Origin of the sequence: Pseudomonas sp. 2,4-D (assembly GCF_030418155.1) — a bacterium.
Classification (GTDB): domain Bacteria; phylum Pseudomonadota; class Gammaproteobacteria; order Pseudomonadales; family Pseudomonadaceae; genus Aquipseudomonas; species Aquipseudomonas alloputida.
The window spans coordinates 56,182-113,852 of sequence record NZ_JAUHUI010000014.1; the positions used below are offsets into that span (position 1 = coordinate 56,182).

Annotated in this window: 51 protein-coding genes (2 of these 51 only partly in view); 31 read left to right on the forward strand and 20 right to left on the reverse strand. The window is 62.0% G+C overall.

All coding sequences use genetic code 11. The features are described 5' to 3' along the window. Positions 1–1,087 carry the 5' portion of an iron-sulfur cluster carrier protein ApbC gene (gene apbC, locus QYE47_RS12710; protein ID WP_070383527.1) on the reverse strand. The gene continues 8 nt to the left of window position 1, outside the view, so the window shows 1,087 of its 1,095 coding nt (coding positions 1–1,087); it begins with the start codon at positions 1,085–1,087; its stop codon lies beyond the left edge, outside the window. A 158-nt stretch (positions 1,088–1,245) separates the two neighbouring features. On the opposite strand from apbC, the gene metG reads away from it, so the two are divergent. From metG to QYE47_RS12745, 7 genes are all read left to right on the forward strand, one after another. Beyond that, positions 1,246–3,285, forward strand: a complete 2,040-nt coding sequence (metG, locus tag QYE47_RS12715) for a methionine--tRNA ligase (protein WP_014589921.1) — start codon at positions 1,246–1,248, stop codon at positions 3,283–3,285. Between the two features lie 106 nt (positions 3,286–3,391). Next, entirely contained in the window at positions 3,392–3,940 is a 549-nt protein-coding gene (locus tag QYE47_RS12720; protein WP_019438145.1) for an Rnf-Nqr domain containing protein, read from the forward strand. Next, positions 3,937–4,908 (forward strand): RnfABCDGE type electron transport complex subunit D, encoded by a 972-nt coding sequence (locus QYE47_RS12725; RefSeq protein ID WP_070383526.1) that lies wholly within the window; start codon positions 3,937–3,939, stop codon positions 4,906–4,908. Before QYE47_RS12720 ends, QYE47_RS12725 begins: the two co-directional genes overlap by 4 nt. Continuing rightward, positions 4,905–5,507, forward strand: coding sequence for an RnfABCDGE type electron transport complex subunit G (locus QYE47_RS12730; protein ID WP_019438143.1), 603 nt, complete (start codon positions 4,905–4,907; stop codon positions 5,505–5,507). The genes QYE47_RS12725 and QYE47_RS12730 overlap by 4 nt, the downstream gene beginning before the upstream one ends. Continuing rightward, positions 5,500–6,024 (forward strand): NADH:quinone oxidoreductase, encoded by a 525-nt coding sequence (locus QYE47_RS12735; RefSeq protein ID WP_070383525.1) that lies wholly within the window; start codon positions 5,500–5,502, stop codon positions 6,022–6,024. Before QYE47_RS12730 ends, QYE47_RS12735 begins: the two co-directional genes overlap by 8 nt. Before the next feature lie 4 nt (positions 6,025–6,028). Next, a complete protein-coding gene (gene nth, locus QYE47_RS12740; protein ID WP_014589916.1) occupies positions 6,029–6,667 on the forward strand; it encodes an endonuclease III in 639 nt (212 codons plus the stop codon). Between the two features lie 104 nt (positions 6,668–6,771). Continuing rightward, on the forward strand, positions 6,772–6,948 hold the full coding sequence (locus QYE47_RS12745) for a PA3496 family putative envelope integrity protein (RefSeq protein WP_010952256.1): 177 nt from the start codon (positions 6,772–6,774) through the stop codon (positions 6,946–6,948). 69 nt (positions 6,949–7,017) lie between these two features. Here the strand turns inward: QYE47_RS12745 and QYE47_RS12750 are convergent, their stop codons facing one another. Next, entirely contained in the window at positions 7,018–7,641 is a 624-nt protein-coding gene (locus QYE47_RS12750) for a response regulator transcription factor (RefSeq protein ID WP_003254939.1), read from the reverse strand. Positions 7,642–8,009: 368 nt separating this feature from the next. Here QYE47_RS12750 and QYE47_RS12755 point away from each other — a divergent pair, with 368 nt between their 5' ends. Then, the gene (locus QYE47_RS12755) at positions 8,010–8,492 is read left to right on the forward strand and encodes a hypothetical protein (protein ID WP_014589915.1); all 483 of its coding nucleotides are present in this window, start codon (positions 8,010–8,012) and stop codon (positions 8,490–8,492) included. A 67-nt stretch (positions 8,493–8,559) separates the two neighbouring features. On the opposite strand, the gene QYE47_RS12760 is transcribed toward QYE47_RS12755, so the two are convergent. Next, a complete protein-coding gene (locus QYE47_RS12760) occupies positions 8,560–9,777 on the reverse strand; it encodes an argininosuccinate synthase (protein ID WP_003254941.1) in 1,218 nt (405 codons plus the stop codon). Positions 9,778–10,086: 309 nt separating this feature from the next. Then, complete coding sequence (locus QYE47_RS12765) at positions 10,087–11,067, reverse strand: OmpA family protein (RefSeq protein WP_019438141.1); 981 nt, start codon at positions 11,065–11,067, stop codon at positions 10,087–10,089. A 130-nt stretch (positions 11,068–11,197) separates the two neighbouring features. On the opposite strand from QYE47_RS12765, the gene pyrC reads away from it, so the two are divergent. Continuing rightward, positions 11,198–12,244: a dihydroorotase gene (gene pyrC, locus QYE47_RS12770; protein WP_014589913.1), complete on the forward strand. Its 1,047-nt coding sequence runs from the start codon at positions 11,198–11,200 to the stop codon at positions 12,242–12,244. After that, complete coding sequence (rnt, locus tag QYE47_RS12775; RefSeq protein ID WP_003254944.1) at positions 12,241–12,915, forward strand: ribonuclease T; 675 nt, start codon at positions 12,241–12,243, stop codon at positions 12,913–12,915. The genes pyrC and rnt overlap by 4 nt, the downstream gene beginning before the upstream one ends. Before the next feature lie 159 nt (positions 12,916–13,074). On the opposite strand, the gene QYE47_RS12780 is transcribed toward rnt, so the two are convergent. Next, positions 13,075–13,677, reverse strand: a complete 603-nt coding sequence (locus tag QYE47_RS12780) for a peroxiredoxin (RefSeq protein WP_003254945.1) — start codon at positions 13,675–13,677, stop codon at positions 13,075–13,077. Between the two features lie 224 nt (positions 13,678–13,901). On the opposite strand from QYE47_RS12780, the gene QYE47_RS12785 reads away from it, so the two are divergent. Both QYE47_RS12785 and bfr read left to right on the forward strand, forming a co-directional pair. Beyond that, complete coding sequence (locus QYE47_RS12785; protein WP_003254947.1) at positions 13,902–14,120, forward strand: bacterioferritin-associated ferredoxin; 219 nt, start codon at positions 13,902–13,904, stop codon at positions 14,118–14,120. Positions 14,121–14,319: 199 nt separating this feature from the next. Beyond that, entirely contained in the window at positions 14,320–14,793 is a 474-nt protein-coding gene (gene bfr / locus QYE47_RS12790; RefSeq protein WP_003254948.1) for a bacterioferritin, read from the forward strand. A 57-nt stretch (positions 14,794–14,850) separates the two neighbouring features. On the opposite strand, the gene grxD is transcribed toward bfr, so the two are convergent. Further along, a complete protein-coding gene (gene grxD, locus QYE47_RS12795; protein ID WP_003254949.1) occupies positions 14,851–15,186 on the reverse strand; it encodes a Grx4 family monothiol glutaredoxin in 336 nt (111 codons plus the stop codon). 91 nt (positions 15,187–15,277) lie between these two features. Next, a complete protein-coding gene (locus tag QYE47_RS12800; protein WP_070383524.1) occupies positions 15,278–17,386 on the reverse strand; it encodes a molybdopterin-dependent oxidoreductase in 2,109 nt (702 codons plus the stop codon). A 372-nt stretch (positions 17,387–17,758) separates the two neighbouring features. Here QYE47_RS12800 and argF point away from each other — a divergent pair, with 372 nt between their 5' ends. Together argF and QYE47_RS12810 are read left to right on the forward strand one after the other, a co-directional pair. Beyond that, positions 17,759–18,679, forward strand: coding sequence for an ornithine carbamoyltransferase (gene argF / locus QYE47_RS12805; RefSeq protein ID WP_014589911.1), 921 nt, complete (start codon positions 17,759–17,761; stop codon positions 18,677–18,679). Continuing rightward, complete coding sequence (locus QYE47_RS12810; protein ID WP_019438139.1) at positions 18,676–19,785, forward strand: ABC transporter ATP-binding protein; 1,110 nt, start codon at positions 18,676–18,678, stop codon at positions 19,783–19,785. The genes argF and QYE47_RS12810 overlap by 4 nt, the downstream gene beginning before the upstream one ends. 37 nt (positions 19,786–19,822) lie before the next feature. On the opposite strand, the gene ybaK is transcribed toward QYE47_RS12810, so the two are convergent. Next, complete coding sequence (gene ybaK, locus QYE47_RS12815) at positions 19,823–20,293, reverse strand: Cys-tRNA(Pro) deacylase (protein WP_003254957.1); 471 nt, start codon at positions 20,291–20,293, stop codon at positions 19,823–19,825. 302 nt (positions 20,294–20,595) lie between these two features. Between ybaK and QYE47_RS12820 the strand changes: the two genes are divergently transcribed. The 4 genes from QYE47_RS12820 (at position 20,596) to glpD (ending at position 25,616) form a co-directional block, all read left to right on the forward strand. Then, positions 20,596–21,447 (forward strand): MIP/aquaporin family protein, encoded by an 852-nt coding sequence (locus tag QYE47_RS12820; RefSeq protein WP_014589909.1) that lies wholly within the window; start codon positions 20,596–20,598, stop codon positions 21,445–21,447. A gap of 51 nt (positions 21,448–21,498) precedes the next feature. After that, the gene (gene glpK / locus QYE47_RS12825) at positions 21,499–22,998 is read left to right on the forward strand and encodes a glycerol kinase GlpK (RefSeq protein WP_014589908.1); all 1,500 of its coding nucleotides are present in this window, start codon (positions 21,499–21,501) and stop codon (positions 22,996–22,998) included. 101 nt (positions 22,999–23,099) lie between these two features. Further along, positions 23,100–23,855 (forward strand): DNA-binding transcriptional repressor GlpR, encoded by a 756-nt coding sequence (glpR, locus tag QYE47_RS12830; RefSeq protein WP_003254962.1) that lies wholly within the window; start codon positions 23,100–23,102, stop codon positions 23,853–23,855. A gap of 222 nt (positions 23,856–24,077) precedes the next feature. Beyond that, positions 24,078–25,616 (forward strand): glycerol-3-phosphate dehydrogenase, encoded by a 1,539-nt coding sequence (glpD, locus tag QYE47_RS12835; RefSeq protein WP_070383523.1) that lies wholly within the window; start codon positions 24,078–24,080, stop codon positions 25,614–25,616. 27 nt (positions 25,617–25,643) lie between these two features. Here glpD and QYE47_RS12840 read toward each other — a convergent pair whose 3' ends face one another. Next, entirely contained in the window at positions 25,644–29,966 is a 4,323-nt protein-coding gene (locus QYE47_RS12840) for an NEL-type E3 ubiquitin ligase domain-containing protein (protein ID WP_070383522.1), read from the reverse strand. 332 nt (positions 29,967–30,298) lie between these two features. Between QYE47_RS12840 and QYE47_RS12845 the strand changes: the two genes are divergently transcribed. From QYE47_RS12845 to QYE47_RS12875, 7 genes are all read left to right on the forward strand, one after another. Further along, positions 30,299–31,216, forward strand: a complete 918-nt coding sequence (locus QYE47_RS12845) for a glutamate/aspartate ABC transporter substrate-binding protein (protein ID WP_014589905.1) — start codon at positions 30,299–30,301, stop codon at positions 31,214–31,216. 145 nt (positions 31,217–31,361) lie between these two features. After that, entirely contained in the window at positions 31,362–32,108 is a 747-nt protein-coding gene (locus QYE47_RS12850) for an amino acid ABC transporter permease (RefSeq protein ID WP_010952242.1), read from the forward strand. Then, entirely contained in the window at positions 32,109–32,780 is a 672-nt protein-coding gene (locus tag QYE47_RS12855) for an amino acid ABC transporter permease (RefSeq protein ID WP_003254970.1), read from the forward strand. Further along, on the forward strand, positions 32,777–33,511 hold the full coding sequence (locus tag QYE47_RS12860) for an amino acid ABC transporter ATP-binding protein (protein WP_014589904.1): 735 nt from the start codon (positions 32,777–32,779) through the stop codon (positions 33,509–33,511). The genes QYE47_RS12855 and QYE47_RS12860 overlap by 4 nt, the downstream gene beginning before the upstream one ends. 68 nt (positions 33,512–33,579) lie before the next feature. Continuing rightward, complete coding sequence (locus QYE47_RS12865; RefSeq protein ID WP_019438135.1) at positions 33,580–35,484, forward strand: ATP-binding protein; 1,905 nt, start codon at positions 33,580–33,582, stop codon at positions 35,482–35,484. Then, complete coding sequence (locus QYE47_RS12870; RefSeq protein WP_010952238.1) at positions 35,481–36,809, forward strand: sigma-54 dependent transcriptional regulator; 1,329 nt, start codon at positions 35,481–35,483, stop codon at positions 36,807–36,809. Before QYE47_RS12865 ends, QYE47_RS12870 begins: the two co-directional genes overlap by 4 nt. A 24-nt stretch (positions 36,810–36,833) precedes the next feature. Beyond that, positions 36,834–37,169 carry a GlpM family protein gene (locus QYE47_RS12875; protein ID WP_014589902.1) on the forward strand — a complete coding sequence of 112 codons (336 nt, stop codon included), beginning with the start codon at positions 36,834–36,836 and terminating at the stop codon, positions 37,167–37,169. Positions 37,170–37,286: 117 nt separating this feature from the next. Here QYE47_RS12875 and QYE47_RS12880 read toward each other — a convergent pair whose 3' ends face one another. Beyond that, a complete protein-coding gene (locus tag QYE47_RS12880) occupies positions 37,287–38,282 on the reverse strand; it encodes an alpha/beta hydrolase (protein ID WP_070383521.1) in 996 nt (331 codons plus the stop codon). A 195-nt stretch (positions 38,283–38,477) separates the two neighbouring features. On the opposite strand from QYE47_RS12880, the gene metR reads away from it, so the two are divergent. Further along, positions 38,478–39,395: a transcriptional regulator MetR gene (gene metR, locus QYE47_RS12885; RefSeq protein WP_003254981.1), complete on the forward strand. Its 918-nt coding sequence runs from the start codon at positions 38,478–38,480 to the stop codon at positions 39,393–39,395. Here the strand turns inward: metR and QYE47_RS12890 are convergent. Continuing rightward, positions 39,379–39,792: an NUDIX domain-containing protein gene (locus tag QYE47_RS12890; RefSeq protein ID WP_014589900.1), complete on the reverse strand. Its 414-nt coding sequence runs from the start codon at positions 39,790–39,792 to the stop codon at positions 39,379–39,381. The two genes, metR and QYE47_RS12890, sit on opposite strands and share 17 nt — an antisense overlap. A gap of 136 nt (positions 39,793–39,928) precedes the next feature. On the opposite strand from QYE47_RS12890, the gene QYE47_RS12895 reads away from it, so the two are divergent. Continuing rightward, entirely contained in the window at positions 39,929–44,209 is a 4,281-nt protein-coding gene (locus QYE47_RS12895) for a DEAD/DEAH box helicase (RefSeq protein WP_070383520.1), read from the forward strand. 285 nt (positions 44,210–44,494) lie between these two features. Continuing rightward, positions 44,495–46,114: an FMN-binding glutamate synthase family protein gene (locus QYE47_RS12900; RefSeq protein WP_019438132.1), complete on the forward strand. Its 1,620-nt coding sequence runs from the start codon at positions 44,495–44,497 to the stop codon at positions 46,112–46,114. Positions 46,115–46,150: 36 nt separating this feature from the next. Here QYE47_RS12900 and QYE47_RS12905 read toward each other — a convergent pair whose 3' ends face one another. Further along, entirely contained in the window at positions 46,151–47,569 is a 1,419-nt protein-coding gene (locus QYE47_RS12905) for an amino acid permease (RefSeq protein ID WP_003254987.1), read from the reverse strand. A gap of 391 nt (positions 47,570–47,960) precedes the next feature. On the opposite strand from QYE47_RS12905, the gene QYE47_RS12910 reads away from it, so the two are divergent. The 3 genes from QYE47_RS12910 (at position 47,961) to QYE47_RS12920 (ending at position 52,499) form a co-directional block, all read left to right on the forward strand. Next, on the forward strand, positions 47,961–51,110 hold the full coding sequence (locus QYE47_RS12910) for a biosynthetic peptidoglycan transglycosylase (RefSeq protein WP_014589897.1): 3,150 nt from the start codon (positions 47,961–47,963) through the stop codon (positions 51,108–51,110). Positions 51,111–51,199: 89 nt separating this feature from the next. Then, positions 51,200–51,745 (forward strand): PadR family transcriptional regulator, encoded by a 546-nt coding sequence (locus QYE47_RS12915; protein ID WP_014589896.1) that lies wholly within the window; start codon positions 51,200–51,202, stop codon positions 51,743–51,745. Further along, entirely contained in the window at positions 51,738–52,499 is a 762-nt protein-coding gene (locus QYE47_RS12920) for a siderophore-interacting protein (RefSeq protein ID WP_014589895.1), read from the forward strand. The genes QYE47_RS12915 and QYE47_RS12920 overlap by 8 nt, the downstream gene beginning before the upstream one ends. A gap of 419 nt (positions 52,500–52,918) precedes the next feature. On the opposite strand, the gene QYE47_RS12925 is transcribed toward QYE47_RS12920, so the two are convergent. The 8 genes in view from QYE47_RS12925 to gspF are tightly spaced (at most 17 nt apart) and all read right to left on the reverse strand, a layout consistent with a single transcriptional unit that may run on beyond the window. After that, complete coding sequence (locus QYE47_RS12925) at positions 52,919–53,581, reverse strand: hypothetical protein (protein ID WP_014589894.1); 663 nt, start codon at positions 53,579–53,581, stop codon at positions 52,919–52,921. Beyond that, positions 53,578–53,964 (reverse strand): type II secretion system protein GspM, encoded by a 387-nt coding sequence (gene gspM, locus QYE47_RS12930; RefSeq protein WP_014589893.1) that lies wholly within the window; start codon positions 53,962–53,964, stop codon positions 53,578–53,580. The genes QYE47_RS12925 and gspM overlap by 4 nt, the downstream gene beginning before the upstream one ends. Further along, a complete protein-coding gene (locus QYE47_RS12935; protein WP_014589892.1) occupies positions 53,961–55,037 on the reverse strand; it encodes a type II secretion system protein GspL in 1,077 nt (358 codons plus the stop codon). The genes gspM and QYE47_RS12935 overlap by 4 nt, the downstream gene beginning before the upstream one ends. Then, positions 55,034–55,624, reverse strand: coding sequence for a type II secretion system protein (locus QYE47_RS12940; RefSeq protein WP_014589891.1), 591 nt, complete (start codon positions 55,622–55,624; stop codon positions 55,034–55,036). Before QYE47_RS12940 ends, QYE47_RS12935 begins: the two co-directional genes overlap by 4 nt. Further along, on the reverse strand, positions 55,621–55,989 hold the full coding sequence (locus tag QYE47_RS12945; protein WP_014589890.1) for a type II secretion system protein GspI: 369 nt from the start codon (positions 55,987–55,989) through the stop codon (positions 55,621–55,623). The genes QYE47_RS12940 and QYE47_RS12945 overlap by 4 nt, the downstream gene beginning before the upstream one ends. Then, positions 55,986–56,417, reverse strand: coding sequence for a type II secretion system minor pseudopilin GspH (gene gspH / locus QYE47_RS12950; protein WP_003254996.1), 432 nt, complete (start codon positions 56,415–56,417; stop codon positions 55,986–55,988). Before gspH ends, QYE47_RS12945 begins: the two co-directional genes overlap by 4 nt. Before the next feature lie 2 nt (positions 56,418–56,419). Beyond that, a complete protein-coding gene (gene gspG / locus QYE47_RS12955) occupies positions 56,420–56,854 on the reverse strand; it encodes a type II secretion system major pseudopilin GspG (protein ID WP_003254997.1) in 435 nt (144 codons plus the stop codon). Positions 56,855–56,871: 17 nt separating this feature from the next. Then, positions 56,872–57,671: the 3' portion of a type II secretion system inner membrane protein GspF gene (gspF, locus tag QYE47_RS12960; RefSeq protein ID WP_070383519.1), read on the reverse strand. Its footprint extends 403 nt past the window's final position; 800 of the gene's 1,203 nt are visible here — the last part of the coding sequence; the start codon falls outside the window, past its right edge; the stop codon is at positions 56,872–56,874.

Sequence of the window (57,671 nt, forward strand, 5' to 3'; positions counted from 1 at the left end):
CGCTGATGGTAATGCTGGGCATTGCCGGCGCCGCAGCTTCCTGCAGCACGATCCGCGCGCCTACCTGGCGGGCCAGCTCCTGGTAAACCATGGCAATCTGGCTTTCCGGCTCGGCGATCGCCGTCGGCTTGCCGCTGTCGGCCTGCTCACGTATCAGCATCGACAACGGCAGCGACGCCAGCAGGTCGACGCCATACTGGCTGGCCAGCTTCTCGCCGCCACCTTCACCGAACAGGTGTTCGGCATGGCCGCAATTCGAGCAGATATGCACGGCCATGTTCTCGACCACGCCCAGCACCGGAATGTTGACCTTGCGGAACATTTCCACGCCCTTCTTGGCATCCAGCAGCGCCAGGTCCTGCGGCGTGGTGACGATCACCGAACCGACCACCGGTACTTTTTGTGCCAGGGTCAGCTGGATGTCACCGGTACCCGGTGGCATATCGATCACCAGGTAATCCAGGTCATCCCAAGCGGTCTGGGTGACTAGCTGCAGCAGCGCGCCAGACACCATCGGGCCACGCCATACCATCGGCGTGTTGTCGTCGGTGAGGAAGGCCATGGACATGACTTCCACGCCGTGGGCCTTGATCGGCACGAACCACTTCTGCTCGCGAATCTGTGGACGGGTACCCTCGGCGATGCCGAACATCACCCCCTGACTGGGACCGTAGATGTCGGCATCGAGAATACCTACCCGTGCGCCTTCGCGTGCAAGGGCCAAGGCCAGGTTGGCAGCGGTGGTCGACTTGCCCACACCGCCCTTGCCCGAGGCCACGGCGATGATGTTCTTGACGCTGGCCATGGCTGGCACCTGGGCCTGGGCCTTGTGCGCAGCCACCACGCAATCGATCGAAACCTGGGCGCCAGTGACCCCCTCGAGGCTACCAATGGCGGTCTGCAGCACCTGGGCCCAGCCGTTCTTGAACAGCCCTGCGGCATAACCCAACTGCAACTGCACGCTGACCTGCCCGCCCTGGATATCGATGGCGCGCACGCAGCCGGCGCTGACCGGGTCCTGGTTCAGGTAGGGGTCGGTGTACTGGCGAAGCACGCCTTCAACGGCGGCACGGGTGACGGCACTCATGGAGACTCCCATTGGCAAACTGAATGTAAAACAGCCGCCTATCCTAACCCGTCAATCGTCAGCAGATGCGCTTGCGGGGTGAAATATCTTCGCCAGCCCTTTATAGTGGCCGATCACCCTCATTTTTACCCCGTAGCCAGATAAGTAGCCGAGCCACCATGTCCGAGCCACGCCAGATTCTCGTCACCAGCGCCCTGCCCTATGCCAATGGATCGATCCATCTCGGCCATATGCTGGAGTACATCCAGACGGACATGTGGGTGCGCTTCCAGAAGCTGCGCGGCAACCAATGCATCTATGTCTGCGCCGACGACGCCCACGGTTCGGCCATCATGCTGCGCGCCGAAAAGGAAGGTATCACCCCGGAACAGCTGATCGCCAACGTCCAGGCCGAGCACAGCAGCGATTTCGCCGACTTCCTGGTGGACTTCGACAATTTCCACTCCACCCACAGCGAAGAGAACCGCGAGCTGTCGAGCCTGATCTACTCGCGCCTGCGCGAAGCCGGGCACATCGCCACCCGGTCGGTGACCCAGTACTTCGACCCGGAAAAAGGCATGTTCCTCGCCGACCGCTTCATCAAGGGCACCTGCCCGAAGTGCGCGGCCGAAGACCAGTACGGCGACAACTGCGAAAAATGCGGTGCCACCTACGCACCCACCGAGCTGAAGAACCCCAAGTCAGCGATCTCCGGTGCCACCCCGGTATTGCGTGACTCCCAGCATTTCTTCTTCAAGCTGCCAGACTTCCAGGCCATGCTGCAGCAGTGGACCCGAAGCGGCACCCTGCAGGACGCGGTAGCCAACAAGCTGGCGGAATGGCTGGACTCCGGCCTGCAGGAGTGGGATATCTCCCGCGACGCGCCATACTTCGGCTTCGAGATCCCGGGTGAGCCTGGCAAATACTTCTACGTATGGCTGGATGCACCAATCGGCTACATGGCCAGCTTCAAGAACCTCTGCGCGCGCCGCCCGGAGCTGGACTTCGACGCCTTCTGGAACGAAGGCTCCAAGGCCGAGCTGTACCACTTCATCGGCAAGGACATCGTCAACTTCCACGCCCTGTTCTGGCCAGCCATGCTCGAAGGCGCCGGCTTCCGCAAGCCGACCGCGGTCAATGTGCACGGCTACCTGACGGTCAACGGCGCCAAGATGTCCAAGTCACGCGGCACCTTCATCAAGGCCCGCACCTACCTGGACCACCTGCAGCCGGAATACCTGCGTTACTACTATGCGGCCAAGCTGGGCCGTGGCGTCGACGACCTGGACCTGAACCTGGAAGACTTCGTACAGAAGGTCAACTCCGACCTGGTCGGCAAGGTCGTCAACATTGCCAGCCGCTGCGCCGGTTTCATCCACAAGGGCAACGAAGGTGTGATGGTAAGCGGTGATGCCGCGCCTGAGCTGACCGAAGCCTTCCTGGCTGCCGCACCTTCCATCGCCGAAGCCTATGAGGCCCGTGATTTTGGCCGCGCCATGCGCGAAATCATGGCACTGGCCGACCGCGCCAACGCCTGGATCGCCGACAAGGCACCGTGGTCACTGGCCAAACAGGAAGGCAAGCAGGATGAAGTCCAGGCCATCTGCGCCCAAGGCATCAACCTGTTCCGCCAGCTGGTGATCTTCCTCAAACCGGTACTGCCGGTGCTGGCCGCTGACGCCGAGGCTTTCCTCAACGTGGCCCCGCTGACCTGGAACGACCACCTGACACGCCTGGAAAACCACCCGCTTAACCCGTTCAAGGCCCTGATGAGCCGTATCGAACCGGCCAAGGTCGAAGCCATGGTCGCTGCCAGCAAGGAAGACCTGCTGGCTGCCGAAGCCAAGGCCCCGGCGGGCAATGGCGAACTGGCCAAGGACCCGCTATCGGCAGAGATCGAGTTCGATACCTTCGCTGCCGTCGACCTGCGTGTGGCGCTGATCGTCAAGGCTGAAGCCGTGGCGGGTGCCGACAAGTTGCTGCAACTGACCCTGGACATTGGTGACGAGCGACGCAACGTGTTCTCCGGCATCAAGTCGGCCTACCCAGACCCGTCCAAGCTGGAAGGCCGCCTGACCATGATGGTAGCCAACCTCAAACCCCGGAAGATGCGCTTTGGCGTGTCCGAAGGCATGGTCATGGCTGCCGGCCCTGGCGGTGAAGAAATCTACCTGCTGAGCCCGGACAGCGGCGCCAAGCCAGGCCAGCGCATCAAGTAACCGCCCTGCGGGCCATTGTGGGAGCGGCCTGCCCGCTCCCACAATTACGCAGGCCCCTTCATGTCAAACCCGGACAATCGCCCCGATTCCCGGCTATCGTCATCTCATGAATGACTACATCCTGGTCCTGATCAGCGCCGCACTGATCAATCACCTGTGCCTGCTTCGACAGCCACTCTCCGGGCTGCAACTGCAGGTGCACGGCCTGGCCTGCGCCCTGTGCATCGCCCTGGGCGTAATTGGCGCGCAGTTGCTGGTGCACGCGGTACTTGCCCCGTTGCACATCCACGATCTTGCCCTTTTTGTGCTATTGCCCTGGCTGGCTTTGCTCGCCTGGGGCCTGCCCTGGCTTTTGGCCAAGTGGCGCCCGGCCTGGCCTGTAGTGGGGCTGCCAGCGCTGCTGTTAAGCAATGCAGCAGCGCTGGGGCTGGCGCTGCAGCAGACAAGCGACAACAGCACCTGGCCAACCATGCTGCTCCAAGGCTTGCTGACGGGTGGCGGCTTCTGGCTGGCGCTGATGGTGTTCGCCGACCTGCGCCAGCGCAGCGCCCACGCCGATATCCCCAACGTACTGCGCGGCCTGCCCATCGAATTGATCGGTGCCGGGGTGATGGCCATGGCATTTTCCGGTTTCAACGGAATGTTTGGCCAATGAGCAGTCCCGATCCGCGCCTACGCACCAGCATGGGCCTGGTCTTGCTAGCCTGCACGCCTGGACTGCTGGCGCTGTTGTGGCTGCATGGCTGGGGCATGATGCTGAACCTGTTGCTGTGCGCCAGTGCCGCGCTGCTGTGCGAGGCATTGCTGCTGGCACTGCGCAGCCAATCACTGAGCCAGGCGCTAAACGACGGCAGCGCACTGGTGACGGCCGTGCTGCTGGCGGCCGCCCTGCCCACCTTGGCGCCATGGTGGCTGCCGGTCATCGCGGCAAGTGTCGCGATCGGTATCGGCAAGCAGGCCTACGGTGGGGTCGGACGAAATCTGTTCAATCCAGCCATGGTGGGCTATGCCTTCGTGCTGCTCAGCTTCCCGTTGCAGATGAACCATTGGCCTGGGCAGGCCCCAAGCCTGCTCGACAGCGTGCAGCAGGTGTTCGCTGGGGGCGAACAGATCGATGCCTGGGCCCGGCCGACATTGCTCGACGGCTTGCGCCACAACCGCAGCCTGACCATCGACGAGCTGTTTGCCAGCCATCCGGGCTTTGGCAACATTGGCGGGGCAGGCAGCGAATGGGTCAACCTGGCATTCCTGCTTGGCGGCCTGTTCTTGCTGCAGCGCAAGGTGATCAGTTGGCATGCACCGGCAGGTTTGCTGGCAGGGCTATTGGTATTCAGCCTGTTGGGCTGGAACGGTTCGGGGTCGGACTCCAATGGCTCGCCTTTGCTGCACCTGTTTTCCGGCTCGACCATGCTGGCAGCATTCTTCATTGCGACCGAGCCAGTATCCGGCCCCCGAGACGACTGGGCCAAACTGTGCTTCGGCGTAGGAACAGGGGTGCTCATCTACCTGATTCGTACGTGGGGCAGCTATCCGGATGGCACCGCGTTCGCCGTCCTGCTGATGAACCTTTTCGCACCGGCACTCGAGCGCATGGCTGCGCAGCGTCAGCAGGCAGCCCGATGAAGCGCGGGGTTCGGAATGTGGGCCTGTTGCTGCTGACGGGAGTATTGGCAGTGTCCGCCACCCTGGCCTGGCGGCAGTGGACCGGTCCGGCCATCGCCGGCGCTGAAAAGCAGCTGCAAAGCCGCCTGCGACTGGCCGTGCTGCCCGACGGTAGCTATGACAACCAGCCCCTGGAAAGCCCACTGCCAAGGCCCGCCGCACAGAGGCCCAACAGCCGTATCCTGGCAGCTTACCGTGCCACTGTGGCAGGTAAGCCAAGCGCCATTATCCTGATAACACAGGCCCAGGGGTATGCCGGGCCGATCGTGCTGAGCGTCGCCATCACCACGGACGGCCGGCTGATCGGCAGCCAGGTTGTCGAACAACAGGAAAGCCCCGGGCTGGGCGATCGCCTGGGGGATCCGCGATTGCACTGGCTGAGTCAGTTCAACAACCGCGATCAGGGCGATCACTGGGCGCTGAAGCGGGACCAGGGTGACTTTGACCAATTGGCCGGCGCAACCGTGACCTCGCGCGCGGTGATCGCCGCATTGCAGGATGCGCTGAGCTATTTCGACGAGCAGCGTAGTGTATTGCTGGAGGGCGCCACCCATGAATAGGTTCTGCCTGCTGGCCATGAGCCTGGCGCCACTGCTGGGTGCCACCCGAACGCTGGCTGAAGGCGCGGCCATCGGCCTGTGCGCAGTACTGATGGGGTGCCTGCACCAACTGTTGCTGGCGCCACTGCGTAAACACATGGCCAGCTGGGCCTATGTAATGGCTAGCCTGCTGCTGCTGGCTGCGTTGGCCAGTTGCCTGCAGTTGGCCATGCGGGCCTGGCTGCTACCACTGGCCATTGCTTTGGGCCACTATCCCGCATTGTTGTGCCTGCAATGCCTGGCCAGTGACCACCTGTTGCCTGACCAACACCGCTGGCGCCTGCTCGCAAGGCACCTCGGCGCTGTCTTTGCCATTTGCCTGCTGCTGGGCGCCAGTCGCCAATGGCTGGCTGACCATGCCGAGCTGCACCTGGCCAGCCTCGCCCCCGGTGCGCTACTGCTGCTGGGTCTGCTGTTGGCCTTGTACAATCGCCTGCTTCCGGGCCCAGCCCACCCACATTGTCAAGGAAAGCCCTGATTTCATGAATGCCGCCAAACGCCTGGAGATTTTTCGCAGGCTGCACGAAGACAACCCCGACCCCAAGACCGAACTGGCCTACACGACCCCGTTTGAACTGCTGGTCGCCGTGACACTGTCCGCGCAATCCACCGACGTCGGCGTCAACAAGGCCACTGCCCGCCTGTTCCCCGTCGCCAACACCCCCGAGGCCATCCATGCCCTGGGCGTTGAAGGCCTCAGCGAATACATCAAGACCATCGGGCTTTACAACAGCAAGGCCAAGAATGTCATAGAAACGTGCCGGCTGCTGATCGAGCGCCACGACAGCCAGGTACCGCAAACCCGCGAAGCGTTGGAGGCGCTACCCGGTGTCGGCCGAAAAACCGCCAATGTGGTGCTTAACACGGCGTTTCGCCAACCGGCCATGGCCGTGGATACCCATATCTTCCGGGTGAGTAACCGAACGGGCATCGCGCCAGGCAAAACGGTGCTGGAAGTGGAAAAGAAACTGGTCAAGTTTGTACCCAAGGACTATCTGCTCGACGCCCACCACTGGCTGATCCTGCACGGGCGCTACGTATGCCAGGCGCGCAAGCCAAGGTGCGGAAGCTGCAGGATCGAAGATTTGTGCGAGTACAAGCACAAAACCTCCGACGATTGAGCCGATAGCCAAAAACCACTCACATCGATTGAAAAAATCTTTTTTACCAGCGTCTGCTTTCTGGTTATAAGGACGGCCAATGGCCCCTTGGCTTGGAGCGACTCATGAGTACCGATAAAGACGACCTGTCGATCGATGATGATTTTGTTGCCGCAGACGACGACGCGGAGCCACAGGTTGAAATCGCAAAGACCAACCTGAGCAAACGCCGCACCATCGACAACATGCTGGAAGAACGGCGCCTGCAAAAGCAGTTGGCCGATTTCGATTACGACCTGTAGTGCGGGTCCCGTAGTCATGGCCCCATAGCCTTGGCAAAGCCTCCGTCTGGAGGCTTCAAGGCTTGGCGATCAGTTCAGACCTTGCCGTTGCGCCAGCTCGATCAGGTCAACCAGCGACCGTGCATTGAGCTTGAGCAAGAGCCGCGACTTGTAGGTACTGACCGTCTTGTTGCTGAGGTACATGCTGTCGGCAATCTCCTTGTTCGAACGCCCTCGCGCCAGTTGTTGCAGCACCGTCATTTCTCGCGCAGAAAGGCGATTCACCATATCCGTCTCGCTGCCCGCCCCCCTGCCACGTGACGCATGCAAGGCCTGGTTGGGGAAGTAGCTGTAACCCGACAACACAGCCTTGATAGCGCTGAGCAGTTCGGTAAGCTCCTGTTGCTTGCACACGTAACCCGCCGCCCCTGCCTGCATGCAGCGCATCGAAAAGTTGCCGGGGGCCTGTGACGTCAGCACCAGTACTTTGCTACCCGGGCTGAACGTCGCCATGCGGGCGATCACCTCCAGGCCATCCAGTTTCGGGATACCGATATCCAGCACCACGATATCCGGCAGGTGTTGCCGTGTCAGCTGCAACGCAGCCACCCCATTGTCAGTCTCCGCCACAACGTCATACCCATGCCGCTCCATCAGCATGCGTACGGCCAGGCGTATGACCGGATGATCATCCACGATAAGCACTTTATTCATGCGATATCCATACATTGTTGTTGCTTTGGCACGCCAAGATAACCGACAGGACGCTTGCTGGCGCGGCGATTTACCAGCGAAAGCCATGGACAGACAAAGCCTACAGAACTTACAGAAACTTCCTACACACAATGACTATGGTTGTAACAAACAAATTACTTATTACCGAAAGAAACGGTACCACCCACTGACATAAACGTACCAGTTGAAGACTGATCTTCAGCAAAGGAAAACTTCCGACTCAAGCACGTCGAAAAAGCAACACAACGAGGTTCTCTGACGATCATTCCTCCCCCGGGAAACAATCCAGCCTTTAGTTGAGTACAGCAGTAAGGTAAAGATGGACAAAACCGCTGGAGACGGCCTATATGACCCAAGCACAACCTGTCGCCCCGCTGACGATCATTGCCATCTTCGCGGGGATCATCGAAGCCTCCGCCCTTGCCACACTGCCATTTCTCGGCGAGTCCAGCCAAAAGCTCTACACCTGGTTCCTGGTAGGCTTTCCATTCTTTCTGACGGCACTGTTCTTTCTGACGCTCAACTTCAATTACAAGTCGTTCTACAACCCGCTACCCGACAGCACAGCACAGCCCAACACGCCAGCACTGAACAGTGTGGTCACACCCGCTATTTCCAATGATGCCCAAGAGGCGGTACAGGGCGAGCCTGTCACATTCATGTTCTCTGGCCCCGACGCCTATCGCATGATGGAGCAACAACTCTTGCACGCACTTGCCCAACCGCCCGAGCCAACACGAGTCTGGCGCTTTTGTAATCTGGACAGACGTCAATGTGCGCAGCTTTCGATCAGCACACTTGAGGGCGATGATGTGAGCCATCGAAGTTGAACGACCCGCCTTTGCGCGGGCATAAAAAAACCCCGGACTGAGCCGGGGTTTTCGCACACGGCAGCAATCAGAGCAGCGAACGGCCCTTGTTGGCGGCAATGCGCATACGCAGTGCGTTGAGCTTGATGAAGCCCGCAGCATCTGCCTGGTTGTACGCACCACCATCTTCTTCAAAGGTGGCGATGTTGGCATCGAACAGCGAATCGTCCGACTTGCGGCCAACCACGGTCACATTGCCCTTGTACAGTTTCAGGCGCACCACACCATTCACGTTGACCTGCGAAGCATCGATCATCTGTTGCAGCATCAGACGTTCCGGGCTCCACCAGTAGCCGGTGTAGATCAGGCTGGCATACTTTGGCATCAGCTCATCTTTCAGGTGAGCGACTTCGCGGTCCAGGGTGATCGACTCGATGGCACGGTGTGCCTTGAGCATGATGGTACCGCCAGGCGTTTCGTAGCAACCGCGCGACTTCATGCCGACGTAACGGTTTTCGACGATGTCCAGACGGCCGATGCCGTTGGCACCACCGATACGGTTCAGGTCTGCCAGGACGGTGGCCGGGGATTTCTCGACGCCGTCGATGGCAACGATGTCACCATTGCGGTAGGTCAGTTCGATGTAGGTAGCCTGATCCGGGGCGTTCTCAGGCGAGACACTCCAGCGCCACATGTCTTCTTCGTGCTCGGTCCAGGTATCTTCCAGGACACCGCCTTCATAGGAGATGTGCAGCAGGTTGGCGTCCATCGAGTACGGCGACTTCTTCTTGCCGTGGCGCTCGATCGGGATGCCGTGCTTCTCGGCGTAGTCCATCAGCTTTTCGCGGGACAGCAGGTCCCACTCGCGCCATGGGGCGATGACCTTGACGCCTGGCTTCAGGGCATAAGCACCGAGCTCGAAGCGCACCTGGTCGTTACCCTTGCCGGTGGCGCCATGGGAAATGGCGTCAGCGCCGGTTTCGTTGGCGATTTCGATCAGACGCTTGGCGATCAGCGGACGGGCGATGGAAGTACCCAGCAGGTACTCGCCTTCGTAGACGGTGTTGGCGCGGAACATCGGGAACACGAAATCACGCACGAATTCTTCGCGCAGGTCGTCGATGTAGATCTCTTTAACGCCCATTGCCTGGGCCTTGGCACGGGCCGGTTCGACCTCTTCGCCCTGCCCCAAGTCAGCGGTGAAGGTCACCACTTCGCAGTTGTAGGTATCCTGCAGCCACTTGAGAATCACCGAAGTATCAAGGCCGCCGGAATACGCCAGTACGACCTTTTTTACGTCCGCCATGCCATCACTCCACGGGGTTGTACGGAAAGGGACCGATTCTACCGGCGTTGCGGATAAATTTACAGTGGGACGACAGCTTCTGACGACAAAGCGACAGGAACTTTCGTAGGGGCGACGGGCGGTCGGTTGCAGGATGTGGCATGAGGACCATGGAGGGGCGTCGAGCCGCAGCGTGCATGCCTTGAGGAGTTCAGCGCCTGTGAGATCGAGCGCCGCCAGGTGTCCGCCTCGACACATTCTGCGCCTGTGAGACCGAGCGCCGCCAGGTGTCCGCCTTGATGCGAGCCCATGACATGCACCGACCAGATCTCAGGGCGCCTTCGCCCCCGGGACGCCCGAGGCAGGTGCAGCAGCCGGACCCGCTGGAACAGGCCCTGATACCGGTGCAACACCCGGCGCCGCTTGCTCAACCGGCTTTTCCACCGGTTTCTCAACCACCGCCAGCCTATCAAGCTCGATATTCACCCGCCGATTACGCGCTCGATTCGACGCACTGTTGTTCTTCGCGAGCGGATAACGCTCGCCATGGAAGCGCACAGTGATCTGCTCGTCCGGCACACCATTAGCCTTGAAATAATCGGCCACGGCCAATGCGCGGCGGCGTGACAGGTCGCGGTTGGCCAGGCGGTTGCCACTGTTGTCGGAATGCCCATTGAGCTCGACATGGTTCACCGTCGGGTCGGCTTTCATGTAATCGAGGATCACGTCCAGCCGCGCCTTGGCTGCTGCATCCAGCTCGATACCGCCCCCGGGAAAACCCACCTGGGTCTGGCGCACCTGGTCGTAGTTCATCGGCAACAGTTTGCCAGCACAGACCTGATAGTCATTGTAGGCTTTGGCGAAGCTGACCGGCAGCACTCGCACCTCCATCGGCCTGCCTGCCTCACCGGTGTAGTTGCGCACGACGGTGCTACGCCCGTCGAGCAATCCGTTGATCAGCCGGCTGGCCTGCCCTTGGGAGGAGCTGAACAGCACACCACTGCGGGCCATACGCACATTGCCCAGGTTGATATCGCCACGCCCTGGTTGCCACGGCGCTGCCGCGGCCAACAGGCTGGCGGTGCCTGCACCCAGTACGTTGCTGTCCGACCGCAGCTGGAACACCGGCTGCTCGCCTGCCCGACGCACGAACGTACCGCTGCCGAAACCTTCGATCGGCTGGCTCAGACGGCACTCGAACTGGTCACCCTCGACCTTCCAGGCAATGTTCTCCATGCGCGTCTGGAAAGTCAGTGCGCCGGCCGGCAGGCTGGCGAACAGGGTCAACAGGGCTAGGTAACGCTGGCGCACGGGCGGCTCCACAAATTCTGACGGCTTACCTGCAGGCTATCGGACGCTGTCCTGAAAACTTGATAGCCGTGCTCGCCCCGGGGTTTTCCGGTAGGATTGGGGCTTGAGTTCGACCCGCCTGGAATCCCCAATGTCCGATCGCCTGACCCTCCTGCGCCCCGACGACTGGCACATCCATCTGCGCGATGGTGCCGTCCTGCCCCACACCGTTGGCGACGTGGCGCGTACCTTCGCCCGTGCCATCATCATGCCCAACCTGAATCCTCCGGTGCGTAATGCCGAGCAGGCTGGTGCCTACCGTGAGCGCATTCTGGCTGCCCGCCCGGCCGGCAGTCGCTTCGAGCCGCTGATGGTGCTGTACCTCACCGACCGCACCAGCCCCGAGGACATCCGCGCGGCCAAGGCCAGCGGTTTCGTGTACGCCGCCAAAATGTACCCGGCCGGCGCCACCACCAACTCCGATTCGGGCGTGACCAGCATCGACAACATCTTCCCGGCCATAGAGGCGCTGGCGGAAGTTGGCATGCCGCTGTTGGTGCATGGCGAAGTGACCCGCAGCGAGATCGACGTGTTCGACCGCGAGAAGCGCTTCATCGACGAGCACATGCGCCGTGTGGTCGAGCGCTTCCCGACGCTGAAAGTGGTGTTCGAACACATCACCACCAGCGACGCCGCGCAGTTCGTCACCGAGGCCCCGGCCAACGTGGGTGCGACCATCACCGCCCAGCACCTGCTGTACAACCGCAACCACATGCTGGTTGGCGGCATTCGCCCGCACTTCTACTGCCTGCCGATCCTCAAGCGCAACACCCACCAGGTGGCCTTGCTGGATGCAGCCACCAGCGGCAATCCGAAGTTCTTCCTCGGCACCGACTCGGCACCTCATGCCCGTCACGCCAAGGAAGCAGCCTGCGGTTGCGCGGGTTGCTACACCGCTTATGCGGCCATCGAGATGTACGCCGAAGCGTTCGAGCAGCGTAACGCGCTGGACAAGCTGGAAGGCTTCGCCAGCCTGCACGGCCCGGCCTTCTATGGCCTGCCGGCGAACACCGAAACCATTACCCTGGTCCGCGAAGAATGGACCGCTCCGGAAAGCCTGCCATTTGGCGAGCAAACCGTAGTCCCGCTGCGCGCTGGCGAAAAACTGCGCTGGCGCCTGCTGGAGAAAAACGCGTGAGCGAAGACCTTTACGAAGACGACCTGGACACCCAAGGCAGCAGCGGTCCTCGCCACCCGATGGCCGAGCGCTTCCGCGGCTATCTGCCGGTCGTGGTGGATGTTGAAACCGGTGGTTTCAACAGCGCTACCGATGCATTGCTGGAAATTGCCGCCGTCACCATCGGCATGGACGAGAAAGGCTTCCTGTTCCCCGAACACACCTACTTCCACCGAGTGGAGCCGTTCGAGGGCGCCAACATCGAGCCGGCCGCGCTTGAGTTCACCGGGATCAAGCTGGACCACCCGCTGCGCATGGCGGTCAGCGAGGAAAGCGCGATGACCGACATCTTCCGTGGCGTGCGCAAGGCACTCAAGGCCAACGGCTGCAAGCGGGCGATTCTGGTCGGCCACAACAGCAGTTTCGACCTGGGTTTCCTCAATGCAGCAGTGGCGCGCAATGACCTGAAGCGCAATCCGTTCCACCCGTTCTCCAGCTTCGACACCGCCACCCTGGCGGGCCTGGCGTATGGCCAGACCGTGCTGGCGCGGGCCTGCCAGAGCGCTGACATCGACTTCGACGGGCGTGAGGCGCACTCGGCACGTTATGACACCGAGAAAACCGCTGAGCTGTTCTGCGGCATCGTCAACCGCTGGAAAGAAATGGGCGGCTGGCGCGATTTCAACGATTGACCTGCCAAAGGCATTCGCGGGCACGCCCGCTTCCACAGGTTCACCTTTGCCTTCAGGCATGCAGAGAATCGGTGGGAGCGGGCGCGCCCGCGAAGAGGCCGGCACAGGAAGGCATAAAAAAACCGGCCACGAAGGCCGGTTTTTTCATGCACGCAGCAATTACAGCTTGCCAGCGTTCTCGCTCAGGTAGGCAGCAACGCCTTCAGGCGAAGCGTTCATGCCCTTGTCGCCTTTTTTCCAGTTGGCAGGGCAGACTTCGCCGTGCTCTTCGTGGAACTGCAGAGCGTCAACCAGACGCAGCAGCTCGTCCATGTTACGGCCCAGTGGCAGGTCGTTGACGATCTGCGAACGGACAACACCGTTGGTATCGATCAGGAAGGCACCACGGAAGGCCACGCCGCCTTCGGACTCAACGTCGTAGGCTTTGCAGATTTCGTGGGTCATGTCGGCAGCCAGGGTGTACTTCACCTGACCGATGCCGCCGTTGTTGACCGGGGTGTTACGCCAGGCGTTGTGGGTGAAGTGCGAGTCGATCGATACACCGATCACTTCCACGTTGCGCGCCTGGAAGTCAGGGATGCGGTTGTCCAGGGCGATCAGCTCGGACGGGCAGACGAAGGTGAAGTCCAGCGGGTAGAAGAACACCAGGCCGTACTTGCCCTTGATGGCCGAGGCCAGGTTGAAGCTATCGACGATCTCGCCATTGCCCAGCACGGCCGGAACGGTGAAATCGGGGGCTTTCTTACCAACGAGTACGCTCATTGTAATCTCCTGATGAGGGTGAAAAACCGTTTGCCGGGCCAGACGGGCTTGCCCGACATCCAACAAAGGCCGACCATCATACACGGCTTCTCATGACAGGCCGACTCCGTCGACAAAGCGACCACCGGTCACTCAAGCACAGCCCTCTCAGAAAGATCTTTGACAAGCATTCTCATTACCATTAAGCTCCAACCCATCGACCCAACAAGCGATGGTCAGCCCTTATGTATGTGTGTCTTTGTGTCGGCGTTACCGACGGACAGATCCGCGATGCGATCTATGAAGGATGCTGCAGTTACAAGGAAGTGCGAGCCGCCACCAATGTCGCCAGCCAGTGTGGGAAATGCGCCTGCGTGGCCAAGCAAGTGGTCCGCGAGACCCTGACCGAGCTTCAGGTCAGTCAGGCAGCCCTGCCCTACCCCGTCGAATTTACCGCTGCCTGAACGCAGAATTTCAAGAACCGGACCTGGTGTCCGGTTTTTTTATGCCCGAAATTCAACAAGTTAGCGTTGCAACGCGGTTCACAAACATTCTTATTCCTATTAATTTTCACTTATTATTCAAGAACTTAGGTTTGACACACCTAAGTATCGGGCTCAAACTTCAGTGGATTGACACACTTCTACAGGGCAGGAACCCGACATGAAAGGCGACGTAAGCGTCATCCAGCATCTCAACAAGATCCTCGGAAACGAGCTGGTCGCGATCAACCAGTACTTCCTGCACGCACGCATGTACGAAGATTGGGGGCTGAACAAACTCGGCAAGCATGAGTACAAAGAATCCATCGATGAAATGAAGCACGCTGACAAGCTGATCAAGCGTATTTTGTTCCTCGAGGGTATTCCTAACGTTCAGGACCTGGGCAAACTGCTGATCGGCGAGCACACCAAGGAAATGCTCGAGTGCGACCTGAAGATTGAACAGCAAGGCCTGGTCGACCTGAAGGCCGCCATCGCCCACTGTGAAACCGCTGGCGACTTCGGCTCGCGTGACGTGCTCGAAGATATCCTCGAGTCCGAGGAAGAACACATCGACTGGCTGGAAACCCAACTGGGGCTGATCGACAAGATCGGTATCGAGAACTACCTGCAGTCGCAGATGGGCGAAGAGTAAATATTCGCCCCATGAAAAAACCCGCGATCAGCGGGTTTTTTCATGCTTGCCGGAAGATCAGGCTTCAGAAGCCTTGGCCTTGGCAGCCGCTTCCTTGATCAGGGTTTGCAGCTCACCCTTCTCGAACATTTCCAGCATGATGTCGCTGCCGCCAACCAGCTCACCGGCTACCCACAGTTGCGGGAAGGTCGGCCAGTTGGCGTATTTTGGCAGGTTGGCGCGAATTTCCGGGTTCTGCAGGATGTCGACGTAGGCGAACTTTTCGCCACAACCCATCACGGCCTGCGATGCACGCGCAGAGAAGCCGCACTGCGGAGCATTCGGCGAGCCTTTCATGTAAAGCAGAATGGTGTTGTTGGCAATCTGCTCTTTGATCGTTTCGATGATATCCATGTAGCACCTCGGCTGAACTATCCGACACAGTCGTCGGCACGGTGTCGCATTGTATCGGAAAGCCGAGCGCAGTGCTCGGCCTTGCCGTTCCTCAAGCGGCCTCGACCTGCACGGGTACGCCATTGAGTGCAGCGTTTCCGGAAACCTGGTCCCGAAAGCGCTCATCGGTCAGGTCATTGGCACTCACGCCGGGTTGCGCCTGGGCGATCTGCATGTGCACGCCCTGACGACCATGACCATAACCATGGGGCAAGCTGACCACACCGGGCATCATGTCCTCGCAGGCCTGCACCTCGACCTCCAGTGAGCCGGTACGCGAACGTATGCGCACGCGCTGGCCATCCTGCAGTTGCCGCTGCTGCAAGTCTTGCGGGTGCATCAACAACTGATGCCGTGGCTTGCCTTTCACCAGGCGATGGAAGTTGTGCATCCACGAGTTGTTGCTGCGCACATGGCGGCGCCCGATCAGCAGCAGTTCGCCCGGCACCGGGGGCGTCATTTGCGCCAGGCGGTGCAGGTCGTCCAGTAAAACCTGGGGGGCGGCTTCGACAGCCTTGCTGGCAGTCGCCAGGCGCCCAGCGAGGTTGCTGCGTAACGGCCCCAGGTCAAGCCCGTGCGGGTGATCGTCCAGGGTTGCCAGGGAGAGCCGCCAAGGCGTAGCTTCACCATAGCGCCCTTTGCGCAGGGCTTGATCAATCATCTGCGCAGGCGACCAGGTCTGCTTCAACTCCAACTCGGCACGCTTGGCAAAAGCCTGGGCCAGGCCGACGAAGATTTCCCAGTCATGCAATGCCCCCTCCGGCTTGGGCAGGATTGCCCGGTTGAAGCGCGTGACATTGCGCACTGCCAGCAGGTTGAAGGTGCTGTCGTAATGGTCGTTCTCCAGCGCTGAGGTGGAGGGCAGGATCAGGTCGGCATGGCGGGTGGTTTCGTTGATGTAGAGGTCGATACTGAGCATGAACTCCAACCCCTCCAGCGCCGTATCCAGCTGGCGGCCGTTAGGCGTGGACAACACAGGGTTGCCGGCAACTGTCACCAGGGCGCGCACCTGCCCTTCGCCCAGTGTTTGCATTTCCTCGGCCAGGGCAGCCACCGGCAGCTCGCCGCCGTACTCGGGCAAGCCCGACACACGGCTCTGCCAGGCGTTGAAGTGGCCGCCCGAGGTGGTTGCCACCAGGTCGACGGCAGGCTCCGTGCACAACGCGCCGCCTGTACGGTCGAGGTTGCCGGTCACCAGGTTCACAAGCTGCACCAGCCAGTGGCAAAGGGTACCGAATGCCTGGGTCGAGACACCCATGCGGCCGTAGCACACGGCCTGCCCGGCAGCGGCGAAGTCGCGTGCCAGCTGGCGAATATCCGCTGCAGCAATACCACATTGGGCGCTAACGGCCTCGGCACTGAACGGCGCAATGGCCTCGCGCACCTGCTGCAGGCCGCTAACCGGCAAGTGCGAGCCCCGTGCCAGGCCTTCTTCGAACAATGTGTTGAGCAAGCCGCACAACAGGGCTGCATCACCACCAGGGCGTATGAACAAATGGCTGTCAGCCATTGCAGCCGTTTCGCTACGCCGCGGGTCAACCACCACCAGGCGCCCACCACGCGCCCGCAGGGCCTTCAGGCGCTTCTCCACGTCTGGAACGGTCATGATGCTGCCGTTGGAGGCCAGCGGGTTGCCGCCAAGAATCAGCATGAACTCCGTGTGATCGATATCCGGAATCGGCAGCAGCAGCCCATGCCCATACATCAAGTGGCTGACCAGGTGTTGGGGCAACTGGTCCACGGACGTGGCAGAGAAACGGTTACGGGTCTTGAGCAGGCCCAGGAAATAGTTGCTGTGGGTCATCAAGCCGTAATTGTGCACACTCGGGTTGCCTTGGTAGACCGCCACGGCATTGCGCCCATGGGCTTGCTGGACCGCCCACAATTTTTCGGCAGCCAGTGCGAAAGCCTCATCCCAGCCAATGGCCTGCCATTGCTCACCGACTCGCTTGTGGGGCTGGCGCAGGCGATCCGGGTCGTTCTGGATGTCCTGCAACGCCACGGCCTTGGGGCAGACATGGCCACGGCTGAACGGGTCCTGGGGGTCGCCCTTGATCGAGCTGATCAGGGCCCGCCCGTCCTCCTCATGACTGACTTCGATGTTGAGCCCGCAGATCGCTTCGCACAGGTGACAGGCACGGTGATGCAGGGTCTTGGTCATGGCCGCCTCTGCCTTGTTGTTGTCGAACAGTGACTATGCGCCTGACCCCGCCCCGCGGCCAGTGCGCTTCGCCGCGTGAATCCACCGACATCAGGCGCACGATTCACGACAGCCATTTGCCAAATTGCCAGCAAGCCGTGTACAACCGTCTGTAGCAAATAAAGAACAGCACGGGCCAACGGGTAAAGACACCCTTTGCAATACCCTTTGCAATCACGCCGCTTTCCCCCCTTGGCTTCAGGCGACATTTACTTATAGTATTGCGCCTTTCCCTATTTCGTCCGCCCCGTGCGGCTTACGCCGCAGGTCACCCCCGTTGTCAAAAAAACCATACGGTCGACCTGCATACCGTTGCAGATAAGGTAGTCACTCATGAGCGCTAGGCACTTTCTCTCCCTGCTGGACTTCACCACCGACGAATTGCTCGGGGTGATCCGCCGCGGCATCGAGCTGAAGGACCTGCGTAAGCGAGGCGTGCTGTTCGAACCGCTGAAGAACCGTGTACTGGGCATGATCTTCGAAAAGTCCTCGACCCGTACCCGTGTGTCGTTCGAGGCCGGCATGATCCAGCTCGGTGGCCAGGCCATCTTCCTGTCGCCCCGCGACACCCAGCTGGGCCGCGGCGAGCCGATTGGTGACAGCGCCATTGTGCTGTCGAGCATGGTTGATGCGGTGATGATCCGTACCCACGCCCACAGCACCCTGACCGAGTTCGCCGCCAAGTCGCGCGTACCCGTGATCAACGGCCTGTCCGACGAATCGCACCCGTGCCAACTGCTGGCCGACATGCAGACCTTCGTTGAACACCGCGGCTCGATTCAGGGCAAGACCGTGACCTGGATCGGCGATGGCTTCAACATGTGCAACTCCTATATCGAAGCCGCCAGGCAGTTCGATTTCCAGCTGCGCATCGCCTGCCCCGAAGGCTATGAGCCGGATCAACGCTTCATGGCACTGGGCGGTGACCGCGTGCAGATCATCCGGGATGCCAGGGAAGCTGTGCGTGATGCACACCTGGTGGTCACCGATGTCTGGACTTCCATGGGTCAGGAGGAGGAAACTGCACGGCGCCTGGCGCATTTCGCGCCTTACCAGGTCACCCGCGAACTGCTCGACCTGGCTGCACCCGATGTCCTCTTCATGCACTGCCTGCCCGCCCATCGTGGCGAGGAAATCAGCCAGGACCTGCTCGACGACCCACGTTCGGTCGCCTGGGACGAGGCTGAAAACCGCCTGCATGCACAGAAGGCGCTTCTCGAATTCCTTGTAGAACCGGCTTACCACCACGCATGAGTCAACCCCTACTGCTCAACCTGCGCAACCTCGCCTGCGGCTATGGCGACCAGCGCATCGTCCAGAACCTCAACCTGCACCTGAACGCAGGCGACATCGGTTGCCTGCTGGGTTCATCCGGTTGTGGCAAGACCACCACCCTGCGCGCCATCGCCGGTTTCGAGCCGGTGCACGAAGGTGAAATCCACCTGGCTGGTGAGGTCATTTCCCGGGCTGGCTTCACCCTGGCCCCTGAAAAGCGCCGCATCGGCATGGTATTTCAGGACTACGCGCTGTTCCCGCACCTGACCGTGGCGCAGAACATTGCCTTTGGTATCGCCAAACACCCACGCCAGGCCGCCGTCATCGAAGAGATGCTGGAGCTGGTCAAACTCGGCGGGCTGGGCGGACGTTACCCGCATGAGCTGTCTGGCGGCCAGCAGCAACGTGTCGCCCTGGCCCGGGCGCTGGCGCCCGAGCCGCAGCTGCTGCTGCTTGACGAGCCGTTCTCCAACCTCGACGTGGAGCTGCGCCGGCGCCTGAGCCATGAGGTTCGCGACATTCTCAAAAGCCGCGGTACCAGCGCCATTCTGGTCACCCATGACCAGGAAGAAGCCTTTGCCGTCAGCGACCAGGTTGGCGTCTTCAAGGAAGGCCGCCTGGAACAGTGGGATACGCCCTATAACCTTTACCACGAACCGCAGACGCCATTCGTGGCGAGTTTCATCGGCCAGGGATACTTCATCCGTGGGCAAATGAGCAGCCACGAGGCAGTCAATACCGAAGTGGGTGAGCTGCGCGGTAACCGCGCCTACATCATGGCGCCGGGCAGTTCGGTGGATGTACTGCTGCGCCCGGATGATATCGTGCATGCACCTGGCAGCGCGCTCCTGGCGAACATCGTGGGCAAGAGTTTCCTTGGGGCATCCACGCTCTACCGCCTGCAGTTGCCCACCGGCAGCCAGCTGGAAGCGATCTTCCCTAGCCATAACGACCACGCGATCGGTGAGAATGTGGAGATTGCAGTGAAGGCCGATCACCTCGTGCTATTCCCGGTACCGGGTAGCGTTGCAGCACAGTTGCCACGCCAGGAGAATGGCGTGCGTCGATACAGTTCGGCGACTTGACTTCAGCGCCAGGGGGCCGCTTGGCGGCCCCCTGTTCTCAGCCTCGACCAATCCCGGCAAACGTGCCCTGCGTATACTCCGCCAGCACCGCCGCTGCCAGCTCCACTTCCAGGCCACGCCTGCCGGCGCTGACATGGATAGTTGCAAAATTCTGCGCCGAGTCATCAATAAAGGTCCGCAGGCGCTTCTTCTGCCCCAGCGGGCTGATGCCGCCCACCAGGTAACCGGTCGCCCGCTGCGCCGCCGCCGGGTCGGCCATCTCGCACTTCTTCACCCCAGCAGCATGGGCCAGGGCCTTAAGGTCCAAGGTCCCCACCACGGGCACCACCGCTACCAGCAATTCCCCTTTCTCGCTGCTTGCCAGCAACGTCTTGAACACCTGTTGCGGGTCGAGCCCGAGCTTTTCTGCCGCCTCCAGGCCATACGACGCCGACTTCGGGTCATGTTCATAACTGTGCACACGATGCTCGGCACGGTGCTTCTTCAACAGGTCTAGGGCGGGGGTCATGCAAGGGCTCCAGTCAGGGACGACTCGGCGGCTACTTTAGGACAATTCCCACATCCCAGCCACCGCACCGCAATCGAGCGCGTCTAGTACAGGGATCAGCAGCTGATTCTAGCGACCTTATCGTGACTGACCGTTCACTTTCGACCTTTGACATCAGCGTTTCTTGTCTATATTTTTTCGTTTCTGAATAAACGATGCCCTTTTAAGGTGCATTTCCTACATCACCCGGGGTCAATGGGGATAGACACCGGGTTTTGCTGTCGAGCGCCACGCGCCTCACAACAAAAAAAACGAGGTCATACATGACGACTGCTCTGCGCCAACCCACACTGTCCAGCCAATGCCTGGCCGAGTTTCTCGGCACCGCCCTGCTCATCTTCTTCGGTACCGGCTGCGTCGCCGCGCTCAAGGTTGCCGGGGCCAGCTTCGGGCTTTGGGAAATCAGTATCATCTGGGGCGTGGGCGTCAGCATGGCCATCTACCTCACCGCCGGTATTTCCGGTGCGCACCTGAACCCAGCCGTGAGTATCGCTCTCACACTGTTCGCAGGGTTCGACAAGCGCAAGCTGCCCTTCTACATGCTGGCCCAGGTATGCGGCGCATTCTGTGGCGCAGCACTGGTCTACACGTTGTACAGCAACCTGTTCTTCGATTTCGAACAAACCCACGCCATGCTGCGCGGTAGCGAAGGCAGCCTTGAGCTGGCCTCGGTGTTCTCCACCTATCCACACCCGTCGCTGTCTACCAGCCAGGCGTTTCTGGTCGAAGTGGTGATCACTGCCATTCTGATGGCCGTGATCATGGCCCTGACCGACGACAACAACGGCCTGCCGCGCGGCGCCATGGCCCCGCTGTTGATCGGCCTGCTGATTGCAGTGATTGGCAGCGCCATGGGCCCATTGACTGGCTTTGCGATGAACCCGGCCCGCGATTTTGGGCCAAAACTCATGACCTTCCTGGCCGGTTGGGGCGAAATCGCCTTCACTGGCGGGCGGGATATTCCCTATTTCCTGGTTCCGGTATTTGCACCGATCCTTGGCGCCTGCTTGGGTGCAGCGAGCTACCGCGGCCTGATTGCACGCAACCTGCCAATGGCGCCCGCCGCGACCCCTGAGACAAATGACATTCGCCAGGGCGATACTCAAGCCAATTGATGCCACCATCACGCACAGCCCTGACCCCCTATTCTTGCAAGGCCTACGACCATGACAGACACCCAGGATAAGAACTACATCATCGCCCTGGACCAGGGTACCACCAGTTCGCGGGCGATCATTTTCGACCGTGACGCCAATGTTGTGGGTACCTCCCAGCGCGAGTTCGCACAGCATTACCCGCAGGCGGGCTGGGTCGAGCATGACCCGATGGAGATTTTCGCCACACAAAGCGCGACCATGGTCGAGGCCCTGGCCCAGGCGGGTATCAGCCACGCCCAGGTTGCCGCGCTGGGCATTACCAACCAGCGCGAAACCACTGTGGTGTGGGACAAGGAAACCGGGCGCCCGGTATACAACGCCATTGTCTGGCAGTGCCGCCGCAGCACCGAGATCTGTGCTCAGCTCAAGCGTGACGGCCATGAAAACTACATTCGTGAAACCACCGGCCTGGTCACCGACCCGTATTTCTCCGGCACCAAGCTGAAGTGGATCCTCGACAATGTCGACGGCGCCCGTGAGCGCGCCGAGCGTGGCGAACTGCTGTTCGGCACCATCGACACCTGGCTGATCTGGAAATTTACCGGCGGCAAGGTGCACGTCACCGACTACACCAACGCCTCGCGCACACTGATGTTCAACATCCACAGCCTGCAGTGGGACGACAAGCTGCTGGAAATCCTGGGCATCCCGCGGCAAATGTTGCCTGAGGTGCGCCCATCCTCGGAAGTGTACGGCCACACCAAGAGCGGCATAGCCATCGCCGGTATCGCCGGCGACCAGCAATCGGCACTGTTCGGCCAGATGTGCGTGGAGCCGGGCCAAGCCAAGAATACCTACGGCACCGGCTGCTTCCTGTTGATGAACACGGGCGACCAGGCGGTGAAGTCGTCCCACGGCCTGCTCACGACCATTGCCTGCGGCCCGCGTGGAGAGGTGGCCTATGCACTGGAAGGCGCGGTATTCAATGGTGGCTCTACCGTGCAATGGCTGCGTGACGAACTGAAGATCGTCAACGACGCCCTGGATACCGAGTATTTCGCCAGCAAGGTCAAGGACAGCAATGGCGTTTACCTGGTGCCCGCCTTTACCGGCCTGGGTGCCCCGTACTGGGACCCGTATGCCCGTGGTGCGTTGTTCGGCCTGACACGTGGCGTGAAGGTGGACCACATCATCCGCGCCGCACTGGAGTCCATCGCCTACCAGACCCGCGATGTCCTCGACGCCATGCAGCAGGACTGTGGCCAGCGCTTGTCCGAACTGCGCGTGGACGGTGGTGCCGTGGCCAACAATTTCCTCATGCAGTTCCAGGCCGACATCCTCGGCACCTGCGTGGAGCGGCCGCAGATGCGCGAAACCACGGCGCTGGGCGCCGCCTATCTGGCAGGCCTGGCCTGTGGCTTCTGGAGTGGCCTGGACGAGCTGCGCGACAAGGCGATCATCGAGCGTGAGTTCAGCCCGCAACTGGACGAAACGCAGAAAGAAAAGCTGTATGCCGGCTGGAAGAAGGCGGTCGAGCGTACCCGTGACTGGGAAGATCACGAGGCATGATAGCTGTTGGGGCCGCCATGCGGCCCCAATCGTCTATTGGCCGTCATCCCCTTCCTACGGCATCATTGCAGAATTTGTCCGGCAGCCCCAAAGGACCGCCCATGAATCTGCCCCCCCGCCAACAACAAATCCTCGAACTGGTACGCGAACGCGGCTATGTCAGTATCGAGGAAATGGCGCAGCTGTTCGTTGTCACTCCCCAGACCATCCGACGCGACATCAACCAGCTTGCCGAGCTCAACCTGCTGCGCCGTTACCACGGCGGCGCGGCTTACGACTCGAGCATCGAGAACACCGCCTACGCCATGCGTGCAGACCAGATGCGTGACGAAAAGCAGCGCATTGCCGACGCCGTAGCCCGGCAGATTCCCGACCATGCGTCGCTGTTCATCAACATCGGCACCACCACCGAATCGATCGCACGGGCGCTGCTCAACCACAACCACCTGAAAGTCATCACCAACAACTTGCACGTGGCGGCGATCCTGGCCGCCAAGGACGATTTCGAAGTGCTGGTGGCGGGTGGCACGGTACGCCGTGATGGTGGTGTGGTCGGCCAGGCCAGTGTCGATTTCATCAACCAGTTCAAGGTCGACTTCGCCCTGGTGGGCATCAGCGGTATCGACGAGGATGGCAGCCTGCTCGATTTCGACTATCAGGAAGTGCGGGTGTCGCAAGCCATCATCGCCAATGCCCGGCAAGTGATCCTCGCGGCCGATTCCAGCAAGTTCGGGCGCAATGCCATGGTGCGCCTGGGCTCGATCGACCTGGTCGACTGCCTGGTGACCGACCAGACACCGACCCCAACCCTTACCCAATTGTTGAACCAGAACAAGATCAGGCTTGAGGTGGTTTGAGGGCTGGTGGGTGCATGCCGCCAGATTTTTGGTGTCTGCGTGAGCAAGCGCCCCCTCACCCAAGCGGTACCCGCTAAATTTTCGTAAATGTTCACTTCATTGTCATTTGATCAGTTTTTTCTATAGAGACTGACTGGCGACCGGCTTTCTGTTGCGCTAATATTTTCGCAAACGAACATCAATGTTCATATTCGATGTGAACAGCCCCAGGAGGCCTTGCCCGTGTCCCAGCCAGTTTCGTCCCAGCTCCCAACAGCCGACTGCTATGACCTTGCCGTGATCGGCGGTGGCATCAATGGCGTGGGCATCGCTGCCGACGCCGCTGGTCGCGGCTTGAAGGTCTTCCTTTGCGAAAAAGACGACTTGGCCCAACACACGTCGTCAGCCAGCAGCAAACTGATTCACGGTGGCCTGCGCTACCTGGAGCACTACGAATTTCGTCTTGTACGCGAGGCCTTGGCTGAACGCGAAGTGCTGCTGGCCAAGGCGCCGCACATCGTAAAGCCGATGCGCTTCGTGCTGCCGCACCGCCCGCACCTGCGCCCTGCATGGATGATCCGCGCCGGCCTGTTCCTCTACGACCACCTGGGCAAGCGCAAGCGCCTGGGCGCCTCGCGTAGCCTGCGCTTCGGTCCGGGCTACCCGCTGAAGCCGGCAATCACCCGCGGCTTCGAATACGCCGACTGCGCTGTCGATGACGCCCGCCTGGTAGTACTCAACGCCATGGCGGCCCGTGAGCTTGGCGCACATATCCACACCCGCACCCGCTGCTTGCGCGCCGAGCGTGTAGAGGGCTTGTGGCAGGTAGAACTGCAGCACGCCGACGGCAGCCTCCAGACGATCCATGCCCGCGCGCTGGTCAACGCCGCGGGCCCGTGGGTGGCCAGCTTCATCAAGGACGACCTCAAGCTCGATGCGCCTTACGGCATCCGCCTGATCCAGGGCAGCCACATTATCGTGCCGCGCCTGTATGAAGGTGAACATGCCTACATTCTGCAGAATGAAGACCAGCGCATTGTCTTCTGCATCCCGTACCTGGACCGCTTTACCCTGATCGGCACCACTGATCGGGAATACAGCGGCGACCCGGCCGCGGTCGCCATTACCGAGCAGGAAACACATTACCTGTTGAAGGTCGTCAACGAGCACTTCAATCATCAACTGAGCCAAGCCGACATCCTGCATACCTACTCCGGCGTTCGGCCGCTGTGCAACGACGAGTCGGACAACCCTTCGGCGGTGACCCGGGACTACACACTCGCCCTTTCGGCAGAGGCCGGCCAGGCACCGCTGCTGTCGGTATTCGGCGGCAAGCTCACCACCTACCGCAAACTGGCCGAATCGGCCATGGCTGAACTCAAGCCCTTCTTCACCCAGATGCGCGCCCCCTGGACCGCCAGTGCGCCACTGCCGGGCGCAGAGGGCATGACAACGGTACAGGCGCTGATCGATGCCGTACTGGCACGTTGCGGCTGGTTGCCTGTCGACCTGGCCAAACGCTGGGTGCTCACCTATGGTAGCCGTGTGTGGCGACTGCTCGATGGCGTTCACGGCCCCGAAGACCTCGGGCAGGCTATCGGTGCCGGGCTGTTCACCCGCGAGGTGGACTACCTGCTGGAAGAGGAATGGGCAGAGCAAACCGCTGACATTATCTGGCGTCGCACCAAGCTGGGCCTGTCGCTGACCGCGCAGGAGCAGATGGCCCTGGAGGCGTATCTGCAGCAAGCCCGCAAGGTGCGCGCGAATAGCCGCGCAGCCTGATACCGACGGTGAAGCCTTTTTGATTCGTCAAGGGGGCGTATTAGCCCAGCGCTCATAGGCTTCACGCGCCAAACGCGCCAGCAATGCCCGCTCGCTGCGATCGTAATCAGTCTTCAGTGCTTCACAGCGTTGCAGAAACTCGCTTTCGTTGATCACTTGCTCATCTACCTGAGCCTGTAGGGCCTCCATGCGCTGGTGCAGTGGTTGCACCAGCTCTTCAAATCGCTGGGCATGAAAGTCCCGCGCGTATCGCTCCCAGAAAGGCCGCTGTGCCAACGAGGCAATCAGAGCATCCGCCGACTCGTGCTGCAAGACCGTGTCCTGGGCCCGCAGCAGATCACTGGTGGTTACGTTCGCAAAACTCGGGAAATGCATTTCGTCGATCTCGACAGGCAAGCCCAACGGACGCGCAAGCCGCTGCCTGTAGAAGAGCCTGGTCTCAATTTCATCGATAATAGGGGCGTGCTCGGCATGCAAGCGTTGCACGTGCAGGGTAGCGAGGCGGTCGACCTCGTCCAGCCTGAACAAGCTACGCCCCAAGTTCAGCAACCGGGCTTCCATCTGGTTGCCATGGGCATCTTCGACGGCACGCAGTACCAAAACCCCAAGTTCCATCTGCTCCAGCAGCATCAGCAACCGGTCTACACAGCGGCGTTGGCCAGATGCCTCGATAAACAACTGTTGACGCAACTGCTCGTGCTGTTCGCATGCTTCCAGAATCCGCCAGATACGACTGCGGTAATGCCCAGGGTGCTCATTGAAGTCCGCGGTAATGACGAAGTCCGCGAGAAAGCTGAACAATCCGTCCGATTGCGGCTCCTCCCGTAGCGCTGTCCATATCGCCTGCTGGCGATCACGCTCAGCTCCGGATGTACTGCTGGCCCAACGACTTAACAGATCGCTGTCAATTGCACGATGGCGTGCGGATGCTGATCCCCACTGCCCCGGCGTCACTCCTCGCGCCTCGTCGAGCAACAATGCGTCAGCTTCGCTCAGTGGATTGTCATGCAAGGACAACTGGCGCACCTGCAAGCGCAACCGGTGCAAATCTCGGCGCAGCGTGCGGATGTTGTTGTCACGCAAGTCAACGTGGGCACGAAACGAAATGCGCTCAGGCAACGCCTCCAGAGCCGCAGAGCGCAGGTTGACTTCACGCAGATTGCCCAGGCCTGTCAATACCGGCGCCCTTCCCAACGGGTTGTCGTTGAGGTCCAGGCGCTGCAGCGCCCTCGCCCCGGCAAGACGCAACTCACCGGCCTCATCCATCACTATCCTGTTGTTGCCCAGATGAAGCTGCCGCAGGCGGGGCAACCGTTCAATGCCCTGAGGAATCGCAGTCAGGCGATTATCGGACAGGTCGAGTTCCACCAGATTGGGAAAACGCCGCAGGAAGTCCCAACTGATTTCACCAAGGCGCAGGTCTCTGAGGATCAGCCGTTGCACGTGATCAAAGCTTACCCCCTCAGGTAAATCGGGCAGGCTACCGACACGCTCGCCGTTGATAATCAACGCGTAATCCCCGGCCTGGTCGGTGATCTTACGCCGCCAACTGCGCCGTATAGCTCTAGCGACCTGACGGCGGCGTAGCGCATCGAGCGGATTACTGGCGTCCCGGCGCCACTGGCGCAGGCTCAGACGCATACGCGCCAGCTGATCCGTGAGCTGGCTGTAATGCTCCCACAACCCTACTCGCCGCTCCATGAGGTCGAGCAGATAGGCTTGGACTTCCCCGTCAGTCATTGTCGGAAACACTTGGTGAATACCACGACCTATGGCACGTCGGCTGCTCTCACCTCGCCCACTCAAGACATAACCAATACGCCCATCCCCCAAACGGGTCGGGGGTCGCAGGCCAACGCCCAGACGGGGCATGCCACAGAGCTCCGCCGCTTGGGTACGATCACCGGCAGCGGCCTCGATCAACAACGAGCCCAGGGCGCCTGGACTGACAGCAGCATCGCCGAGATCGGCAGTCTGCGTCTCGTCCAACGCAGACAGCAGTGCCGCCAGGTAGGGGCCGGATGTGCCTTGACCGGCGTAGCGGTAGCCGTCGCCGCGGCGCACGATACACCGTACATCCTCTGCAGACTCGGCGCCGATACCGGCCAGATATCGGCCACCCGGGCTACCTTCGCGCAGTTCGATGCGTAGGGTGTCCGGCCATTTCAGCTGACGCTTGAGCAAGCCCAAAGCCAGGCGTTCGGTGTCGGGATTGACGCAACGCGGCAGACGTAAACCGGCGCACGCCCTGTCCAGACGGCTTTCTCTCAGTGACCATCGTGCGCGCTCGGCCACTGCCAAAGGGATCCTCTGTGCGGTGCTGAGTGTATCGAGTTGCGCAGCGGTGCATTGCTGAAGCACTTCACGCGTGCAGCGGGCCGACAGGCCTGGGTAAGCGCGCTGCACTATCCGCTCGAGGCCATTGGGCAGCACTTGCCGAGCAGCAACGTGCTGCGCCAATTGCGGCGCGCTGAAATCCGGATGTAATTCATGGGCCTGGTAAAGCTCCAGGGCATCCAGCAACCGTGCAGGTGCGCCCATGTGCTCCACGTGCAAACGGCGAACCTGTGCTTCACTCAGCCCTGTCACCTGCAGCAGGTAATCACAAGCCTGCGCCGGTAGCTCTGCCAGCGGTGTACTCAAGCGGCGGACCAGATTGGCCCGCCCTTCCCAGCTCTGGGGAGCTTCGAGTTCATGACGCCAGCCGCCGGCTCCGTTCGGTTCGATCACCGGCCGGTAGGCACTGGGACGGCGAGGGTGCAGGATCCTGGAGCGGCCATCGTGCGGATCCTCCATCACCCTGTAACCCCTCTCATCAAGGTGCCAGAGCCATTCCTGCGCGCCGACGCCACGCAATGGTTGGGCATCGTAACCTGACAGATCCGTGGCCATGAGCTTGACCTTGCCAGCAGCGTGGCACACCGGAGCCAAGTCATCCACGAAGGCCACACGCTCCAGGGCGCGCTGGGCGATGTGGCTGCCGGCGGCGATCATCCCGCCTACCACAACGTTTTCGGCAACGTTGAACAGGTGGTTCAACGCCCCTTCGCGATCCCCGATGCGCCAATCTTGGTACCCTTCATACACTTCATCAGCCAGCTGTACCGCATTGGCCACCAGCAACACTTCACCCAGCACTGGCACGAAGAACCCCGCCACGTTCAGCAAGTCCATACCCAGTTCTTTGTAGCCCCGCATGCGCGCTTCGCGGTCTTCATCATCCTCGACATCGGTGGGCACGGCGAGCACTTTGGCGTCGTCCCTGACCTTGGCGATGAATTGCCGGCGCAGGTGTGCGAACGGCGCATCAGTGATCTTTGCAGAACGAGCGTCAAGTTCAACCCCCGCCGCCTGCGCCTGTGCGACCCGTTCGTTCAATACGCGATAGAAATTGACCCGCTCTCGCTCGGTAATGAAGCGTGCGAAAAAGCGCCGATATGCCGGCTTCCGAAAACGTTTTCCGAGGTAGGTGTCGAGTGCGTCCCAGCTGACGTGTTGGGAGACAGGCTCAAGTGGGTCACCGGGTATCCAAAGCACCACCGACTCTACTGCGCCATCCGCCGAAGGGCGTACTTCCAGCGTCAGTACACCTTGAATGGGGCGGCCCAGCAGGTACAGCTGTCGGGGTACAACAGTGCCAACCAGCACAGGCACCACCGGTTTTTCGGCGATAAGCGGCAACAGCAACCAATACGTGCGCTCGTCAATTTCGCCTTTGAACGCAGCGATCCGCATCGCCACCTCGAAATTGGCCCTGAAACTCCCCTCGAACTGCCCGTGCAAGCGAGCGATGGCCTGGCCCGGCTCATCCTGGGGGCCATCCTCAGGCTGCAGGTGGTGGGTGAGCAACGCCTGATACTTACCACCGGCATCTATTTCACGACACGCCGAGGCAAACGCATGGAAGCTCATTGGCAGGCGTTTGCCGTCGCCATCGACGAGTTCACCCTTGAGCATGTGCCCGGGGCGCGTTTCCTTGCGATGATAATTATGCAGCGCCGCCGCCAGCAGAGATCGCCCGGAGCGGCGAACATAGGTTGGCCGCAGCAGAACAGGCGAAGCGCTGGGCAGCAACAACCGCTGCGAGACCCGTACACTCCAACCCGTCACGTCCGGGTTGCTGATGCCGCTCTTGCGCAGTTTCGTTTTGAGCAACGTTGCTGCGTAGGCCTGCAAAGAAGGGATGGCCTGGAGGATCGGGCCAAGCCGCGCATTGCAGTGCGCCTGGCGACTCAGGGCATTACGTAACGCATCGAGCCTTTCCGGTTGGGCGTGGTCGACTAGCCATCCAGGCAAATTCTGGGCGATCAGGCTATCGATGGAATCGTTCGGGAGCAGGTGCGGTGACATCTGTGGAACTCTCCAGGCAAAGAGCAAAGCTCACTACGTCTGAGCCCTTGCCGCGCACTGCATAGTTACCGCAAGCGATACCGGGATAGGTGGCTGCCCATGCGTTCGGATAACCGAACGAGCAATCGCTGTTTATTCGGCCTGGCGAACCCTGGAGAGATGTCGAGACTGTCAAGCACGAGCAATACCAGTGGTTTAAGGTCGACAGCAGGGCTTGGCACGAGTCATGCTCTACACTTGGTAGCCGAATGCACCCGCTTCTTGCTGTATTCGTTGAACGAAGAGTCCGCCAACGGCTCCATAAAAAAAACAAACACGTCGAGGAAAATTTGATGCGTATCGTTCGTCAATTGCTGGGCGCAGCCATCGCGGCTGCAGTCATCGCTTCGCCGGCCATGGCCGAGGAGCTCACCGGCACCCTGAAGAAGATCAAGGAATCGGGCACCATCACCCTGGGGCACCGCGACTCCTCCATTCCATTTTCCTACCTGGCCGGCAAATCCGAGCCCGTCGGTTACTCGCATGACATCCAGCTGGCCGTCGTCGACGCGCTGAAAAAGCAACTGGGCACGGACATCAAGGTCCGTTACAACCTGGTCACCTCGCAAACCCGTATTCCGCTGGTGCAGAACGGCACCGTCGACCTGGAGTGCGGCTCCACCACCAACAACGTCGAGCGCCAGCAACAGGTTGGCTTCTCGGTCGGCATCTTCGAAGTCGGTACCCGCCTGTTGACCAAGGTCAAGGACGGTCAGCCGGCATACAAAGACTTCCCGGACCTGGCCGGCAAGAACGTGGTGACCACCGCCGGCACCACCTCCGAGCGCATCCTCAAGGCGATGAACGCTGACAAGCAGATGAAGATGAACGTGATTTCCGCCAAGGACCACGGTGAAGCCTTCAACATGCTCGAAAGCGGCCGCGCTGTGGCCTTCATGATGGACGACGCCCTGCTCGCCGGTGAAATGGCCAAGGCGCGCAAGCCAGCGGACTGGGTCATCACCGGTACCCCTCAGTCGTACGAAATCTACGGCTGCATGGTGCGCAAGGATGACGCTGCGTTCAAGAAAGCGGTCGACGACGCCATCGTTGCCTACTTCAAGTCGGGCGAAGTCAACAAAAGTTACGACAAGTGGTTCCAGCAGCCGATTCCACCAAAAGGCCTGAACCTCCAGTTCCCGATGAGCGACGAGTTGAAGAAACTGATCGCCGAGCCGACCGACAAGGCTGCGGACGAGAAGAAGTCCTGATCCTCAGCAAATAGTGGCCTGGTGCTCACAAGCACGAATCAATTCTGCAGGCCACTCATTAGTGTCTAACCTTTCATCCGAGGGCGCCAAGCGCCCCCGGATGCTCGAAGGTGCCCGTGAAACAACCGTCTGAGGGGAAATCCCGATGAATTACAACTGGGACTGGGGCGTGTTCTTCAAGTCCACCGGCGTGGGCAGCGAAACCTATCTGGACTGGTACATCACCGGCCTGGGCTGGACCATCGCCATCGCCATCACCGCCTGGATCATCGCGCTGCTGCTGGGGTCGCTCCTCGGTGTCATGCGTACCGTACCGAACCGCCTGGTATCGGGTATCGCCACCGCCTACGTGGAACTGTTCCGCAACGTGCCACTGCTGGTGCAACTGTTCATCTGGTACTTCCTGGTACCGGACCTGCTGCCAGAAGGCTTGCAGGAATGGTTCAAGCAGGACCTCAACCCGACCACTTCGGCGCTGATCAGCGTGGTCATCTGCCTGGGCCTGTTCACCGCCGCGCGCGTCTGTGAGCAAGTGCGTACCGGTATCCAGGCGCTGCCCAAAGGCCAGGAAGCTGCCGCTCGCGCCATGGGCTTCAGCCTCCCGCAGATCTACAACAATGTGCTGCTGCCGCAGGCCTACCGGATCATCATTCCGCCGCTCACCTCCGAGTTCCTCAACGTATTCAAGAACTCCTCGGTGGCGTCGCTGATTGGCCTGATGGAGCTGCTCGCGCAGACCAAACAGACCGCAGAGTTTTCCGCCAACCTGTTCGAGGCGTTCACCCTGGCCACGCTGATCTACTTCACCCTGAACATGGGCCTGATGCTGCTCATGCGCATGGTCGAGAAGAAAGTCGCCGTGCCTGGCCTGATTTCCGTGGGGGGCAAGTAAATGGAAATGGATTTCAGCGAAATCATCCCCGCCCTGCCTGCCCTCTGGGAGGGCATGGTCATGACCCTCAAACTGATGGTCATGGGCGTCATCGGCGGTATCGTGCTGGGCACCATCCTGGCCCTGATGCGCCTGTCGTCGAGCAAACTGCTGTCGAACGTGGCCGGCGCCTACGTCAACTACTTCCGCTCGATCCCGCTGCTGCTGGTGATCACCTGGTTCTACCTGGCGGTACCGTTCGTGCTGCGCTGGATCACCGGCGAAGATACCCCGGTGGGTGCCTTCACCTCCTGCGTGGTCGCCTTCATGATGTTCGAGGCCGCGTATTTCTGCGAAATCGTACGCGCCGGTGTGCAGTCGATCTCCAAGGGCCAGATGGGCGCCGCACAAGCGCTGGGCATGAACTACGCGCAGACCATGCGCCTGATCATCCTGCCCCAGGCCTTCCGCAAGATGACCCCGCTGCTGCTGCAGCAGAGCATCATCCTGTTCCAGGACACCTCGCTGGTGTACACCGTGGGCCTGGTCGACTTCCTCAACTCGGCACGCTCCAACGGCGACATCATCGGGCGCTCCCATGAGTTCCTGATCTTCGCCGGCGTCGTCTACTTCCTCATCAGCTTCTCCGCTTCGTGGCTGGTCAAGCGCCTGCAAAAAAGGATCACCGTATGATTTCCATCAAGAACGTCAACAAGTGGTACGGCGACTTCCAGGTACTGACCGACTGCAGCACCGAGGTCAAGAAAGGTGAGGTAGTGGTGGTCTGTGGCCCGTCGGGCTCGGGCAAGTCCACCCTGATCAAGTGCGTCAACGCGCTGGAGCCGTTCCAGAAGGGCGACATCGTGGTCGATGGCACTTCGATTGCCGACCCTAAGACCAACCTGCCCAAGCTGCGCTCGCGGGTGGGCATGGTGTTCCAGCACTTCGAGCTGTTCCCGCACCTGACCATCACCGAGAACCTGACCATTGCCCAGCGCAAGGTGCTGGGCCGCAGCGAGGCGGAAGCCACCAAGAAGGGCCTGGCGCTGCTCGAGCGTGTAGGCCTCAGTGCCCATGCCAAGAAACACCCCGGCCAGCTCTCCGGTGGCCAGCAGCAGCGCGTGGCAATCGCCCGCGCCTTGGCGATGGACCCGATCGTCATGCTGTTCGACGAACCCACCTCCGCACTGGACCCGGAAATGGTCAGCGAGGTACTGGACGTGATGGTGCAACTGGCCCACGAAGGCATGACCATGATGTGCGTAACCCACGAGATGGGCTTTGCCCGCAAAGTCGCCAACCGGGTCATCTTCATGGACAAGGGCAGCATCATCGAAGACTGCACCAAGGAAGCGTTCTTCGGTGACCAGAGCGCCCGCGACCAGCGCACCCAGCACTTCCTCAGCAAGATCCTGCAGCACTGACCCGGCCACAGCTTCCGCTGCCAGGGACCCACCAGGCAGCGGAAGCTGGTCGTAACAAGGCCACTGTGATGAAATGCGATCCCTCGCTACTTCGCCCTGCCAAGCCTGCCGTGAATTCCCGCCTGATCCGTCAATTGCTGTTACCACCACTGATCATCCTGCTGATGGTCGGCCTGGGAATGGCTGGCTACCTGATCAGCGAGAGCAATGGTATCCGCACCCTCAGCGAAAACGGCGAACGCCAGCTGGAGCTGCATGCACGCACGGTCGAAAGCGAAATCAGCAAGTACACCTACCTGCCGAGCCTGCTGGAGCTGGAAGACAGCGTCTCGCACCTGCTCACCGACCCGGACGGCGCCTCACGCCAGACGGTCAACGAATACCTTGAAGGCCTGAACCGTCGCAGTCGCAGTCGAGCCATCTTCGTCCTGGACACCAATGGCCGGGTACAGGCCACCAGCAACTGGCGCGATGCCGACTCGTTCCTGGGTGAAGACCTGTCGTTCCGCGCCTACTTCCAGACTGCCGTGCGCGGCGAGCCCGGGCGTTTCTACGGCATCGGCAGTACCACTGGCGAGGCTGGCTATTACCTGGCCCATGGCCTTGAAGAGCACGGTAAGATCATAGGCGTTGCGGTGATCAAGGTGCGCCTGGACACCCTCGAGGAGCGCTGGCAGCGTGCCCGCCTGGAGGCGTTCGTCAGCGACGAGAATGGCATCATCATTCTCTCCAGCGACCCGGCCCGGCGCCTTAAGTCGGTGCGCCCGTTGACCCCGCAAATCAAGGAGCGCCTGGCGCGAAGCCTGCAGTACTACTGGTGGCCGCTGAACGAATTGCAGCCCCTGGCCCGGGAAACCCTGGCCGATGGTGTGGAAAAACTGACCTTCCCGGCCAACACCGAAACCGCTCATGGCAAACCGCACGAAGTGGCCTACCTGGCGCAAACCAGGCGCCTGGTCGACACACCCTGGCATTTCACCCTGCTGACCCCACTGCAGGACCTGCGTCGCGAATCCATGGTGCAGGGCATTCTGGTGGGCGTGGCCTTTGCCTTGCTGGCGATCCTCGGCATTGCCTGGAACGAGCGGCGCAAAGTGATCGCCACCCGCCTGGCGGCCCGCGAAGCCCTTGAAGAGGCCAACAGCCAGCTGGAGCGACGGATTGCCGAACGCACCGCCGACCTGCGCGCCAGCAACGAACGCCTCAAGGGCCAGATTCGCGAGCGCCGGCATGCCGAGCAGACTTTGCGCCACGCCCAGGATGAGCTGGTGCAAGCAGGTAAGCTGGCCGCCATCGGGCAAATGTCTACCAGCATTGCCCACGAGCTGAACCAACCCTTGGCTGCGCTGCGCACCTTGTCTGGCAATACGGTGCGCTTCCTTGAGCGCGGGGCGCTGGAAACTGCCAGCACCAACCTGCGCACCATGAATGACCTGATCGACCGCATGGGCCGCATCACCGCCAGCCTGCGCTCGTTCGCCCGGCGCGGCGATGACAGCGGCCAGGCTTCACTGGCCAAGGCAGTAGAGGCCACCCTGCAGGTGCTGGCCAACCGCATCAGTGCCTGTCATTTGCAATTGCACCACCAGTTCGAGGACCAGCAACTGGCCATCGACCAGACCCGCCTGGAGCAGATTCTGGTCAACCTGATCGGGAATGCCCTTGACGCCATGGCCGCGCAACCGCAGCCTGAGCTATGGCTGGAAGGCGAGTTGCAGGGTGACAAGTACCGTTTGCAGGTGCGCGACAATGGCCACGGTATCGACCCCGAAGCGCGCAAGCACCTGTTCGAACCCTTCTTTACCACCAAACCGGGCGAGCATGGCCTGGGCCTGGGCCTGACCCTGTCGGCGAGCCTTGCCGCCGCCGCCAAGGGAAGCCTAAACGTCGAGCATCCCGTCACCGGCGGCACGGCCTTTGTCCTGGCCCTGCCTCTGGTTTCACCCCCTAGCGAATCGGCAGAGCATCCATGAACCAAGCGCCTCTTACCGTCCTGATCGTCGAAGACGACCCGCATGTGCTGCTCGGCTGCCAGCAGGCGCTGGCCCTGGAGGATATCGCCTGCGAGGGCGTAGGCAGCGCCGAACAGGCGCTGGAACGCATCGGCGACGATTTCGCCGGCATTGTCGTCAGCGATATCCGCTTGCCGGGTATTGATGGCCTGGAGCTGCTCAATCGCCTCAAGGCCCGTGACCGCAGCCTGCCGGTGGTACTGATCACTGGCCATGGCGATATCGACATGGCCGTTGGCGCCATGCGTAACGGCGCCTACGACTTCATGGAAAAACCGTTCTCCCCCGAGCGCCTGGTCGATGTGGTACGCCGCGCGCTGGAACAGCGCGGGCTGTCACGCGAAGTGGTGGCCCTGCGCCGCCAGCTGGCCGAACAGAGCAGCCTGGAGGGACGCATCATTGGTCGCTCACCGGCCATGGAGCACTTGCGCGAACTGATCGCCAACGTCGCCGACACCTCAGCCAACGTGCTGATCGAAGGCGAGACCGGCACCGGCAAAGAGCTGGTCGCACGGTGCCTGCACGACTTCAGCCGACGCCAGAGCCACCCGTTCGTGGCGCTGAACTGTGGCGGCCTGCCGGAAAACCTGTTTGAAAGCGAGATATTCGGCCACGAAGCCAACGCCTTCACCGGTGCCGGCAAACGCCGCATCGGCAAGATCGAACACGCCAATGGCGGCACGCTGTTCCTCGATGAAGTGGAGAGCATGCCGATCAACCTGCAGATCAAGCTGCTGCGTGTGCTGCAGGAGCGCACCTTGGAGCGATTGGGCTCGAACCAGAGCATCCCGGTGGATTGCCGGGTGATCGCCGCGACAAAGGCCGACCTCGATGCCTTGGGCCAGAGCGGCCAGTTCCGCAGCGACCTGTATTACCGGCTGAACGTGGTCACCCTGGAGCTGCCGCCGCTGCGTGAGCGCCGTGAAGACATCCTGCAGTTGTTCGAACATTTTCTGCAGCAGTCGGCCCTGCGCTTCGACCGCGAAACACCGACACTGGACAGCCAGACCCTGTCGCGCCTGATGGCCCATGACTGGCCGGGTAACGTGCGCGAGTTGCGTAACGTGGCCGAGCGCTATGCCCTCGGCCTGCCAGCGTTCAAGAAAGGCCCCAGCGGTGGTGCCAACCAAGGCCTGCTTTTTGCCGAGGCGGTGGAAGCATTCGAACGCAACCTGCTCACTGATGCCCTGCAACGCACGGGTGGCAACCTGAGCCAGGCCAGCCAGGAGCTGGGCATGGCCAAGACCACGCTGTTCGACAAAGTGAAAAAATACGGCCTCGCCTGACTCGAACCCAAACTGGAAAACAACGTGGACCTGGTATTCAAAGCGGCCCTGGGCGCAGGCGTGGTGCTGTTGCTGGCGGTGCTGTCGAAAACGCGCAACTACTACATCGCAGGACTGGTGCCGCTGTTCCCCACCTTTGCCCTGATTGCGCACTACATCGTCGGCAAGGGGCGCAGCATTGCCGACCTGAAGACCACCATCCTGTTTGGCATGTGGTCGATCATTCCGTATTTCGTGTACCTGGCAACCCTGTATGTACTGGTCGACCGCTTGCGCCTCGAGCCTTCGATGGCGCTGGCCACGCTGGCCTGGCTGATCGCCGCGACTGTGCTGGTGACTGTGTGGGTGCGGATGCACTGATCGAAATCGGCACTGGCTGCTTCGCGGGCTCGCCCGCTCCCATAGGGTCTCCACAATGTCTGAGATCGGTGCAGCACCTGTGGGAGCGAGCAAGCCCGCGAAGCAGCCTGCGCGGATTCAGAGCCCTGCGATGTGCGTGACCGCTTGCCTATGCGCCTGCAAATAAGGCAACACCGCCCCCAGTAACGGCGCCTTGAACGGCTCCTGAAAACGGTGCGCCAACCCCGGGATCAAGCGTAACTGGCTGCCCTGGATATGCGCCGCCAGGTGCACGCCATGCATGACCGGCAATAACGGATCAGCCGTGCCGTGTACCACCAGGGTCGGCACTCGCAACTGGTTGAGCAACTCGACGCGGCTCGGCTCGGCCAGTATCGCCATGATCTGGCGCTTGGCCCCGTCAGGGTTGAACGCCCGGTCGTAGGCCTGCGCCGCCTGGTGCAGCAACACTTCGCGGTCGTCCCGTACCTCAGGGCTGCCCAAGGCCGCCAGCAGGTCGGCCTGCTGCTCGATTGCCACTTCTCGGTTCGGTGCGCTGCGCCGGGCCAGCAACTGCACCAGCGCCGGGTCCGGCGCCGGCAGCCCCGCCGCCCCTGAACTGGACATGACCAGCGTCAGGCTGCGCACTCGCTCGGGCGCCATCGCCGCCAGGTGCTGCGCAATCATGCCGCCCATGCTTACCCCCAATACATGAAACTGGCGCACGCCCAACGCGTCCATCAGGCGCAAGCCGTCATCGGCCATATCAGTCAGCGTATAGGGCGCCGACACGTGCAGGCCCAACTTGTAACGCAACAGTTCGAGCGTCAGGTTGGCGTGCGGTGGCATCTGGTTCCAGCGTGACAGGCCGACATCGCGGTTGTCATAGCGGATCACCCGAAAACCTTGGCGGCACAATGCCTCGACCACATCATCTGGCCAATGAATCAGCTGCCCGCCCAAGCCCATGACCAGCAGCAAGGCCGGGTCGCGTGGCGCACCCACGCTTTGGTATACCAGGCTGACGGCACCAAGTTCGGCACGTTGCACCGGCACCCGGGCGTCACAGTGCTGTTCGGCGAAACTCGCCGGTGCGCTGAACAGAAAGAAAAGAAAAAACCAAAAAGCCCGCATGAAAGAAACACCAGAATGCAGATCCCCAGTAGAGCGCGAGTCTGATGAATTCTGTTCGGGCGCGCTGCCACAGTTCGGTGACAGTTTCATGACTCCCGCCAGGCGGTGCGACGATCGCCCAGTCGACAGATGCCGCATCATGAGAGAAACTCAATTCATTCCCTGTTTCTTCAATTCCACACCCCGGAGTCATCTGTGCTGGAGATCCGTCACCTGAAAACCCTTCATGCCTTGCGCGAAGCCGACAGCCTGGTGGAGGCCGCCGAACGCCTGCACCTGACCCAGTCGGCGTTGTCGCACCAGTTCAAGGAGCTTGAAGAGCGCCTGGGCCTCCCGATTTTCGTGCGCAAGACCAAGCCGATCCGCTTCACCAGCGCCGGGCTGCGTCTGCTGCAACTGGCTGATGCCACCCTGCCGTTGCTGCGCAGTGCCGAACGTGACATCGCACGTCTGGCCGGAGGCACTGCCGGACGCCTGCACATGGCTATCGAATGCCACAGTTGCTTCCAGTGGCTGATGCCGACCATCGACCAGTTCCGTGATGCCTGGCCGGAAGTGGAACTGGACCTGGCCTCGGGCTTTGCCTTCGCCCCGCTGCCAGCCCTGGCCCGCGGCGACCTTGACCTGGTGGTGACCTCCGACCCGGTAGACCTGGCAGGCATCACTTATGTGCCGCTGTTCACCTACGAGGCGATGCTGGCAGTGGCCAACCAGCACCCGCTGGCCAGCAAGCCTTACATCGTGCCGCAAGACTTGCTCGACCAGACGCTGATCACCTACCCGGTGGAGCGCGATCGCCTGGACATCTTCACGCGCTTCCTGGAGCCGGCCGACATCGAGCCAGCCGCCGTGCGTACCTCAGAGCTGACGGTGATGATGATGCAGCTGGTGGCCAGTGGCCGTGGCGTATGCGGCATGCCGCATTGGGCACTGCACGAGTACAGCTCGCGCGGCTATGTGAAGGGCAAACGCCTGGGCGAGAAAGGCCTGTTTGCCACGCTTTATGCCGCCGTACGCACCGACATGCTCGATGCCCCGTACATGCGCGATTTTTTGCTGACGGCCAAGGACACCTCGTTCGCCACTCTCGACGGTGTCAGCGCGGTGCGTTGAGCGCCTGGCGATACAGCGGCAGGATCAGGTCGCGGGTCAGGGGAGCCAGTCGCATGCCGGGCACCTGATCTGCAGCCAGCCAGACCACCTCCTCGATCTCTGCGGCCGGCACCACGGCAGCGGCGCTGTCGACACGGAACAATTCAGCTTGCACTTCGAAGCCTGGTTCGTTGGCGGCGGGGGCACTGAACTGGCCCAGGTGCATGGCCTGAGCCGGGTCGATGCGCAGGCCCAGTTCCTCCTGCAACTCGCGCACCAGCGCCTGCACCGGCGTTTCACCGGCATCGATCTTGCCGCCTGGCTGCATGAAAGCCTCGGTGCCACGCTTGCGCACCAGCAGCGTGCGGCCCTGAGGGTCGATCAGCAGGGCGGCGGCGATGCGGATGATGTTGGGCATGAAGTGGGCTCGCTGAATAAAATGACCCGCGAGGATCCCATGGGGTCATTGGCCTGACAAGGCCGGTCATTCCTGTATCGGCCTGGCAGACGAGCGGCCCCTTGCCAACCTGTTGCACACCCTCCATAAACAACACATGAACCTGCCCGCCAAACACCACCCAGTGCTCGAGCTGTTCCACCCTGCCGTCAGCACCTGGTTCCGCCGCCACTTCGCCACGGTCACCGATGCCCAGGCTCAGGCCTGGCCGTTGATCCACGCCGGGCAATCCATGCTGCTGGCCGCGCCAACCGGCTCAGGCAAGACCCTGAGCGCTTTTCTGGCCGTGCTTGATGAGCTGCTGCGTGAAGGCATGAAGCACCAGGGCGAACTGCCCGCACGGACCCTGGTGATCTACGTTTCACCTCTGAAGGCCCTGTCCAATGACATTCGTCTGAACCTGCAGGCCCCGCTCGAAGGCATCAGCCAAGCCATTGCAGAGCAAGGCCTGAACGCCCCACGCATCACCACGGCGGTACGCACCGGCGATACTCCGCAGAAGGAACGCGCCGCCATGCGCAAGCTGGCCCCGCACATTCTGGTGACAACCCCCGAATCGCTTTATGTGCTGATGGGCTCGGCTTCTGGCCGTGAAGGCCTGGCCCATGTGCACACGGTAATCGTCGACGAAATCCATGCCTTGGCCGGTAACAAGCGTGGCGCCCATCTGGCCCTGACCTTGGAGCGCCTGCAAGCCTTGTGCAAAAAGCCACTGCGGCGGATCGGCCTGTCCGCTACACAACGCCCGGTCGAACGGGTGGCACAGTTTCTGATGGGTAGCGGGCGCCCCTGCGCCATTGTCGATATCGGCCATGCCCGCAAGCGTGACTTGGCCATCGAAGTGCCGCCGGTACCGCTGGGGGCGGTGATGGCCACCGATGTCTGGGGCCTGGTGTATGACCGCTTGGCCACCCTTGCCCGTGAGCACCGCACAACGCTGGTATTCGTCAACACCCGGCGCCTGGCCGAACGTATCACCCGCCACCTCAGCGACCGGCTGGGCAAGGAGGCGGTTGCCGCACACCATGGCAGCCTGTCCAAAGCGCTGCGCCTGGATGCGGAGCAGCGGCTCAAGAGCGGCCAGCTCCAGGTGCTGGTCGCGACCGCATCGCTGGAGCTTGGCATTGATATCGGCGATATCGACCTGGTCTGCCAGATAGCTTCGCCGGGCTCGATTGCCGCCTTCCTGCAACGGGTTGGCCGCGCTGGACACCAGGTCGATGGTGTGCCGAAGGGGCGCCTGTTCCCCACTTCACGCGATGACCTGATCGAATGCGTTGCCTTGCTTGACTGCGTTCGACAGGGCGAACTGGACGCACTGCACATCCCCCGGGCACCGCTGGATGTGCTGGCCCAGCAGATCGTCGCAGAAGCCAGCAACCAGGCCTGGCACGAACAGGATCTGCTGGATTGCCTGCGCCAGGCCACACCTTACGCCGAGCTTGACCAGCACCATTACCAGGCCCTGCTGCGCATGCTCGCCGAGGGCTACAACGGCCGCCAGGGTGTGCGCAGTGCCTACTTGCACCGTGACGCAGTGAGCGGCACGCTGCGTGGCCGACGTGGCAGCCAACTGACCGCGCTGACCAGCGGCGGCACCATCCCCGACAACGCCGACTACGCCGTGTTGCTGGAACCGCAGGCGCTGAACATCGGCAGCGTCAATGAAGACTTTGCCGTGGAAAGCATTGCCGGCGATATTTTCCAGCTGGGCAACGCCTCCTATCGCATTCTGCGCGTCGAGCCGGGCCGGGTGCGGGTAGAGGATGCTCATGGCCTGCCACCGACCATTCCGTTCTGGCTGGGTGAAGCGCCGGGGCGCAGTGACGAGCTGTCTGCCGCCGTGGCCCGGCTGCAGGCGCGAATCGACCAGCAACTGGCGCAGGCAGGCGGCGACACGGTGGAGGTACTGGCCTGGTTGCAGGCGACCTTCGAACTGGACGAAGCTTGTGCGGGCCAGTTGCTCGACTACCTGGCCCGCACCCGTGAAGTGCTTGGCGCCCTGCCCTCGCAGGATACGCTGGTGATGGAACGTTTTTTCGATGAGTCCGGCGGGACCCAACTGATCATTCATTCACCCTACGGTAGCCGCATCAACCGCGCCTGGGGCCTGGCCCTGCGCAAGCGCTTCTGCCGCACCTTCAACTTCGAATTGCAGGCTGCCGCCAGCGAGGACGCCATCGTGCTGTCACTGTCGACCAGCCACAGTTTCGAGCTGGACGAAGTGTGGCGTTACCTGAACAGCCGCAGCGCCGAGCCGATTCTCATCCAGGCCCTGCTCGATGCACCGCTGTTTGGCGTGCGCTGGCGCTGGAATGCAGGCGTGGCCATGGCACTGCCGCGCTTTGTGGGCGGACGCAAGGTGGCGCCACAAATCCAGCGCATGAAGAGTGAGGACCTGGTTGCCGCCGTGTTCCCCGACCAGATCGCCTGCCTGGAGAACATCGTCGGCGAGCGGCAGATTCCCGACCACCCGCTGGTCGAGCAAACCCTCGACGACTGCCTGCACGAGGCGATGGACAGCGAAGGCTGGCTGGCCCTGCTGCGGCGCATGGAAAGCGGTGCAGTGCGCTTGCTGTGCCGGGACTTGCCCGCCCCCTCGCCGCTGGCATCAGCGATTCTCAACGCCCGGCCTTATGCCTTTCTGGACGATGCGCCACTGGAAGAACGACGTACCCAGGCGGTACTCAACCGGCGCTGGAACGACGTGCACAGTAGCGACGACCTGGGCGCGCTGGACGCTGATGCCATTGCTGCCGTCGCGGCCGAGGCCTGGCCACAGCCGACCAATCCCGACGAAATGCACGAAGCATTGATGAGCCTGGGTGCCATCGCTCAGGTCGAGATAGATGCCAACCCCTGCTGGGATTTGCTGCTAAGGCAGCTGGCCAAGGCCGGGCGTGCCTTGCGCCTGCCCGATGACAAGCTGTGGTTGGCCCGCGAACGCCTGAACCTGCTGCTGGCACTGTACCCCACAGCGCACAGGGAGCCAGCGCTCGAACGGCTCGCTGGCTTCGACCAGCCCATCGAGCCCGACAACGCACTGAGCGAACTGCTGCGCGCGCGCCTGAGCGGCCATGGCCCACAGACCCTGGCGCAAATCGCTGCACCATTGGGCAAACCGGTAACCGATATCGAGCAGGCTCTGGCCCGCCTGGAAGCCGAAGGCTATGTGCTGCGCGGGCATTTCAGCCCAGGTGCAACTGACCTGCAATGGTGCGAACGCCACTTGCTGGCACGCATCCACCGCTACACGGTCAAACGCCTGCGCCGCGAGATCGAACCGGTCAGCCTGCAAGACTTCATGCGCTTTCTGTTCGATTGGCAGCACCTGGCGCCAGACGAGCGCCTGCGTGGTCCGCAGGCGGTGGCCGAAGTGCTGGGCCAGTTACAAGGGTTCCCCAGCGCCGCAGCGGCCTGGGAGGCGGAACTGCTGCCGGCGCGTATCAAAGACTACAGTCCGCACTGGCTCGACGAAGCCTGCCGAAGCGGCCAGTTTGCCTGGAGCCGGCTGGCGGCAACAGTAGCGAGCAGCACGTTGACCAGTACCCCACTGGTGTTGCTGCCGCGGGACCAGTTGAACACGTGGCGCAGCCTGGCGCCCGCACCTGCTGTCGACGCCCTTGGCCTACGTGCGCAACGTGTGCACGAAGCGCTGAAAACCCAGGGTGCGCTGTTCTTCGATGAACTGGCACATGAGGCACACCTGCTGCCCAGTGAACTGGAGACTGCACTACAGGAGCTGGTGGGCTCGGGCCTGGCCGGGGCGGACAGTTTCACTGGCTTGCGCAGCCTGATCACGCCTGCAACCAAGCGCAGCTCACGTAACAGCCGCCGAGGCCACCCGCCGCTTTCCAGCAGCATGGCGCATGCCGGACGTTGGGCCCTGCTGCGCCGCAGCGATGCGCCACCGGATCACGACCAGCGCCTGGAGCACATTGCCCGCACGCTGCTGCGCCGCTATGGCGTGATCTGCTGGCGGCTGTTGGCGCGCGAGAGTGATGTACTGCCGCCCTGGCGTGAGCTGCTGCGCTGCTATCACCGATTGGAAGCGCGTGGCGAGATCCGGGGCGGGCGCTTCATTGCCGGGCTGGCCGGTGAACAGTTCGCCTTGCCTGAGGCGGTAGTATTGCTGCGGCAAGTGAGACGACGTGAACCGGACGGAACGCTACAGGTGGTGAGCGCCGGTGACCCGCTGAATCTGATCGGCTCGTTGCTGCCCGGGGCAAAAGTGCCGGCAGTGATTGGCAACCGGCTTCTGTATCGCGACGGGATACCGGTGGCGGTGCGGATGGCCGGGCGTTACGCGTATCTGGTCGAGGCGTCCGCACAGGAGCAGGAAAGCTGGCGGCAAAAACTGCTGCGCGCCCCCCTGTAGGAGCGGGTTTACCCGCGAATACGGTGGCGGCGGCAACGCTGACCGGCGGGTAGAAATTGGCCAGCAGGCCCGGCCCTTTCGCGGGTAAACCCGCTCCTACACGACGGCCTGCGCCCAATCATCAATGTGTGCCCACCACCGATCTGCGCTGCGCCCAGGCAATTTGGCTCGGGTCGAGAATGATTTTCGCTACCCCGATTTTATTTTGCAGGGCCCGGCAACTTGGCTATGGTCGGGGTTTGCCCCCAGGCCCTGAGCCTGACCGCGCCATCGCAAGGACCCTGTATGAGCCTGTCACTTCTCAGTCGCTATGCCTTCTTCGCCGCCTGTGTGCTGTTCACCCTGGCGAGCCTCCCCTTCAGCCACCACGAATGGCTGTGGCCGTTCACCCTGTCCACAGGCATTCTCAGCCTGGTCGGCCTGTTCGACCTGCTGCAGCAGCGCCACGCCGTCCGCCGCAACTACCCGGTTCTTGGCAACATCCGCTATCTGGTCGAGGCCATTCGTCCGGAAATCCGCCAGTACCTGCTGGAGTCCGACAGCGATGCCCTGCCCTTCTCCCGCGCCCAGCGCTCGCTGGTGTATGCCCGGGCGAAGAACGAAGCCTCGGACAAACCTTTCGGCACCCTGATCGACGTATATGAATCCGGTTTCGAGTTCATCGGCCACTCCATGCGCCCGGCACCGCTGGCCGACCCGGCCAGCTTCCGCGTCATCGTCGGTGGGCCGCAGTGCAGCCAGCCGTATTCCGCGTCGATCTTCAACATTTCGGCCATGAGTTTCGGCTCACTCAGCGCCAATGCCATCCGTGCGCTCAACCAGGGCGCCAAACTGGGCAATTTCCACCATGACACCGGCGAGGGCAGCATCAGCCCCTACCATCGCGAGCACGGTGGTGACCTGGTGTGGGAACTGGGCAGCGGCTACTTCGGGTGTCGCACGCCAGATGGGCGCTTCGATCCCGAACGCTTTGCCGCCCAGGCGCGCAGCCCTCAGGTGCGCATGATCGAGATCAAGATGAGCCAGGGCGCCAAGCCCGGCCATGGCGGCATATTGCCCAAACACAAGGTCACCCAGGAAATTGCCGAAACCCGTGGCGTGCTGATGGGCGAGGATTGCATCTCACCGTCGCGCCACAGCGCCTTCTCGACACCGATCGAAATGATGCAGTTCATCGCCCAGTTGCGTGAGCTGTCCGGTGGCAAGCCAGTGGGGTTCAAGTTCTGCCTGGGCCACCCGTGGGAATTCATGGGCATCGCCAAGGCCATGCTGGAAACCGGCATCCTGCCCGACTTCATCGTCGTCGATGGCAAGGAAGGCGGCACCGGCGCAGCGCCCGTGGAGTTCACCGACCATATCGGCGTGCCACTGCGTGAAGGCCTGCTGTTCGTGCACAACACCCTGGTCGGCTTGAACCTGCGCGACAAGATCAAGCTGGGCGCCAGCGGCAAGATTGTCAGCGCCTTCGACATCGCCAGCGTGCTGGCCATTGGCGCCGACTGGGCCAACTCGGCACGCGGCTTCATGTTCGCCATCGGCTGCATCCAGTCGCAAAGCTGCCACACCAACAAGTGCCCGACCGGCGTGGCCACGCAAGATCCGCTGCGCCAGCGCGCGCTGGTGGTGCCCGACAAAGCCCAGCGGGTGCTGAACTTCCATCACAACACGTTGCGTGCCTTGGCAGAAATGCTGGCGGCGGCAGGCCTGGAGCATCCGGCACAACTGGAGGCCAAGCACCTGGTGCGGCGCATTTCGGCCACCGAAATCAAGCTGTTCTCGCAGATGCATGTGTTCTTGAAGCCAGGTGAGCTGCTGACCGGCGAGGTGAACGGGCAGTTCTATTCGCGGATGTGGCAACTGGCCCGGGCGGACAGTTTCGAGCCGCACAGCGAAGTGGCGGCCTGAGAGAACGCTGGGGCCGCAAAGCGGCCCCACGTCAGGTCAGGAGGCTGTACTCGTCACACCTTGTGCGTCTTTCGGCGCCAGGCGGAACGTGTAATACAGCACTGTCAGCAACACCAGGAACGCCGGGCCGATGTACAGGGCCACACGCGTATCCTCGAAGTACGCCATCAGCCCCACCACCAGCACCAGGAAGGCCAGTGCCAGATACGAGCTCAGCGGCCACAGCCACATGCGGTACTTCAGTGCCTTGCGCTCGGCAGTGGTAAGGCCGGCACGGAACTTCAACTGCGCCAGCAAGATCATCACCCAGGTCCAGATCGCACCGAAGGTGGCGATCGAGGTCACCCAGACGAAGACTTTTTCTGGCACCAGGTAGTTGGCCAGCACGCCCAGCAGCAACGCGCCGATCGACAGCAGCAGCGCATTGCGTGGCACGCCGTTCTTCGAGGTGCGGGCGAAGGCCGCCGGGGCCTGGCCGTTCTGTGCCAGGCTATAGAGCATGCGCCCGGTGCTGAAGATGCCGCCGTTGCACGACGAAAGCGCCGCGGTGATGACCACGAAGTTGATGATGCCGGCGGCGGTCTTGATGCCGAGGCGCTCGAAGGTCATGACGAACGGGCTGCCCTGGCTACCGATTTCGTTCCACGGGTAAATCGACAGGATCACGAACAACGCGCCGACGTAGAACAGCAGGATGCGCCAGAACACCGAGCCGATGGCCTGGGGAATGGTCTTTTGCGGGTTGCGTGCTTCACCGGCGGTGAGGCCGATCATTTCCACGCCCAGGTAAGCGAACATCACCATCTGCAGCGACATCAGCACGCCGGTCACACCATTGGGCATGAAGCCGCCGTTGCTCCACAGGTTGGAGATCCCCACTGCCACACCGTCATTGCCAAAGCCGAAGGCAATGATGCCGATGCCGCCAAGCACCATGGCGATGATGGTGACGATCTTGATCAGCGCGAACCAGAACTCGAATTCACCAAAAGCCTTCACCGCCACCAGGTTGACCGCGCCCATGCTGCCCAGCGCCGCCAGGGCCCAGATCCAGCGCGGAACGTCGGGGAACCAGATGCCCATGTAGATGGCCACTGCCGTGATTTCGGCAACACAGGTCACCAGCCACAGGAACCAGTAGTTCCAGCCGGTCAGGAAGCCCGCCAATGGGCCGAGGTAATCCTGGGCATAACGGCTGAACGAGCCGGCGACAGGGTTGTGCACGGCCATTTCACCAAGGGCGCGCATGATCACCAGGATGGCCAGGCCGCCGATGATGTAGGACAACATGATGGCCGGACCGGCCATTTCGATCGCCTTGGCCGAACCGAGGAAAAGACCGACACCGATACAGGCGCCCAGCGCCATCAGGCGGATGTGCCGTTCGCCCAGTTCACGCTTGAGCGGGCCGCCTTCAGTGGCCTGGCCGTGGGCAGAGTGGTTGCCGACTGGCATAGCAATACAACCTCATTTTGTTATTGGATTTGACCTTCGTGCAGCCGCGACCATGCCGATAGGCGTGGCGTTGGCTTGCCAGGCTGGCCTTGTGGGCCGGCCCATGTGCCGGACTAGAGCGCCCGGCAGGGCGAAGGGGGCGAGCAGTATAGGAAGACCGTTGTAGGTGTTTTCACTGTATATGTGCTGAAATTTGGCTAGAACTCTGGGGCCTCAACGTGCCCCACGAATCGCCAAGGCACCATAGCAACATCGTCCGTTGAAGGAACCCACACCAAAGCCGCATAGCCCCACATGACTTTTTCCTTCTTCTTACAAATTTTTCACCCTATCCACTCAACGTCTAAGCTTCAGACAAGCAAGACGAAAATACTTGGCCGGATAGAAGATTATGGGCGCACTGTGGCAATCGGAACCAAGCAGAACGGAAGCACCCGAGATACCTCCGGCCGAGACGCCACAACCCAAGTCCCCCCGTCAGCGTCGGTTATGGTGGCGGCTGATCATCCTCATCCTGCTGGTGGCACTGGTAGCCATCGGTGTTGCCGCGTATGACGAATTCCGTACCTCCGAACTGCAATCGCGCGAGTTCAGCAAACTGGCCAGTACACTGACCTATTCGCTGCAACCCGGTCCCAGCGATGCCATCATCTACCCCGGTGACGGGCCGTTCGACAAACGCCTGGGCTATAGCGCACTGGGTGAATTCCTGCCACGCCTGCTCAAGCGCGACTACCTCATCAGCGAACAGGTGAAGTTCTCACCCGCATTGATGAACTACGTCGAACATGGGCTGTTCGCTCCCTATATAGAGAAGATCCAGGCCGGCCTGTCGATCACCGACTGCCGCGGCGACACGCTGTACCAGTACAACTACCCCCAGCACCTGTACCCGGACTTTGCAGCGATCCCTCCAGTGATGGTCAACAGCTTGCTGTTCATCGAAAACCGCGACCTGCTGGATACCAAGGACCCACGTAACAACCCGGCAGTGGACTGGCCACGCTTTGCCAAGGCCGCCTACAGCCAGGTCGCCAAGTACCTGGCCCTGCCCGGCCAGTCTGCCGGCGGCAGCACCCTGGCCACACAACTGGAGAAATATCGCCACTCACCCGACGGCCTGACGGTGTCGGGCGCGGAGAAGATCCGGCAGATGATTTCTGCCAGCGTGCGTGCCTACCAGGGCGGCCCCGACACCACCGAGGCACGCCAGCGCATCGTGCGCGACTACCTCAACAGCGTACCGCTGTCGGCCGTGCCTGGGCATGGTGAGGTACATGGCATGGCCGAGGGCCTGCGGGTGTGGTACGGCGCCGACTTCGACCAGGTCAACCAGGCCCTGAACGCCACCGCCACCGACCCCGAGAGCATGGCTGCGCGTGGCCTGGCTATGCGCCAGGTGCTGTCGCTGATGATTGCCCAGCGCCGCCCCTCGCATTACTTGTCCAAGGGCCGGGTCGAGCTGGCCGAACTCACCGACTCGCACATTCGCGTGCTTGCCGCCAACAGGGTCATCGAGCAGCCATTGGCCGATGCCGCGCTGGCCAGCAAGGCGGTGTACCGTGACTGGGTAGCGCAGCCGACCATCGTACCGATCATCACCAACAAGGGCATCAGCCTGGCGCGCAACCGCCTGTCGGCCATGCTCAACCGCCCGCTGTACGACCTCGACCGCCTCGACGTGTCAGCCACCAGTACCTTGCAGGCCGACCTGCAGTTACAGGTCAGCCAGTACCTGAAAAACCTTGCCGACCCGGAGTTTGCCGCACAGATCGGCCTGATCGGCGAGCGGCTGCTCACCGCCAAGACCACCGACCAGGTGAACTACAGCTTCACCTTGTTCGAGCGCACCGCCGATGGCTCGCGGGTACGGGTGCAGACCGACAGCACCAACCAGCCCTTCGACATCAATGAAGGCAGCAAGCTGGAGCTGGGCTCAACCGCCAAGCTGCGGGTACTGACCACCTACCTGGAAATTATCGCCGAGCTGCACGACAAGTACGCTGGCAAACCTGCCGCCGAGCTGAAGAAGGTCGAAGTGGCCGAACTCGACCGCATCACGCAATGGTCGCTGGAATGGCTGGCGCAGAACAGCAAAAACCAGAGCCTGGACGCCATGCTCGACGCCGCCCTGGAGCGCAAGTACTCGGCCAACACCGGCGAAGCGTTTTTCACCGGTGGCGGGATGCATGTGTTCAACAACTTCCGCAAGGAAGACAACAACCGCAACCCGACACTCAAGGATGCACTGCGCGAGTCGATCAACCTGCCGTTCATCCGCCTGATGCGCGACCTGGTGCGCTACGTGACTTACCAGCAGCCGTACAATCGCGTGCCGCTGCTCAAGGACGATGCCGACCCGCGCCGCCAGGAGTACCTTGCGCGCTTTGCCGACAAGGAAGGCACCAACTACCTGATGCGCTTCTGGAAGAAGTACCAGCGCAAAACCTCGCAACAACGCCTGGACACCTTCCTCGACAGCATGCGCGTGACCCCACAGCGGTTGGCGGCGGTACACCGCTACCTGTTCCCCGAGGCAAGCCAGGAAACCTTCAACGCGTTCGTGCGTGCCCACCTCAAGGGTGACAAGGTCGTGCTGGGCAAACTGACCGATGGCCGTCTGTCCGAGATGTACGTAGCTTACGGCCCCGGCAAGTACGACCTGCCTGACCAGGGTTACATCGCCAAGGTCCACCCGCTGGACCTGTGGCTGCTTGGCTATCTGCTGAAGAACCCAAGCTCGACACTGACCGAGATGATCAACGCCAGTCGTTTCGAACGCCAGGAGGTATACGGCTGGCTGTTCAAGAGCCGCCACCAGGGCGCTCGTGACAGCCGCATCCGCACCATGGTCGAAATCGAAGCCTTCCTCGATATCCACCAACGCTGGAAACGCGTGGGCTATCCATTCGACCACCTGGTGCCCTCATTGGCCACCGCCATCGGCAGCTCCGGCGACCGCCCCGCTGCCCTCTCCGAACTGGTCGGGATCATCCAGAACGACGGTGTTCGCCTGCCTACCCTGCGCATCGACACCCTGCACTTTGCAGCCAATACACCCTACGAGACCAAGTTGATCACAGACCCTGACCGGGGCGTGCGAATTCTGCCAGTCGAAGTGGCGCGTGCCCTCAAAGGCGCCATGTCGCAAGTGGTCGATGCAGGTACCGCGCGGCGTATTTCCGGCAGTTTCAAGCTGCAGGACGGCACGCCGCTGGTGATGGGCGGCAAGACCGGTACCGGCGACAACCGAATCGAGAGTTTCGGCGCCGGCGGCCGGCTGATCGGCTCGCGCTCGCTGAACCGCACCGCCACCTTCGTGTTCTTCCTTGGCGACAACCATTTCGGCACGCTGACCGCCTTCGTGCCGGGTCGCACGGCAGAAGCGTTCAAATTTACCTCGGCGCTGCCGGTGCAGGTGCTCAAGGGCATGGCACCGATCCTCATGCCTTACCTGCAGCCGGGCAATCCGAATGAGTGCAAGCCGCCACAGGTTGCCCTGCACACACCGCCACCGGCAGGGAACACATCGACGCAGTAGATGATAATCATCAGCATGGAAGGGCTTGTCTTTAGATATATCTTGAGTAATATCTTACGATATATCGCAAACGACGGAGCCCTATCCTTATGCGCGAACATCCCTCTCATGATCCCTTCGAGCGGCGCCCCGCCCGTGGCGAGCGCGGCCCGCGTGTTTTCGCCCCGGGTGACCTCAAGCTGCTGATGCTGGACTTGCTGGCCGAGCAACCCGGCCACGGTTACGACCTGATCCGCCAGATCGAAAATCTGTTCGACGGCAGCTACAGCCCAAGCCCAGGGGTGATCTACCCCACACTGAACTTCCTTGAAGAGGCCGAACTGATCAGCGGCCAGGTACAAGGCAGCAAACGCTTGTATGCCATCACCGATGCCGGCCGCAGCGCCTTGGCGGATCAGGCAGTGGCCCTGGATGGCGTGCGCATGCGCATCGAGGTCAGCAAACGCGCCCTGCGCGGCCACGACCGCCCACCAGAGATTCATGAAGCGGTCGGCAACCTGCGCCATGCACTGCACATGCACAGCGGCCGCTGGACAGTGGAAGAAATCGAACGGGTCCGTGACCTGCTCAACCATACCGCCAAGGCCATCGCCTCCGGGCCCACCGAACCTTTCAGGGAGACGCCCCATGAGTGACACCATTCACCGCGTAAACCACGAGATCCGCCAGCGCCGTCTGCAGGTGCTGCGGGTCACCGAGCTGACCCCGCGCATGCGCCGGATCACCCTGGGGGGTGCCGAGCTGCAAGGCTTTACCAGCATGGGCAGCGACGACCATATCAAGCTGCTGTTCGCCGAAACGCCGGAGCAACGACAGGCCATCGAGGCCCGTAATCTGGGCAAGGACGGTGGCGCGCGGCCCACCATGCGCGAGTACACACCACGGCGCATCGACCTGGTGGCACATGAGCTGGACATCGACTTCGTGCTGCACGGCGACGGCCCTGCCTCTACCTGGGCCGCGCAAGCCGCGCCCGGGCAAACCCTGGACATCGCAGGGCCACGGGCCTCGCTGGTGGTGCCGGATATTTTCGACAACTACCTGCTGATCGGTGATGAGACTGCCATCCCGGCGATTGGCCGTCGGCTGGAGGAGTTGCCGGCGGGCCGCCAGGTGCTGGCAGTGATCCAGATCGAAGACGAGCAGGAGCGCCAGCCGCTGCCAAGCAAGGCCCAGGTGGAAGTGATCTGGGTACGTCGCCAAGAGGAAGACTTGTTGGCACTGGTGCGGAACCTGAGCTTGCCGCAAGGTCGGCTGTATGCCTGGGTGGCGCTGGAAAAAGCCCTGACTCGCCAGGCCAAGGCGTTGTTGCTGGAGAAAGGGGTAAAGGAAGACGCGCTAAAGGCTGCAGCCTACTGGCGGGCCAACGGGACTGCCGACGACGAGTGAACGTGATTGCCTGATCTGCCGTATTCGCGGGCAAGCCCGCTCCTACACTGATCGGGGATGGACACAAATCGGTGGTTGGGCACAAATCGCTGGTTGGACACAAATCGGCGGTTGGACACAAATCGCTGGTTGGACACAAATCGGCGGTTGGACACAAATCGGCGGTTGGACACTAATCGGTGGTTGGACACAAATCGGCGGTTGGGCACAAATCGGTGGTTGGACACAAATCGATTGTTGGGCACAGGCCGTTGTAGGAGCGGGTTCACCCGCGAACACCGGCCCAGCCGGTGCCAAGCAACGCGCCGCCTGCTTCGCGGGTATGCACCATTGATACGACCAAGCGCTTCAGCCCCGAGCACCTCAGAAAAGCTCTACCGCCCACAGAGCATCTACAGGAGGCGGCGCCACGTAGTTGCTCACCAACGAAGGTCTCGCTGCCCCGCCAGGGCCTGCGGCCCGAGCCATTGAGCCCCACGCAACAATGGCGTCAACTGCGCTTCAGGCTGCAGCTGGAACACCACCTGCGCCTGGCGTCCTGGCAGGTCGGCATCCACGGCCAGTTGATGTTGCCCTTGCTGCGCCAACTGCCCGCGCAGGTGCCAGCCACTACGGCAATCCATTTCCAGCCAGCCGTGCCCAAGGCCTAGGGACCAAGGGTCGCTGAGGGCTAGGTCGGTTACGATCACGCGGCCTTCACTGGCCTGGCATTGGCGCCCTGCCCCCTGCATCCTCAACACACCCTGCCACTGGCCGGCCAGGCGGTAATCCGTCGAGACCGTCGCCAAAGCTCCCTTGGCTGATGCCTCAAGCCGCCAATGCCAGGGCCAGCCTTCTGCACGCAACTGCCAGGCCTGGCCCTGGAATCCCACTTGCGCATTCGCCTGCAAGCGCCAGGGCTGCACCGTCCAGCGCAAAGGCCCGACCGGCCCCCATTGTTGTGCCTGCCCTTGCCAAAGGCTTCCGCCGACATCACGTACCGGCAGGCCGAACGCACGCACCACCCAATTGGCCGGAAGCTCGATAAACAGCGTGAGCACGAATACCAGTAACACCCAGGCCATTGCTGCACTGCGGCTCATGGCTGCACCACCAGGTCGAATCGCAAAGCCTTGCCCTGCTGCTCCAGCCCCCATTGCAACGGCAATGCACCTTCTACACGCAGACTCTGCACCCAGCCTTGCAGTATGCGCTCATCGGCCACCTGCCCACGCAGTTGCCAGGCCTTGCCTTGCGTATCGACTTCGATCAGTTCAACCCCACGCGCCAGGGCCGACTGACGTAGCCGCTCCAGGTTCAAACCGGGCCCGCCTTGCAAGCTGGCCGCCTGTTCGGCCAGCACACGCCACTGGCCAAGCATGCGCCATTGCGCAATGCCTTCGCGCAGGGCCAGGAAGGCCAGCAGCAGGGCGATCAGCCCCCAGGCGAACGTGAAGCGATGACGCTGTAGCCAGTCGCGGTTCATGAGGCTGCTCCCAGGTCGAAGATCACTTGGCCATCTTGAACCTGCACTGTGGCGCCAGCGGCAGCCGCCATATCACGCCATGGCGGCGCACTGCCCTCGCCCTTCAGGCGCAGGTGCCAACGCTGGCCATCGAAGCGCACCGCTTGCAGGCGCAAGCCGGGGTTGTCACGCAGCCAGGTCTGCAAGCGAGCCTGCAGGTCGTCTAGCTGACGTGTACGCAGTTGCTGCTGCAGTACGCTCTCGCGCAGGCGCTTGAGGGCCTGTGCCGCGTGCCGAGGGCTGGCCTGCTCGCCGGTCACGGCAACGACCTGGCTACGCCAGACTTGCGCCTGACGCCATTGCTGGCTCAACCACAGGCCACCCCAAACGGTGGCCAGCACCAGGCAAGCTGCCAGCAGCCGCTGCTGCTGGCGGGAGGCCGCCGGCAACGAGCGCACCTTGCGGGCGCGGTCGAACAGGCCGGGCATTATGTCGAGTGGCGCAAATACGGTTGGCCAATTGCCGCTCAGCGACGTTTTGTGCAGCCCTGCCCACGGTGGCTGCGGCACGCCACCCAAGGCATCAGGCCACGCCAGCCAGTGCTCCTGTCCATCTTCGGCCAAGCCTTTGTAGAGCGACATGCCGGGGGTGCGTTGCCATTGCCAGGCGCATCCTGGCTCGGGTGATGGCAGCAGCTGCAGCTCCGCCCAGCAACGTACCGTCTGCAAGCCCCATTCGCCACATTGGCCACGCCAGTCATCCAGCTGCTGACGCGCCACTACCAACAGACGAAGGTACCCGGGTTCACGGGCCAGGCAAGCACAGGCCACCTCATGCGGGGCCTGCAGCAAGCGATCCTCAAGCAGCAAAGGCCACTCTTCGCGCTTGAGCCCGGGCGGGGCCGGCACGCGAAAATGGCTGCACGCCTCGGCAGGCAGGACCAGCGCAACATGGGCCTGCGGGTTGGCCGGTGGCTCGCCCTGCCCCTCGCTTTGCAAAATACCGTCCTGAACCAGCGCCCAGTGCCAGACAGCCCCCGGGCGCAGCAGCAGCCACGCCTGGGCCGGCGTACGCCGCCGCCATTCAAGTTTCATGAGCGCCCCCATGGGAGGGCGAAGGTGCAGACATAGGGGGCTCCATCACGCAGCAGTTCCAGACGCACACCACGGCCTGGGTGCACCGGTTGGTCAGAAGGCCAGGCCAGCCATCGGCCGCCCTGGTAATACAGAACGTTCATGGCACTGACCTGGTCGAGTCGTTCGCGCTGTACCCAGCGCGGGGCGACGGCGGCGTACAAATCGGCCGAGCTTTCCAGCAGCAGGCGTTGCTCACGCGCCTCGAACCGCAGGCGCTGGCGTTGCAGGCGCGAGCCACCTTCGGCTGCCGGCAGGCCGGTGCTGGCGACCCACAGCAACTGATTGCTGGCGGGCTGCCAGTCCAGCCAACGGCTGGCCAGCGGCAGACGCTGGTCGTAGACACGGCGCAGCACCGGGCTGTCGAAGCGCCGCTCCAGGGCCAGGCAAAAGTCCAGCACCGAGGTTTGCCGAGTGGTATCCTGCAGGCGTTCGCGCACCTTCAGCCAGCCATTGACCAGCGCGGCCAGCATGATGCCGAGCACGGCTGTCAGGGCCAGGGCGACCATCAGTTCGATCAGGGTCAGGCCGGTTTGGCGGTGTTTCATGGGCGCTCCAGAAACACGGTGTACTGGCCCAGTGGCAGGCGCTGGTCGCGGTCGGCGAACAATTGCAGTTCGCCACGGCGCAGGTCTCGCACGCCGGTGCGACGCAGTTGCAATTGCCAATGACAGAGTTGGCCACCTTGGCCGAGCTCGCCGGCTACCTGGTTTTCGGCAGGCCAGTACTGCTCGACGGCAAAGCGGGCTTGCAGCTCACGCGCGCACAACAGGCCAAGACGGTGCTGTTGCAGGTTGTCCTGCACTGCAAGCCGCTGGCGCAGCACCTGGCTGGTGATCACTGCCAGCACGGCAGCGATTGCCAGGGCTACGGTCACCTCCAGCAGAGTGAAACCACGCTGTGCTTGCTTCATGGCACTACCCACATGCCATCGGTGCGGCTCCAGGCCCATTGCTGACTGCCATCGGCCCAGCGCCAGCGCACGCTACCCGCCTGCGCCCAGCCATGCGGCGTGAACAGTACGCGCGGTTGCGGGCTGGCCGGCCAGTCCGGGTGCAGGCCCTTGGGCCAGTCGCCGAGCGGGACCGCTTCGACCACCCAGGCATTGCCCTCGCGGCGGACGAACTCCGGTCGCTGGCCATTCCAGCGCAGCCCGCGCAGTTGCCCGGCATGCCGGGCCAGCGCGGCCTGGCCACGGACCTCGACCGCCAGCCGTTGCAGGGCCTGCTCGACACTGGCCTGGCCGTTGCCAAGGCCGGCCACCGCCAGCCCGGTCATCAGCCCGGCAATGGCCAGTACCACCAACAGTTCGATCAGGCTGAAGCCGCGCTGATGACGCACCGTTACAGCGCCCAGTTACCCAGGTCGGCATCCTGGCCTTCGCCGCCCGGCAGGCCATCGGCGCCCAGCGAGTACACATCGACCCGGCCATGTTCCCCGGGCATGCGGTACTGGTACGGGGTGCCCCACGGGTCTTCCGGCAGTCGACGCACATAGCCATCACTGCGCCAGGCCCGAGGCAGCGGCTCCTGAGCCGGCTTTTTCACCAGCGCGGCCAGGCCCTGTTCGTTGCTGGGGAAGCGCAAGTTGTCCAGGCGATACATGTCCAGCGCCTGCTCCAGGGTGGCCAGGTCGGCCATCACCTTCTGCTTCATGGCCTTGTCCTGGTTGCCCAGCACGCTGGGCGCCACCACGGCAATCAGCAGGCCGATGATGAAGATCACCACCATGATTTCCATGAGGGTGAAGCCGCGTTGGCGGTTACGTCGATGCTGCATGGCAATACTCCTTGTCGTCACAATTGCAGGCCCTGGTTGAGTTGCATGATCGGCAGCAGCACCGCCAGCACGATGAACAGCACCACGGCGCCCATCACCAGGATCATCAGGGGTTCGAACAGCGCCATGGCGGTATCGACCTGGCGGGCAAAGCCGCGCTCCTGGTCGTCGGCCACGCGCTCGAGCATGTCCGCCAGGGTGCCGCTGGCCTCGCCGCTGCCGACCATGTTCACCAGCAGCGGCGGGAATTGCTGGCTGGCATCCAGCGCACGGTGCAGGCTGGTGCCGCCCTGCACGTGTTGGCGCACCTGCTCCATGGCCAGGCGGATACGCCGGTTGCCGATGGTTTCGGTGGCCACTTGCAAGGCTTCGAGCAGGGCCACGCCACTGCCACAGAGAATCGCCAGGCTGCGCGCCAGGCGCGCGCTCTCCAGCACCTGCAGCAGGCTGCCAATACGCGGCAGGCGCAGCAGCAGCTGGTCGCGACGCAGGCACCAGTGCGGTTTGCGCAACAACCAGCCAGCCAGCCCCCCGAGCAACAGCGCCACCCCTAACAACCAGGGCCCGGCGTGCACCAGCCCCTGGCTCAGGCCGATCAGCAACGAGGTGATCAGCGGCAGGCTTTGCCCGGCATGGGCGAATTGCTCGGTGAGTTTGGGCACGACGAACGTCATCAGGCCAATCACCACGGCCAGCGACACACCCATCAGCACAGCGGGGTAGATCAGCGCTGTGCGGGCCTTGTGTTGCTGGCGTTGCACCTGCTCCAGGTGGTCGGCCAAGCGGGTCAGCACCTGGGCCAGGTGCCCGGAACGTT

Excerpts from the sequence above, each read along its gene's own strand:
- QYE47_RS12750 (WP_003254939.1), bottom strand. The coding sequence starts at position 7,641 with ATGAATAAAGTGCTTATCGTGGATGATCATCCGGTCATACGCCTGGCC.
- QYE47_RS12760 (WP_003254941.1), bottom strand. The coding sequence starts at position 9,777 with ATGGCGGACGTAAAAAAGGTCGTACTGGCGTATTCCGGCGGCCTTGAT.
- grxD (WP_003254949.1), bottom strand. The coding sequence starts at position 15,186 with ATGGATATCATCGAAACGATCAAAGAGCAGATTGCCAACAACACCATT.
- QYE47_RS12845 (WP_014589905.1), top strand. The coding sequence starts at position 30,299 with ATGCGTATCGTTCGTCAATTGCTGGGCGCAGCCATCGCGGCTGCAGTC.
- QYE47_RS12735 (WP_070383525.1), top strand. The coding sequence starts at position 5,500 with ATGAATAGGTTCTGCCTGCTGGCCATGAGCCTGGCGCCACTGCTGGGT.
- QYE47_RS12720 (WP_019438145.1), top strand. The coding sequence starts at position 3,392 with ATGAATGACTACATCCTGGTCCTGATCAGCGCCGCACTGATCAATCAC.
- QYE47_RS12745 (WP_010952256.1), top strand. The coding sequence starts at position 6,772 with ATGAGTACCGATAAAGACGACCTGTCGATCGATGATGATTTTGTTGCC.
- glpR (WP_003254962.1), top strand. The coding sequence starts at position 23,100 with ATGAATCTGCCCCCCCGCCAACAACAAATCCTCGAACTGGTACGCGAA.
- QYE47_RS12860 (WP_014589904.1), top strand. The coding sequence starts at position 32,777 with ATGATTTCCATCAAGAACGTCAACAAGTGGTACGGCGACTTCCAGGTA.
- bfr (WP_003254948.1), top strand. The coding sequence starts at position 14,320 with ATGAAAGGCGACGTAAGCGTCATCCAGCATCTCAACAAGATCCTCGGA.
- QYE47_RS12910 (WP_014589897.1), top strand. The coding sequence starts at position 47,961 with ATGGGCGCACTGTGGCAATCGGAACCAAGCAGAACGGAAGCACCCGAG.
- gspM (WP_014589893.1), bottom strand. The coding sequence starts at position 53,964 with ATGAACCGCGACTGGCTACAGCGTCATCGCTTCACGTTCGCCTGGGGG.
- QYE47_RS12905 (WP_003254987.1), bottom strand. The coding sequence starts at position 47,569 with ATGCCAGTCGGCAACCACTCTGCCCACGGCCAGGCCACTGAAGGCGGC.
- metG (WP_014589921.1), top strand. The coding sequence starts at position 1,246 with ATGTCCGAGCCACGCCAGATTCTCGTCACCAGCGCCCTGCCCTATGCC.
- pyrC (WP_014589913.1), top strand. The coding sequence starts at position 11,198 with ATGTCCGATCGCCTGACCCTCCTGCGCCCCGACGACTGGCACATCCAT.
- QYE47_RS12900 (WP_019438132.1), top strand. The coding sequence starts at position 44,495 with ATGAGCCTGTCACTTCTCAGTCGCTATGCCTTCTTCGCCGCCTGTGTG.
- QYE47_RS12945 (WP_014589890.1), bottom strand. The coding sequence starts at position 55,989 with ATGAAGCAAGCACAGCGTGGTTTCACTCTGCTGGAGGTGACCGTAGCC.
- glpK (WP_014589908.1), top strand. The coding sequence starts at position 21,499 with ATGACAGACACCCAGGATAAGAACTACATCATCGCCCTGGACCAGGGT.
- QYE47_RS12785 (WP_003254947.1), top strand. The coding sequence starts at position 13,902 with ATGTATGTGTGTCTTTGTGTCGGCGTTACCGACGGACAGATCCGCGAT.
- QYE47_RS12725 (WP_070383526.1), top strand. The coding sequence starts at position 3,937 with ATGAGCAGTCCCGATCCGCGCCTACGCACCAGCATGGGCCTGGTCTTG.
- QYE47_RS12880 (WP_070383521.1), bottom strand. The coding sequence starts at position 38,282 with ATGCGGGCTTTTTGGTTTTTTCTTTTCTTTCTGTTCAGCGCACCGGCG.
- QYE47_RS12820 (WP_014589909.1), top strand. The coding sequence starts at position 20,596 with ATGACGACTGCTCTGCGCCAACCCACACTGTCCAGCCAATGCCTGGCC.
- QYE47_RS12940 (WP_014589891.1), bottom strand. The coding sequence starts at position 55,624 with ATGAAACACCGCCAAACCGGCCTGACCCTGATCGAACTGATGGTCGCC.
- QYE47_RS12810 (WP_019438139.1), top strand. The coding sequence starts at position 18,676 with ATGAGTCAACCCCTACTGCTCAACCTGCGCAACCTCGCCTGCGGCTAT.
- QYE47_RS12865 (WP_019438135.1), top strand. The coding sequence starts at position 33,580 with ATGAAATGCGATCCCTCGCTACTTCGCCCTGCCAAGCCTGCCGTGAAT.
- QYE47_RS12935 (WP_014589892.1), bottom strand. The coding sequence starts at position 55,037 with ATGAAACTTGAATGGCGGCGGCGTACGCCGGCCCAGGCGTGGCTGCTG.
- QYE47_RS12850 (WP_010952242.1), top strand. The coding sequence starts at position 31,362 with ATGAATTACAACTGGGACTGGGGCGTGTTCTTCAAGTCCACCGGCGTG.
- QYE47_RS12730 (WP_019438143.1), top strand. The coding sequence starts at position 4,905 with ATGAAGCGCGGGGTTCGGAATGTGGGCCTGTTGCTGCTGACGGGAGTA.
- QYE47_RS12840 (WP_070383522.1), bottom strand. The coding sequence starts at position 29,966 with ATGTCACCGCACCTGCTCCCGAACGATTCCATCGATAGCCTGATCGCC.
- QYE47_RS12925 (WP_014589894.1), bottom strand. The coding sequence starts at position 53,581 with ATGAGCCGCAGTGCAGCAATGGCCTGGGTGTTACTGGTATTCGTGCTC.
- QYE47_RS12895 (WP_070383520.1), top strand. The coding sequence starts at position 39,929 with ATGAACCTGCCCGCCAAACACCACCCAGTGCTCGAGCTGTTCCACCCT.
- QYE47_RS12755 (WP_014589915.1), top strand. The coding sequence starts at position 8,010 with ATGACCCAAGCACAACCTGTCGCCCCGCTGACGATCATTGCCATCTTC.
- QYE47_RS12870 (WP_010952238.1), top strand. The coding sequence starts at position 35,481 with ATGAACCAAGCGCCTCTTACCGTCCTGATCGTCGAAGACGACCCGCAT.
- gspG (WP_003254997.1), bottom strand. The coding sequence starts at position 56,854 with ATGCAGCATCGACGTAACCGCCAACGCGGCTTCACCCTCATGGAAATC.
- argF (WP_014589911.1), top strand. The coding sequence starts at position 17,759 with ATGAGCGCTAGGCACTTTCTCTCCCTGCTGGACTTCACCACCGACGAA.
- QYE47_RS12890 (WP_014589900.1), bottom strand. The coding sequence starts at position 39,792 with ATGCCCAACATCATCCGCATCGCCGCCGCCCTGCTGATCGACCCTCAG.
- QYE47_RS12915 (WP_014589896.1), top strand. The coding sequence starts at position 51,200 with ATGCGCGAACATCCCTCTCATGATCCCTTCGAGCGGCGCCCCGCCCGT.
- ybaK (WP_003254957.1), bottom strand. The coding sequence starts at position 20,293 with ATGACCCCCGCCCTAGACCTGTTGAAGAAGCACCGTGCCGAGCATCGT.
- QYE47_RS12800 (WP_070383524.1), bottom strand. The coding sequence starts at position 17,386 with ATGACCAAGACCCTGCATCACCGTGCCTGTCACCTGTGCGAAGCGATC.
- nth (WP_014589916.1), top strand. The coding sequence starts at position 6,029 with ATGAATGCCGCCAAACGCCTGGAGATTTTTCGCAGGCTGCACGAAGAC.
- QYE47_RS12920 (WP_014589895.1), top strand. The coding sequence starts at position 51,738 with ATGAGTGACACCATTCACCGCGTAAACCACGAGATCCGCCAGCGCCGT.
- QYE47_RS12780 (WP_003254945.1), bottom strand. The coding sequence starts at position 13,677 with ATGAGCGTACTCGTTGGTAAGAAAGCCCCCGATTTCACCGTTCCGGCC.
- QYE47_RS12855 (WP_003254970.1), top strand. The coding sequence starts at position 32,109 with ATGGAAATGGATTTCAGCGAAATCATCCCCGCCCTGCCTGCCCTCTGG.